Source organism: Streptomyces sp. NPDC052052 (genome assembly GCF_040680455.1).
Lineage (GTDB): Bacteria > Actinomycetota > Actinomycetes > Streptomycetales > Streptomycetaceae > Streptomyces.
In genome coordinates, this window is record NZ_JBFAWU010000038.1 from 1 (window position 1) to 49,538 (window position 49,538).

At 70.2% G+C, this 49,538-nt stretch carries 53 protein-coding genes; 33 read left to right on the plus strand and 20 right to left on the minus strand.

Annotated features, from left to right (window positions below):
* Positions 1-204: 204 nt before the first annotated feature.
* Positions 205-906, minus strand: coding sequence for a hypothetical protein (locus tag AB0L71_RS31210; RefSeq protein WP_365249572.1), 702 nt, complete (start codon positions 904-906; stop codon positions 205-207).
* A gap of 93 nt (positions 907-999) precedes the next feature.
* Between AB0L71_RS31210 and AB0L71_RS31215 the strand changes: the two genes are divergently transcribed.
* From AB0L71_RS31215 to amaP, 5 genes are read left to right on the plus strand one after another with little or no spacing between them, the layout of a single operon-like run.
* Positions 1,000-1,467 carry an Asp23/Gls24 family envelope stress response protein gene (locus AB0L71_RS31215; protein ID WP_365249575.1) on the plus strand — a complete coding sequence of 156 codons (468 nt, stop codon included), beginning with the start codon at positions 1,000-1,002 and terminating at the stop codon, positions 1,465-1,467.
* Positions 1,468-1,499: 32 nt separating this feature from the next.
* Positions 1,500-1,691: a hypothetical protein gene (locus tag AB0L71_RS31220; protein WP_365249578.1), complete on the plus strand. Its 192-nt coding sequence runs from the start codon at positions 1,500-1,502 to the stop codon at positions 1,689-1,691.
* 5 nt (positions 1,692-1,696) lie between these two features.
* Positions 1,697-2,050 carry a hypothetical protein gene (locus AB0L71_RS31225; protein ID WP_365249714.1) on the plus strand — a complete coding sequence of 118 codons (354 nt, stop codon included), beginning with the start codon at positions 1,697-1,699 and terminating at the stop codon, positions 2,048-2,050.
* Positions 2,047-2,733, plus strand: a complete 687-nt coding sequence (locus tag AB0L71_RS31230; RefSeq protein WP_365249580.1) for a DUF6286 domain-containing protein — start codon at positions 2,047-2,049, stop codon at positions 2,731-2,733. The genes AB0L71_RS31225 and AB0L71_RS31230 overlap by 4 nt, the downstream gene beginning before the upstream one ends.
* A gap of 5 nt (positions 2,734-2,738) precedes the next feature.
* Positions 2,739-3,317: an alkaline shock response membrane anchor protein AmaP gene (gene amaP / locus AB0L71_RS31235; RefSeq protein WP_365249582.1), complete on the plus strand. Its 579-nt coding sequence runs from the start codon at positions 2,739-2,741 to the stop codon at positions 3,315-3,317.
* 84 nt (positions 3,318-3,401) lie between these two features.
* On the opposite strand, the gene AB0L71_RS31240 is transcribed toward amaP, so the two are convergent.
* The 6 genes from AB0L71_RS31240 to AB0L71_RS31265 form a co-directional block, all read right to left on the minus strand.
* A complete protein-coding gene (locus tag AB0L71_RS31240; protein WP_365249585.1) occupies positions 3,402-4,157 on the minus strand; it encodes an SDR family oxidoreductase in 756 nt (251 codons plus the stop codon).
* Positions 4,158-4,162: 5 nt separating this feature from the next.
* Entirely contained in the window at positions 4,163-5,962 is a 1,800-nt protein-coding gene (locus AB0L71_RS31245) for a glycoside hydrolase family 15 protein (protein ID WP_365249588.1), read from the minus strand.
* Between the two features lie 75 nt (positions 5,963-6,037).
* Positions 6,038-6,859, minus strand: a complete 822-nt coding sequence (locus AB0L71_RS31250) for an SURF1 family protein (RefSeq protein ID WP_365249716.1) — start codon at positions 6,857-6,859, stop codon at positions 6,038-6,040.
* A 71-nt stretch (positions 6,860-6,930) separates the two neighbouring features.
* Positions 6,931-7,164: a hypothetical protein gene (locus tag AB0L71_RS31255; protein WP_072482991.1), complete on the minus strand. Its 234-nt coding sequence runs from the start codon at positions 7,162-7,164 to the stop codon at positions 6,931-6,933.
* Between the two features lie 63 nt (positions 7,165-7,227).
* Positions 7,228-8,226 (minus strand): DEDDh family exonuclease, encoded by a 999-nt coding sequence (locus tag AB0L71_RS31260; RefSeq protein ID WP_365249591.1) that lies wholly within the window; start codon positions 8,224-8,226, stop codon positions 7,228-7,230.
* 29 nt (positions 8,227-8,255) lie between these two features.
* On the minus strand, positions 8,256-8,930 hold the full coding sequence (locus AB0L71_RS31265) for a TetR family transcriptional regulator (RefSeq protein ID WP_365249594.1): 675 nt from the start codon (positions 8,928-8,930) through the stop codon (positions 8,256-8,258).
* 147 nt (positions 8,931-9,077) lie between these two features.
* On the opposite strand from AB0L71_RS31265, the gene AB0L71_RS31270 reads away from it, so the two are divergent.
* The 7 genes from AB0L71_RS31270 to AB0L71_RS31300 all read left to right on the plus strand — a co-directional run bounded on the left by AB0L71_RS31270 (position 9,078) and on the right by AB0L71_RS31300 (position 16,124).
* A complete protein-coding gene (locus tag AB0L71_RS31270; RefSeq protein WP_365249597.1) occupies positions 9,078-9,878 on the plus strand; it encodes an acetoacetate decarboxylase family protein in 801 nt (266 codons plus the stop codon).
* On the plus strand, positions 9,875-10,759 hold the full coding sequence (locus AB0L71_RS31275; RefSeq protein ID WP_365249600.1) for an SDR family NAD(P)-dependent oxidoreductase: 885 nt from the start codon (positions 9,875-9,877) through the stop codon (positions 10,757-10,759). The genes AB0L71_RS31270 and AB0L71_RS31275 overlap by 4 nt, the downstream gene beginning before the upstream one ends.
* 11 nt (positions 10,760-10,770) lie before the next feature.
* The gene (locus AB0L71_RS31280; RefSeq protein WP_365249603.1) at positions 10,771-12,057 is read left to right on the plus strand and encodes an amidohydrolase family protein; all 1,287 of its coding nucleotides are present in this window, start codon (positions 10,771-10,773) and stop codon (positions 12,055-12,057) included.
* Positions 12,057-13,280, plus strand: coding sequence for an amidohydrolase family protein (locus tag AB0L71_RS31285; protein ID WP_365249606.1), 1,224 nt, complete (start codon positions 12,057-12,059; stop codon positions 13,278-13,280). The genes AB0L71_RS31280 and AB0L71_RS31285 overlap by 1 nt, the downstream gene beginning before the upstream one ends.
* A gap of 25 nt (positions 13,281-13,305) precedes the next feature.
* Positions 13,306-14,019, plus strand: coding sequence for a VIT family protein (locus tag AB0L71_RS31290; RefSeq protein ID WP_365249609.1), 714 nt, complete (start codon positions 13,306-13,308; stop codon positions 14,017-14,019).
* A gap of 353 nt (positions 14,020-14,372) precedes the next feature.
* Entirely contained in the window at positions 14,373-15,059 is a 687-nt protein-coding gene (locus AB0L71_RS31295; protein WP_365249612.1) for a lysoplasmalogenase, read from the plus strand.
* A gap of 21 nt (positions 15,060-15,080) precedes the next feature.
* A complete protein-coding gene (locus AB0L71_RS31300; RefSeq protein WP_365249615.1) occupies positions 15,081-16,124 on the plus strand; it encodes a zinc-dependent alcohol dehydrogenase family protein in 1,044 nt (347 codons plus the stop codon).
* A gap of 69 nt (positions 16,125-16,193) precedes the next feature.
* On the opposite strand, the gene AB0L71_RS31305 is transcribed toward AB0L71_RS31300, so the two are convergent.
* Positions 16,194-17,723 (minus strand): S8 family serine peptidase, encoded by a 1,530-nt coding sequence (locus AB0L71_RS31305; protein WP_365249618.1) that lies wholly within the window; start codon positions 17,721-17,723, stop codon positions 16,194-16,196.
* Between the two features lie 437 nt (positions 17,724-18,160).
* Between AB0L71_RS31305 and AB0L71_RS31310 the strand changes: the two genes are divergently transcribed.
* The 4 genes from AB0L71_RS31310 (at position 18,161) to moaA (ending at position 22,180) form a co-directional block, all read left to right on the plus strand.
* Positions 18,161-18,547: a DUF6281 family protein gene (locus tag AB0L71_RS31310; RefSeq protein WP_365249621.1), complete on the plus strand. Its 387-nt coding sequence runs from the start codon at positions 18,161-18,163 to the stop codon at positions 18,545-18,547.
* Positions 18,548-18,981: 434 nt separating this feature from the next.
* Positions 18,982-19,347, plus strand: a complete 366-nt coding sequence (locus AB0L71_RS31315) for a DUF485 domain-containing protein (protein ID WP_365249624.1) — start codon at positions 18,982-18,984, stop codon at positions 19,345-19,347.
* Positions 19,344-20,984: a cation acetate symporter gene (locus AB0L71_RS31320; RefSeq protein ID WP_365249627.1), complete on the plus strand. Its 1,641-nt coding sequence runs from the start codon at positions 19,344-19,346 to the stop codon at positions 20,982-20,984. Before AB0L71_RS31315 ends, AB0L71_RS31320 begins: the two co-directional genes overlap by 4 nt.
* A 206-nt stretch (positions 20,985-21,190) precedes the next feature.
* Entirely contained in the window at positions 21,191-22,180 is a 990-nt protein-coding gene (gene moaA, locus AB0L71_RS31325) for a GTP 3',8-cyclase MoaA (protein WP_365249630.1), read from the plus strand.
* A 114-nt stretch (positions 22,181-22,294) separates the two neighbouring features.
* Here moaA and AB0L71_RS31330 read toward each other — a convergent pair whose 3' ends face one another.
* Positions 22,295-22,552, minus strand: coding sequence for a hypothetical protein (locus AB0L71_RS31330; protein ID WP_365249633.1), 258 nt, complete (start codon positions 22,550-22,552; stop codon positions 22,295-22,297).
* Positions 22,553-22,786: 234 nt separating this feature from the next.
* Positions 22,787-23,155: a DUF3099 domain-containing protein gene (locus tag AB0L71_RS31335; protein WP_365249636.1), complete on the minus strand. Its 369-nt coding sequence runs from the start codon at positions 23,153-23,155 to the stop codon at positions 22,787-22,789.
* Between the two features lie 242 nt (positions 23,156-23,397).
* On the opposite strand from AB0L71_RS31335, the gene AB0L71_RS31340 reads away from it, so the two are divergent.
* A complete protein-coding gene (locus AB0L71_RS31340; protein WP_365249639.1) occupies positions 23,398-23,673 on the plus strand; it encodes a GlsB/YeaQ/YmgE family stress response membrane protein in 276 nt (91 codons plus the stop codon).
* A gap of 69 nt (positions 23,674-23,742) precedes the next feature.
* On the opposite strand, the gene tyrS is transcribed toward AB0L71_RS31340, so the two are convergent.
* From tyrS to AB0L71_RS31355, 3 genes are all read right to left on the minus strand, one after another.
* Positions 23,743-25,008, minus strand: coding sequence for a tyrosine--tRNA ligase (tyrS, locus tag AB0L71_RS31345; protein ID WP_365249642.1), 1,266 nt, complete (start codon positions 25,006-25,008; stop codon positions 23,743-23,745).
* Positions 25,009-25,223: 215 nt separating this feature from the next.
* Positions 25,224-26,618: a metallopeptidase TldD-related protein gene (locus tag AB0L71_RS31350; RefSeq protein ID WP_365249645.1), complete on the minus strand. Its 1,395-nt coding sequence runs from the start codon at positions 26,616-26,618 to the stop codon at positions 25,224-25,226.
* Entirely contained in the window at positions 26,615-28,138 is a 1,524-nt protein-coding gene (locus tag AB0L71_RS31355) for a TldD/PmbA family protein (RefSeq protein ID WP_365249647.1), read from the minus strand. The genes AB0L71_RS31350 and AB0L71_RS31355 overlap by 4 nt, the downstream gene beginning before the upstream one ends.
* A gap of 292 nt (positions 28,139-28,430) precedes the next feature.
* Between AB0L71_RS31355 and fabG the strand changes: the two genes are divergently transcribed.
* The 3 genes from fabG (at position 28,431) to AB0L71_RS31370 (ending at position 30,493) form a co-directional block, all read left to right on the plus strand.
* Positions 28,431-29,150: a 3-oxoacyl-[acyl-carrier-protein] reductase gene (gene fabG, locus AB0L71_RS31360; RefSeq protein ID WP_365249650.1), complete on the plus strand. Its 720-nt coding sequence runs from the start codon at positions 28,431-28,433 to the stop codon at positions 29,148-29,150.
* A gap of 5 nt (positions 29,151-29,155) precedes the next feature.
* Positions 29,156-29,923, plus strand: coding sequence for an enoyl-ACP reductase FabI (fabI, locus tag AB0L71_RS31365; protein WP_365249653.1), 768 nt, complete (start codon positions 29,156-29,158; stop codon positions 29,921-29,923).
* A 177-nt stretch (positions 29,924-30,100) separates the two neighbouring features.
* Positions 30,101-30,493: a hypothetical protein gene (locus AB0L71_RS31370; RefSeq protein ID WP_365249656.1), complete on the plus strand. Its 393-nt coding sequence runs from the start codon at positions 30,101-30,103 to the stop codon at positions 30,491-30,493.
* A 57-nt stretch (positions 30,494-30,550) separates the two neighbouring features.
* Here the strand turns inward: AB0L71_RS31370 and AB0L71_RS31375 are convergent, their stop codons facing one another.
* Positions 30,551-31,225: an FCD domain-containing protein gene (locus AB0L71_RS31375; RefSeq protein ID WP_365249659.1), complete on the minus strand. Its 675-nt coding sequence runs from the start codon at positions 31,223-31,225 to the stop codon at positions 30,551-30,553.
* 181 nt (positions 31,226-31,406) lie between these two features.
* Between AB0L71_RS31375 and AB0L71_RS31380 the strand changes: the two genes are divergently transcribed.
* The 4 genes from AB0L71_RS31380 (at position 31,407) to AB0L71_RS31395 (ending at position 33,786) form a co-directional block, all read left to right on the plus strand.
* The gene (locus AB0L71_RS31380; protein ID WP_365249662.1) at positions 31,407-32,711 is read left to right on the plus strand and encodes an MFS transporter; all 1,305 of its coding nucleotides are present in this window, start codon (positions 31,407-31,409) and stop codon (positions 32,709-32,711) included.
* 26 nt (positions 32,712-32,737) lie between these two features.
* Complete coding sequence (locus AB0L71_RS31385) at positions 32,738-32,848, plus strand: SGM_5486 family transporter-associated protein (RefSeq protein WP_365249719.1); 111 nt, start codon at positions 32,738-32,740, stop codon at positions 32,846-32,848.
* A gap of 142 nt (positions 32,849-32,990) precedes the next feature.
* Positions 32,991-33,197: a hypothetical protein gene (locus tag AB0L71_RS31390; protein WP_365249665.1), complete on the plus strand. Its 207-nt coding sequence runs from the start codon at positions 32,991-32,993 to the stop codon at positions 33,195-33,197.
* Between the two features lie 70 nt (positions 33,198-33,267).
* Positions 33,268-33,786, plus strand: coding sequence for a histidine phosphatase family protein (locus AB0L71_RS31395; RefSeq protein ID WP_365249667.1), 519 nt, complete (start codon positions 33,268-33,270; stop codon positions 33,784-33,786).
* Between the two features lie 105 nt (positions 33,787-33,891).
* Here the strand turns inward: AB0L71_RS31395 and serB are convergent, their stop codons facing one another.
* Positions 33,892-35,148, minus strand: a complete 1,257-nt coding sequence (serB, locus tag AB0L71_RS31400) for a phosphoserine phosphatase SerB (protein ID WP_365249670.1) — start codon at positions 35,146-35,148, stop codon at positions 33,892-33,894.
* Positions 35,149-35,547: 399 nt separating this feature from the next.
* Between serB and AB0L71_RS31405 the strand changes: the two genes are divergently transcribed.
* Positions 35,548-38,127 (plus strand): FHA domain-containing protein, encoded by a 2,580-nt coding sequence (locus AB0L71_RS31405; RefSeq protein ID WP_365249673.1) that lies wholly within the window; start codon positions 35,548-35,550, stop codon positions 38,125-38,127.
* A gap of 94 nt (positions 38,128-38,221) precedes the next feature.
* On the opposite strand, the gene AB0L71_RS31410 is transcribed toward AB0L71_RS31405, so the two are convergent.
* Positions 38,222-39,001 (minus strand): transglycosylase SLT domain-containing protein, encoded by a 780-nt coding sequence (locus tag AB0L71_RS31410; RefSeq protein WP_365249676.1) that lies wholly within the window; start codon positions 38,999-39,001, stop codon positions 38,222-38,224.
* A 511-nt stretch (positions 39,002-39,512) separates the two neighbouring features.
* Between AB0L71_RS31410 and AB0L71_RS31415 the strand changes: the two genes are divergently transcribed.
* The 3 genes from AB0L71_RS31415 to AB0L71_RS31425 all read left to right on the plus strand — a co-directional run bounded on the left by AB0L71_RS31415 (position 39,513) and on the right by AB0L71_RS31425 (position 41,689).
* A complete protein-coding gene (locus tag AB0L71_RS31415) occupies positions 39,513-40,658 on the plus strand; it encodes a GAF domain-containing sensor histidine kinase (RefSeq protein ID WP_365249678.1) in 1,146 nt (381 codons plus the stop codon).
* Complete coding sequence (locus AB0L71_RS31420; protein ID WP_365249681.1) at positions 40,651-41,295, plus strand: response regulator transcription factor; 645 nt, start codon at positions 40,651-40,653, stop codon at positions 41,293-41,295. Before AB0L71_RS31415 ends, AB0L71_RS31420 begins: the two co-directional genes overlap by 8 nt.
* Before the next feature lie 145 nt (positions 41,296-41,440).
* On the plus strand, positions 41,441-41,689 hold the full coding sequence (locus tag AB0L71_RS31425) for a chaplin (RefSeq protein ID WP_365249684.1): 249 nt from the start codon (positions 41,441-41,443) through the stop codon (positions 41,687-41,689).
* Positions 41,690-41,873: 184 nt separating this feature from the next.
* Here AB0L71_RS31425 and AB0L71_RS31430 read toward each other — a convergent pair whose 3' ends face one another.
* Complete coding sequence (locus tag AB0L71_RS31430) at positions 41,874-42,659, minus strand: hypothetical protein (RefSeq protein WP_365249687.1); 786 nt, start codon at positions 42,657-42,659, stop codon at positions 41,874-41,876.
* A 143-nt stretch (positions 42,660-42,802) separates the two neighbouring features.
* Between AB0L71_RS31430 and AB0L71_RS31435 the strand changes: the two genes are divergently transcribed.
* The 4 genes from AB0L71_RS31435 (at position 42,803) to AB0L71_RS31450 (ending at position 46,321) form a co-directional block, all read left to right on the plus strand.
* On the plus strand, positions 42,803-43,609 hold the full coding sequence (locus AB0L71_RS31435; RefSeq protein WP_365249690.1) for an ABC transporter ATP-binding protein: 807 nt from the start codon (positions 42,803-42,805) through the stop codon (positions 43,607-43,609).
* Between the two features lie 379 nt (positions 43,610-43,988).
* Positions 43,989-44,417, plus strand: a complete 429-nt coding sequence (locus AB0L71_RS31440) for an NfeD family protein (protein WP_365249693.1) — start codon at positions 43,989-43,991, stop codon at positions 44,415-44,417.
* 144 nt (positions 44,418-44,561) lie between these two features.
* Positions 44,562-45,491 carry an SPFH domain-containing protein gene (locus AB0L71_RS31445; RefSeq protein ID WP_365249696.1) on the plus strand — a complete coding sequence of 310 codons (930 nt, stop codon included), beginning with the start codon at positions 44,562-44,564 and terminating at the stop codon, positions 45,489-45,491.
* 62 nt (positions 45,492-45,553) lie between these two features.
* Positions 45,554-46,321 (plus strand): sulfite exporter TauE/SafE family protein, encoded by a 768-nt coding sequence (locus AB0L71_RS31450; protein WP_365249699.1) that lies wholly within the window; start codon positions 45,554-45,556, stop codon positions 46,319-46,321.
* Positions 46,322-46,381: 60 nt separating this feature from the next.
* On the opposite strand, the gene AB0L71_RS31455 is transcribed toward AB0L71_RS31450, so the two are convergent.
* The 3 genes from AB0L71_RS31455 to AB0L71_RS31465 all read right to left on the minus strand — a co-directional run bounded on the left by AB0L71_RS31455 (position 46,382) and on the right by AB0L71_RS31465 (position 48,416).
* Positions 46,382-46,891, minus strand: coding sequence for an HNH endonuclease (locus AB0L71_RS31455; RefSeq protein ID WP_365249702.1), 510 nt, complete (start codon positions 46,889-46,891; stop codon positions 46,382-46,384).
* Between the two features lie 156 nt (positions 46,892-47,047).
* The gene (locus AB0L71_RS31460) at positions 47,048-47,578 is read right to left on the minus strand and encodes a YbhB/YbcL family Raf kinase inhibitor-like protein (protein ID WP_365249705.1); all 531 of its coding nucleotides are present in this window, start codon (positions 47,576-47,578) and stop codon (positions 47,048-47,050) included.
* A gap of 55 nt (positions 47,579-47,633) precedes the next feature.
* A complete protein-coding gene (locus tag AB0L71_RS31465) occupies positions 47,634-48,416 on the minus strand; it encodes a sporulation protein (RefSeq protein WP_365249708.1) in 783 nt (260 codons plus the stop codon).
* Positions 48,417-48,489: 73 nt separating this feature from the next.
* On the opposite strand from AB0L71_RS31465, the gene AB0L71_RS31470 reads away from it, so the two are divergent.
* On the plus strand, positions 48,490-49,131 hold the full coding sequence (locus AB0L71_RS31470) for a DNA-3-methyladenine glycosylase (protein WP_365249711.1): 642 nt from the start codon (positions 48,490-48,492) through the stop codon (positions 49,129-49,131).
* The last annotated feature ends 407 nt before the right edge of the window (positions 49,132-49,538 follow it).

Below are 49,538 nucleotides of genomic sequence, written 5' to 3' on the forward strand. Positions count from 1 at the left end.
GACGGCGGCGACAGCCTTGAGCTGCTCGACGACCTCTTCCTCGTAGGTGTTCGGGACGAGGATGAGGTCGGGATCGAGATTGGCGATCTTCTCGGCCACTCGGCCGGGAGGCCCGCGGCCTCGTCACCCGGTGGGCCCGGGCCCCGGGCCCGCCCGGCGCACTCGCCGGCCCGCGACCGGTGGCCGCCCGGCCGGGCCCCGCGATCAGTCCTGCTCCACCACCGCGGTGATCAGCACCGCGACCGAAGGGTGCCCCTCCACCGCCTCCGCCACCGCGCCGCGCACCGCACGTGCCACGTCCAGGGCCCGGTGGCCCGCGTCCGTCGCCAGTTCGATCCGCACACGGCCAGGACCCGTGTGCACCGCACTGCCCAGCACCCGGGTCAGCGCCACGACACCCGGAACACCCGCGGCGGCCGTCCCCGCCGCTCCCTGCGGCCTCGCCGGGTGCACGTCGGCCGGTGCGGTGACCTGCCGTTCGGGTGGTTCGTCCAGCAGCTCCGTCACCCGGAGATCCGCCTCCGCGACCACCAGGCCCAGACGGTGCGCGGCCGCCGTCAGCAGCGCCGAGCGCAGTGTCTCCGCCGCGGCGGGCAGCGGCTGGTCGGACATGGCCGACATGGTCGCCTCGATCCGCAGCGGCCCCGGCGGAAGAGCGCTCGGCGGCGGCTCCACCACCGCCTCCGGTGCCCTGTCCGGATCGGCCACGGAGATCCTGAGGTCCCCGAGCACCGGCCCGGGACCGGGCCCGCCCGTCGCGTCGCGCAGCACCCCGGCCGCGGCGCGCTCGGAGATCCAGGCCCCGTCCGCCGGACCACCCAGGGGGAGGAGCCGGCCGAGGCCGAGCCGCTGCCGAACCGCTGCCGTCCATCCCTCGGCCCTGTCCGGGCCGTCAGCCGTCGTCATCTCCCCAGCCTGCCGCATCCACGGCGCGAGACGGGGCAAGCGCACTTAATGTGGGCAAGGAGGTCCCAACCTGCCCCGAAGGGAAGTGCGGCGATGACCGAAACCCCACAGCGGAACCGTCCCGAGCACCCCGACAAGGAATCCGGTGCGCTCACCAGGCGCGGCGGGGGAGACCCCGGCTCCCGTGGCCGTACGACCATCGCCGACGGCGTGGTCGAGAAGATCGCGGGCATGGCGGCCCGTGACGTGGTCGGTGTCCATGCCATGGGCAGCGGCTTCGCCCGTACCTTCGGCGCGGTGCGGGAACGGGTCCCGGGCGGCGGGAAGTCCGTCACCCGGGGAGTCAAGGCAGAGGTCGGTGAATCGCAGACCGCCCTCGACCTGGAGATCGTCGTCGACTACGGAGTGTCGATCTCCGATGTCGCCCGGGACGTACGGGAGAACGTCATCGCGGCGGTCGAGCGGATGACAGGCCTCGAAGTCGTCGAGGTCAACATCGCGGTCAGCGACGTGAAGTTGCCCGACGAGGAGGACGAAGAGCCCGAGCCCCGTCTTCAGTAGTCCTTCGGCGCACGGCAGTTGAGGAGCGCACGATGAACATGGCTGTGGTCGGCATGATCGCCGGCATGGCACTCGGATTCGCCGGTTACTTCGGCGGATTCGGGGCCTTTCTGCTGGTGGCGGCATTGGGAGCGGTCGGCTTCGTCGCCGGTCGCTTCCTGGAGGGCGACCTGGAACCCGGCGACTTCTTCCGGAGCCGCGAACGCGGCGAACGACGGCGGTGACGGCGTTGTCGGGGGTGAGCGGGCGGGTGCCCGCCGGCGAGCGCGGGCAGACCCGGATCGCCGACCGGGTGGTGGCGAAGATCGCCGCGCAGGCGGCGAAGGAGGCGGTCGACGATCCACCGAAGGAAGGCGCATCGCCGCGCGCCACGGTCACGGTGCACCGTGAGACCGCCCGGGTGCGGGTGAGCCTGGAGCTCGGATACCCCTGCGACATCGGGCGCCAGTGCGGCGGGGTGCGTCGGCATGTCGTCGAACGGGTAAAGGCGTTGGCGGGGATGGAGGTCCCCGAGGTGGCCGTACAGGTCGAGCGCCTGCATCCGTCGGGAGCGAGCATCGCGGCACAGGGGAGGATCCGATGACCGAGCCCCACGAACCGGAACACCTCACACAGCGGCTGCCCACGGTCCGGCCGGTCGAGGAGGGCGATGTCCTCGAACTCGACCAGTCCGCCTCGTCCGCCGCCTACGACCCGGTGCACACCCAGCAGGACGGCGACGGCAGGGCGCCCAGGTTCTGGTCCCCGCGCCGCATCCCCGCGGCGCTGCTCGCCCTGGTCACCGCCGCCGGTTCCGGTCTGCTGCTCTACGACATCGCGGCGGTACGGGCCGGTCATCCGGCGATGCGGTGGCGCCGCACACTGGCCGACGAACTCGCCGGCCGGCCGCTGGACGACGTCCTGGTGCGGGTGGGCGCGGCGGTGGCCGTACTGATCGGCCTGTGGCTGCTCGTCCTCGCCGTCACCCCAGGACTCCGCGCCCTGCTGCCGATGCGCCGTGACCGCCCCGGTGTACGGGCCGGACTCGACCGGGCCGCGGCCGCGCTGGTCCTGCGGGACCGGGCCATCGAGGTGTCGGGCGTGCAGTCGGTCCGGGTCCGGATGGGCCGCCGCAGGGCCACGGTGCGCGCGGTCTCGCACTTCCGTGAACTCGACGACGTGCGCGCCGATCTGGACACCGCGCTCGGGGCCGGCATCAAGGAGCTGGGCCTGGCCAGAGCGCCGAGCCTGTCCGTGCAGGTCCGCCGTCCCGTGAAGAAGGGGTGAGCCCGATGCTCAGAACCGTCAACCGGGTCCTGCTCGGTCTGGCCGGACTGGTGCTGATCTGCGTCGGCGGTGCGGCGCTCGCCGCCGGACTCGGCCTCTCCGTGCCGTCCTGGTGGCCCTGGTACGGCAAGGGCGACGTGCTGCTCAGCGAGGCCGCCCGGGAGCGCTGGCGCGGTGAGGGCTGGTGGTGGCCGACGGTGATCGCGGCCCTCGCCGTCGTGGTGGTCCTCGCCCTGTGGTGGCTGCTGGCCCAGCTGCGACGCGCCCGCCTCGCCGAGGTGCTGGTGGACAGCGGCGACGGCGAGGGCGCGCTGCTGCGGGGCCGGGCCCTGGAGGGGGTGCTCGCCGACGAGGCCGGGACCCTGGACGGGGTGGCCCGTGCCCAGGTCCGCCTGACCGGCCGCCGCAGTACGCCGCACGCCCGGATCCGCCTGCGGATGGAGCCGCACGCGGCGCCGGCCGAGACGCTCGGCCGCCTCACCGACCAGGCGCTGGCCCATGCGCGGGATTCGGCGGGGCTGGCCGAGCTGCCGGCCGAGGTGCGGATGAAGGAGGTCAAGCACCGGGCGGAACGGGTGAGTTGACGGATCCTGCCGCAGTCTGTCCGCTTGCCGGACGGGCCCGAGGAGCCGGGCCCGTCCGGCGAGCAGGGGAGTGTCGGCGTGGTTTCAGAATCCGTGCCGGGCGCCGCCGTCGATCGGCAGCATGATGCCCGTCAGATAGGAGGCCGCCGGCGAGAGGAGGAACGCCGTGGTCCGGCCGAACTCCTCCGGCGTGCCGTAGCGCCGCAACGGAATGCTGGCCTCATGGGACGCACGGGCGGCCTCCGCATCGCCGGAGAGCGCATCCAGCTCACGCACCCGGTCCGTGTCGATCCGCGACGGCAGCACACCCACCACGCGAATGCCCCGGGGACCGAGCTCATCGGCCAGCGACTTGGCGAAACCGGCCAGGCCGGGGCGTAGACCGTTGGAGATCGTCAGTCCGGCGATCGGCTCGTGCACGGAGGCGGAGAGCACGAAGCCGATGACCCCGCCCTCGCCGAGCACGGCCGCCGCGGCCCTGGCGAGCCGAACCGCGCCCAGGAACACCGACTCGAAGGCCGACTGCCACTGCTCGTCGGTGTTGTCGGCCAGGAAACCGGGCGCCGGTCCGCCGACGCTGATGAGCACGCCGTCGAGCCGCCCGAACCGCTCGTGCGCGCTGTCCACCAGACGCTGCGCGGAGGCCGGGTCGGCGTTGTCCGCGGCGAGGCCGACGGCGTCCGGTCCCAGCTCGGCCGCGGCGGCCTCCACGCGCTCGGCGTCCCGGCCGGTGATGATCACCCGCGCGCCGTCCTCGGCCAGCGCCCGCGCCGTGGCGTTGCCCAGTCCCCGGCTCGCTCCGGTGACGATGTACACACGGTCCTTCAGTCCAAGATCCATGGGCCCTATCCTGCCGTGCCGCCCTCCAGGGTGTTCTCCCCGGCCAGGGCCATGGCGGTGCCCACCAGCCCGACATGGCTGAACGCCTGCGGGAAGTTGCCGAGCTGCCGGTGGTGGGTGGTGTCGTACTCCTCGGCGAGCAGCCCCACATCGTTGCGCAGGGCCAGAAGCTGTTCGAAGAGCTCTCCGGCCTCCTCGGCGCGCCCGGTCAGGAGCAGGGCGTCGGCCAGCCAGAACGAGCACGCCAGAAAGGCCCCCTCGCTGCCGGGCAGTCCGTCGATGGAGCCGCCGTCCGTGCTGTAGCGGCGGACCAGGCAGCCGCTGCCCAGCTCGGCCCGGATTGCGTCGACCGTTCCGATCATCCGGGGATCGTCCGGCGGCAGGAAGCCGGTCCGCGCGATCAGCAGCGCCGCGGCGTCCAGATTCCGGGAGCCGTAGGACTGCGTGAAGGTGTTCCGTTCCGGGTCGAAGCCCTTCTCGCAGACCTCCCGGTGCACGGCGTCCCGCATCATCCGCCACCGCTCGGCGTCACCGGTCAGCGAGGGGTTCTTCTCCAGGGTGCGGACCACGCGGTCGGCGGCGACCCAGGCCATCACCTTGGAGTGCACGAAGTGGCGGCGCTGGCCGCGGATCTCCCACAACCCCTCGTCCGGTTCGCGCCAGGTGGACTCCAGGAAACCGAGCAGGCTGAGCTGGAGATTCCAGGCGTGCGGCTTGTCGCCCAGACCCGCCTCGCGCGCGAGCCGCAAGGAGTCGAGGACCTCTCCGTACACATCCAGCTGACGCTGGCGTACCGCGGCGTTGCCGATCCGGACCGGCCCGGAGTTCGCGTAGCCGCTCAGCCACGGCAGCTCCGACTCGGGCAGCCTGCGTTCACCCGCCAGCCCGTACATGATCTGCAGGTCGGCCGGGTCCCCGGCGACGGCCCGCAGCAGCCAGTCCCGCCAGGCTGCGGCCTCCTCCACGTAGCCGGCCGAGAGGAGCGCACCGAGGGTCAGGGTGGAGTCCCGCAGCCAGCAGAAGCGGTAGTCCCAGTTCCGTACGCCGCCGATCTCCTCGGGCAGCGAGGTGGTGGGAGCCGCCACGATCCCGCCGGTCGGGCCGAAGGTGAGCGCCTTCAACGTGATCAGCGACCGGATCACCGCCTCCCGGTACGGGCCCCGGTACCTGCACCGCGCGGACCACGCCGCCCAGTCCGACAGGGTGTTCTCCAGGGCCTCGAACGGGTCGACGAGATCGGGCCGGGGCGAGTGCGAGGGGTGCCAGGTCAGGACGAACGCCACCTGTTCGCCCGCGGAGACGGTGAACGACGAACGGGTGGACAACTGCTGGCCCCATGTCTTGACCGGAGGCTCGCTGCGCAGCCAGGCCGAGTCCGGCCCCGCGACCGCCACCCGGTGCCCCTCCGAGCGGCGCACCCAGGGCACGATCGATCCGAAGTCGAAACGCAGCCGGATCACGGAACTCATCTCGACGGTGCCGCTGATGCCCTCGATGATCCGCATGACATCGGGTTCCTGATCCCGCTGCGGCATGAAGTCGATGACCTTCACCGTGCCGGTACGGGTCTCCCAGAACGTCTCCAGGACGAGGGAGTCACCCGCATAGCCGCGCCGGGTGCAGACGTCGGCTCCCCTCGGGGCGATCCGCCAGTGTCCGTTGTTCTCGTCGCCCAGCAGCGCGGCGAAACAGGCACCCGAGTCGAAGCGCGGCAGGCAGAGCCAGTCGACAGAACCGTTCCTGCCGACCAGGGCGGCCGTCTGCAGATCGCCGATGAGGGCGTAGTCCTCGATGCGTGGGGTCACGTTCTGGCGTGTTCCCGGACCCGGGCCTCGTTAAGCAGCCCTTGTCCCACGAGAGGCGGGAGGTGCCGGTCCCCGTCAGGCCCTCGCGGGTTCCGGCTGCCCGGGCTCCTTCGGACCGGAGGCGTCCTCCCCGCCGGAGCCTTCGGCCGCGGCGTTCAGCCGGTCGCGCTTCTCCCTGCGGGCGAGGACCACGTAGCCGACCGGGACACCGGCGGCGAACAGCCACCACTGCACGGCGTATGCCATGTGCGGGCCGATCGAGCCGGCGTCGGGTCCCGCGATCAGCTCCGGGGAGTCGCCGGCCGGCTCGGGCGCGGTCTGTTCGATGTAGCCGCCGAGCACCGGCCGGGAGAGCCTCTTGGCCTCCTGGGCGCTGTTGATCAGCATCACCTGGCGGTCCGGCAGGCCCGAGATGTCCTTGATGCCGCTGGCACTCGTCGTCTCGTCGCCCTTGAGCCGTCCGGTGACGGTCACTTCGCCGCGGGGCGCGGCCGGCACGTCGGGGAAGTCGCGCTGACTGGCCGCGGCGGGCACCCAGCCGCGGTTGACCAGGACCGTGCCGCCGCCCTTGAGGTCGAGCGGGGTCAGTACATGGACGCCGATGCGGTCGTCGGTGGAGGTCCTGCGGCGTACGACCACCTCGTGCGCGGTGTCGTAGGTACCCGTGGCAGTCACCGTGCGCCAGTAGTCCGACTGCGGGACCACGTGGCCCGGGGAGGTGAGCGAGGCCACCGGGACCGGTTTCGCCTCGAGGTTGCGGGAGATCAGGGCGTTCTGCGCGACCTTGTGCTCATGCCTGTGCAACTGCCAGAAACCCAGCTCGACCATCGTGGGGATCAGTACGAGGCAGATGAGGGCGAGGATCAGCCACTGCCGGGTCCATAGGAAGCGGTACACCCCACGACGGTACAACTGCGTCATGGGGCGCACCGCAGAGGGGTGGGAGGGGGAGGAGCGGCGGCCGGTGGTCAGACTTTGTCGATGATGCCCACCTTCCCCTCCGCGCGGGCGCAGTGACCGCCGCAGAACCAGTGCCCGTCGACCTCGACTCCCTGGCCGATGATCTGGACCCGGCAGTGCTCACAGATGGGCGCCATGCGGTGAATGGCGCAGGAGAAGCAGTCGAAGACGTGCACCGCGCCCTGCGCGTGCACCTCGAAGGACATGCCGTAGTCGTTTCCGCAAACCTCACAACGTGCCATGCGCCACAGGGTGGGACGCGGGAGCGGCGGTGGGCGAGCGGCGGGCGGGCGAGTCGCCCCGGTTCACTCCGATGACGGTGTGGCCCCCCGCGGCGCGGCCGGTGCCACATCGCGCAGCAGATGGGTGAACGCGCTCTCGTCCAGGATCGGTGTGCCGAACGACTTCGCCTTCACCGTCTTCGACGTCACCGAGTCCGGGTCGTTGGTCACGAGCAGGCTGGTCAGCCGGGACACGCTGGTCGCCACATGCAGCCCGGCCTCCACCGCCCGGTCCTCCAGCAGCTCACGGTCGACGGAGGTGTCACCGGAGAACGCCACCCGCATGCCCTGCATGAGGGGTTTGTCGTTCTCGTACCGGCCGGGGTTCGGATACGGGCACGCCGGACGCTTGCGTGAGGGACGCCAGCTGGGCCGGCCGTACGACGGCTGGTGGCCGATCCTCGGTGCGACCGGCGAGTCCGACCACTCCGTCAGCGGACGGCACTCCAGCAACGGCAGTCGCACCCCGCCCCGCGCCGCCGCGTGCAGGCTCGGCCGGAACGCCTCGGCCAGCACCCGGGCGTCGTCCAGGGCATGGTGGGCGCGCTGCTGCACGACTCCGAAGTGCGCGGCCAGCGACTCCAGCTTGTGGTTGGGCAGCGGCAGCCGCAGCTCCTTGGAGAGCGCGATCGTGCAGAGCCGCTGCTCGACGGGGGCGGTGATCGAGGCCCGGGCGTACTCCCGCGCCAGCATCGACCAGTCGAAGGCCGCGTTGTGGGCGACCAGGACGCGGTTCGCGAGCCGTTCGGAGAGCTGGGCGGCGACCTCCGGGAAGAGCGGGGCGTCTTCGAGGACCTCGCTGGTCAGCCCGTGGATCCAGACGGGGCCGGGATCGCGCTGCGGGTTGACGAGGGTGTACCAGTGGTCCTCGACGTTGCCCTGTGCGTCCAGGCGGTAGACGGCAGCCGACACTATCCGGTCGTCCCGTGCGAGTCCGGTGGTCTCCACGTCGACGACCGCGTACCCCTGGGGGTAGGCGGTCGGCCACGGTGCTGCGGTCTGGCGGTCGTCGAGCATGGTCACAGAGAATACGGGCCGCCGCCGACAGTCTCCTACTCGGTCGTCCCCCGCCCCCGCGGGCCGGCCGTGCGGTGCGATGCCCGGGGTGGGGGGACGGTCAGCAGTCCCTCCACCAGGGCTCGTACGGACTGCGTGAACAGCCGCTCCGGGTCGGCGGGCCCGGCCAGCGCGCGGGACAGTGCCGGGTCGTCGTCCGTGGTGGACGCGGACCACAGATCGCCCTCGCCGGGGGACTGCACGGGGGACCGTTCCCGGTTGCGTTCCACGAGCAGGAAGCCGACGGTCTGGAACTGCACCGCCCGCACCGCGGCGGCCGCCCGTGCCCCACGCAGTCCCGCGGCGTGCACCTCGTGGACGAGGGCCTGTTGCGCGGGCAGGAACATCCGCTCGGTGAGCCCCCGCTCATGGACCATCGCGATCAGATGCGGCCGGGCCCGCAGCTCGCGGCGCAGACCGCGGGCGACGGAGACGATCCGGGCCGCCGGGGTCGGGCCGGCCGGGCGGATGGCGCCCATCTCCCGCACGGTCCGCTCGACGAGCGCGTCCAGCAGCGACTCGCGATTGCCGACATGCCAGTAGATCGACGTGACCGCGGTGCCCAGTTCCGTGGCGAGGGCGCGCATGGTGAGGGCCTGCGGACCGTGCCGCTTCACCAGGACGGAGGCCGCGTCCAGGACCTCCTCGCGGGTCAGTGAAGGTCGCGCCACCGTGCTCCCCGGTTCCCGAACTCCGTTGCGTGCACGCCTATTTACCCTTCATCGGCATCGGTGTAACTGTGTTACAGGATCGCAGACCCGGCGACCCGGCAGTACGGAGAAGACGAGGAAACGGACGATCGAGAAGGGCGGTACGGCATGGCACGGGTACGGTACGGCGCGCGCACCGAGGCCGAGATCGCGGCGGCCCGCGCGGCCCGCTCCACACTTCCCGAGATCTGGTCCACCGGTGTGGTGGCCCTGTGGGAGAGCGACCCCGACGCGGTGGCGGCTGTCCTCCCACCGCCCCTCGAACCCGCTCGGCGCCCCCTGGTCCGGGCCAACATCAGCACGGTCCAACTCTCCGGCCACCCGCTCGGGGCGGGCTCCGTCTCCGTCGCCGCCGTCCACGACGGCCATGAGGGCTGGTATCCGCTCGTCATGCCGATGACCCAGGAACGGGCGCTGATCGGCGGCCGTGAGGTGTTCGGCGAACCGAAGAAGCTCGGCGAGGTGACCGTGGAACGCGACGGCCTCGTGGTCCGGGCCGCGCTCGCCCGGCACGGCATCGCGTTCGTCGAGGTGCGCGGCGCGGTCGACGGACCGCTCCCGCTGCCCGGACCGGTGACGAAGACCGACTTCTACTTCAAGTTCCTCCCCTCCGTGGACGGCGAGGGCTTCGACTCCGGCCCGGTCCTGGTCCACTGCACCCGCCACGAGAAGGTCCGCCGACTGGAGCGGATCTCCGGCGACGTGGTGCTGCGTGAGTCGGTGTACGACCCGGTCGCCGACCTCCCCGTGCGACGGCTGGTCGACCTCACCATCGGCGAGAAGACCAGCGACCAGCGGGGCAGGGTCGTGGCGCGGGTGAGCGCCGAGGCCCTGCTGCCCTACGTCCACCAGCGCTACGACGACCCGCAGCAGATCCACGACGGCCTGCCGGAAGGGAGCGTCCGATGAGGCTGGAGGAGGGGCAGGTCGCCGTCGTCACCGGCGCCGCGAGCGGCATCGGACGCGCGATGGCGCGCAGGTTCGCGACCGAGGGACTGAAGGTCGTCCTCGCCGACGTGGAGGAGGCCGCGCTCGGCAAGGCGGCCGAGGAGCTGCGGGAGGAGGGCGCGCAGGTGCTGGCCCGGGTCGTGGACGTCGGCGAGCGGGACTCCGTGCAGGACCTGGCCGAAGCGGCGTACCAGGCCTTCGGTGCCGTCCACGTCCTCTGCAACAACGCCGGTGTCGGCTCCGGGGCGGAGGGCCGGATGTGGGAGCACGAACCGAACGACTGGAAGTGGGCCTTCGCGGTCAATGTGTGGGGTGTCTTCCACGGCATCCAGGCGTTCGTACCCCGCATGATCGCGGGCGGCGGTCCCGGTCATGTCGTCAACACCTCGTCCGGCGACGGCGGGATCGCTCCGCTGCCGACCGCCTCCGTGTACGCGGTCACCAAGTCCGCCGTCGTCACGATGACCGAGTCGCTGTACGCGCATCTGCGGGCCGAGGGCGCACCGGTCGGCGCCTCGGTGCTCTTCCCCGGCCCCCACATGCTCCGCACCGGACTGTGGGAGTCGCACCGCAACCGGCCGGAGCGGTACGCCAAGGAGCGTCCGCGCAGGACCCCGTACCGCAGCCTGGACCAGTGGGAGTCCGCCATGCAGGCGGCGGGCCACGAGGTGGAGTTCACACCCGTGGAGGACGTCGCTCAGGCGGTCGTGGACGGGATCCGCGCCGACCGCTTCTGGATGCTGCCGGACAGCGAGCACAGTGACCGGCAGATCCGTGCCAGGTCGCAGTCGATGCTCGACCGGGCCAACCCGTCGTACCTGGAGAGCTTCATACTCGACTGAGGAGCGGGCAGATGAACGCGCAGACGAACGACCCGTACCTGATCATCTCCTCCGACTGCCACGCCGGGCTGCCCACCGAGGAGTACCGGCCCTATCTCGACCCCCGTTTCCACCGGGACTTCGACGACTTCCTCGCCGGACGCGACCACCGCCGCGAGGAGATGACCCGCCTCGGCATCCGCAACGAGTCCTTCGCCGACCGGTGGTTCCACGACAACGAGGAGGGGCTCAAGGGCGGTTGGGACGCCGCGCGGCGGATCGAGGAACTCGACGGCGACGGGGTGGCGGCCGAGGTCGTCTTCCCCGACGCGGACGCCGTCGACAGCCGGACCGCCGCCCCGTTCGGTGTGGGTCTGGGCCTCTCCGGCGACCAGGACCCGGAACTCGGCATGGCGGGCGCGCAGGCACACAACCGCTGGCTCGCCGACTTCGTCTCCCAGCATCCCGAACGCCACTGCGGCGTCGCCCTGCTGCCCGTCACCGGTGAGGTCGACCGGGTCGTCGCGGAGATCCACCGGGCGAAGGAATCCGGACTCGGCGCGCTCATGATTCCCTCCATGTGGGTCGACAAGGCCCCCTACCACGACCGCCGTTACGACCCCGTGTGGGCGGCGGCGGCCGAGACGGCCATGCCGGTGGTCACGCACTCCGGTGCGGCCCCGCGCCACGAATACGGCGACCATCTGGGGATCTACGTCTCCGAGGTCACCTGGTGGCCCGCCCGGCCGCTCTGGTTCCTGCTCTGGTCGGGGGCGTTCGAACGCCACCCCGGGCTGAGGTTCGGCGTCGCCGAGTCGGGCTGCTGGTGGCTGCCGAACCTGCTGTGGTTCATGGACCGGCTCTACCTGGGCGCGCACGGCGGGAAGAAGCTCTCCCCCTTCGCCGAGCTGAAGCGCCCGCCGCACGAGTACCTCGACCGCCAGATCTTCGTCTGCGCCACCAACACCAAACGCCGCGAGCTCGCCCAGCGGTACGAGATCGGCATCGACAACATCCTCTGGGGCAGCGACTTCCCGCACCCCGAGGGCACCTGGCCGAACACCGCGAAGTGGCTGCGCGACACCTTCCACGACATCCCCGTCACCGAGACCCGCCGCATGCTGGGCCTCGCCGCGGCCGAGGTCTTCGGCTTCGACACGGCGCGGCTCGCCCCGATCGCCGAGCGCATCGGCCCCACCCCCGCCGACCTCGGCCAGAGCGCCGACCAAGCGGCGGTCGAGGCGTCCTGGGCGCGGTCGCGCGAGGTGGGCCGGCACTGGCTGACCGGCCACGACTTCCCGGTCCTGGGGGCGGTGTGATGGACCGTTACACCGTCATCTCCGCCGACTGCCACGCCGGGGCCGACCTCCTCGACTACAGGCCCTACCTGGAGGCGAAGTACCACGACGACTTCGACGCCTGGGCGGCGACGTACGTCAATCCCTTCGAGGATCTCCTCGCCGACAGCGCCGACCGCAACTGGAACTCCGCACGCCGTGTCGCGGAGCTGGAGGCGGACGGCATCGTCGCGGAGGTCGTCTACCCCAACACCATCCCGCCGTTCTTCCCCTCCGCCGCCCTGACGGCGCCCGCCCCCACCCGGGCCGAGTACGAACAGCGCTGGGCCGGCCTGCGCGCCCACAACCGCTGGCTCGCCGACTTCTGCGCGCAGGCGCCCGGCCGGCGTGCGGGCGTCGCGCAGATCCTCCTCAACGACCCGCAGGAGGCCGTGCGCGAGGTCCGCCGCACCAAGGAAGCGGGCCTGACCGGCGGCATCCTGCTCCCCGGCACCCCGCCCGGCTCCGGTGTCCCGGAGCTGTACTCCCAGGTGTACGACCCGCTGTGGGCGGTCTGCGAGGAACTGGACGTACCGGTGAACCACCACGGCGGATCCGCCTCCCCGCCGCTCGGCGACGAACCGGCGGCCCGCGCCGTCTTCATGGTGGAGACGACCTGGTTCTCGCACCGGGCACTGTGGCACCTGATCTTCGGCGGGGTGTTCCGCCGCCACCCCGGACTGAAACTGGTCCTCACCGAGCAGGGCTCCGGCTGGATCCCGGGCGTCGTGGAGATGCTGGACTACTACCACGGACGGCTGGTCGCCGCGGCCGCCCGGGCGGTCACCGCCGAGTCCAGATTCGGTGCCGGGCTCGCCGCCTCGATGGGCGCGAGCCCCAGCGAGGTGTGGCGCGACAACTGCTACGTCGGGGCCAGCTTCATGCGGCCCCACGAGGTGCCGCTGCGCGACCGGATCGGCCTCGACAAGATCATGTGGGGCAGCGACTACCCGCACGACGAAGGCACCACCCCGTACTCGCGCGAGGGTCTGCGGATCGCGTACGCCGGGCTGCCTCCCGACGAGGTCGCGGCGATGGCCGGCGGCAACGCCGCCCGTGTCTACGGGTTCGACCTCGCAGCCCTCGACCGTATCGCCGCCACCGTCGGGCCGACGGTGGAGGAGATCGCCGCACCCCTGAAGGAGGTACCGGCCGGTGCGACCAGTCCGGCCTTCGTGCCGGGCGGGTCGGTACGCGTCTGGTGACGGGGTGGGGTGAGAACATCCCCGGATGACGGATTCCCAGGCACATGACGAGGTACACGGCACGGGGCTCGGCGCACGGCTGAACTGGCTGCGTGCCGCGGTCCTCGGCGCCAACGACGGTGTGGTCTCCACCGCGGGCCTGGTGGTCGGTGTGGCCGGTGCCACCGGCGACCGCGGCACCCTGCTCACGGCGGGGCTGGCCGGACTGCTGGCCGGGTCCATGTCGATGGCGGCGGGGGAGTACGTGTCGGTCTCCACCCAGCGCGATTCGGAGAAGGCTGCGCTGGCCGCGGAGAAGAAGGAGCTGGCGGAGGCTCCAGAGGAGGAACTCGTCGAACTGACCGGCCTGTTGGAGAGCAAGGGGCTGAGCCATGAGGTCGCCCGCGAGGCCGCCGTCCAGCTCACCGAACGCGACGCACTGCGCGCCCACGCGGTGGTCGAACTGGGCATCAACCCGGACGAACTCATGAACCCGTGGCATGCGGCGGGCGCGAGCTTCCTGGCGTTCACCGTCGGCGCCCTGCTGCCGCTGCTGGCGATCGTGCTGCCTCCGGCCTCGCTGAGGCTCCTGGTCACCGTGGTGGCGGTCCTGGCGGCGCTGGCCCTGACCGGCTGGTGGAGCGCCCGCCTCGGCGACGCGGCACCGGGGCGGGCGGTGCTGCGGAACGTGGTCGGGGGAGCGTTGTCGATGGCGGTCACCTACGCGGCGGGGGAGTTGCTGGGGGCGGTGGGGGTCTGACGCCCCGTCCGGGAAGGTCCGCCGCGACGGCGGTGGCCGGCCCGGACGGTCTCCCCGGAGCGGATCAGGTCTGCCGGTCACCGCCGTAGCCGGCCGGGGCATCGCAACGTCCATGACCCGCAGGGAAGTTGATCCCCCGCGCAAGCTCCGGCGCCGGGATCGTGCGACACCCGCCGGCGTCGCATCCGGCATACTTGTTGGTAACAACGTCTGGTCCCGCCCGCACCGCGGCTCTACGGTGCTCGCATGCCGCCGAACCTGCCCGATGCCGTCCCCTCGTCCACACCGGCCTTCGTCCTGCTCACCGTCCTCGAAGCGGCCCGTACGGCCGTTCCCGTTCAGGAGCGCACCGGATGACCACCGCCGTCCCGGACCGGCGGGAACGTCTCGTACGCCCGCTGCTCGTCGCCTTCCTCGTCGCCTCGGCCGTCGACCTCTTCGCCGTCCTCGCCGACGTCCCGCTCGCCCATCTCATCGCCAAACCGCTGCTGATGCCGCTGCTGGCCGCATACGCCGCCACCCGGCGCGGCCCCCGACTGCTGATTGCCGCGCTGCTCTTCGGCTGGGGCGGGGACACCCTGCTCCTCCCCGACACCGATGCTGCCTTCCTCATCGGGATGGCCCTCTTCGCCGCGGGCCACGTCTGCTACCTGCTGCTTTTCGGACGTGCCCGCGCCTCGCTGCCCGCGGGAGCCGCGTACGTCGCCGTCCTGGCCGCCTTCCTCGCCCTGCTCTGGAGCGGGCTCCCCGCGGGCCTGCGGATTCCGATGACCGGCTACAGCCTGCTGCTCACGGCCATGGCATACCGGGCCGGCACGCTCGGGCGGTGTGCGGGTGTCGGCGGGGCGCTCTTCCTGCTCTCCGACGGCCTCATCGCCACCGGCATCGCCGACCGGCCGCAGCCGCCCGCCCCCGGCTTCTGGATCATGCTCACCTACCTCGCCGCGCAGTTCCTGCTGACCCTCGGTGCGCTCGCCCCCGGTGCGGGATGGAACGGCGTCACCCGTGGGGCGTACCGTGAACCGGGTATCAGTATCTGAGATCGGCAAGGACCCCCACGCATGCGCGCCACCGTCATACACGCCCCCCACGACATCCGCGTGCAGGAGGTTCCGGACCCGTCGATCCAGCAGCCCACCGATGTGGTGCTGCGGGTCCTGCGTGCCTGTATCTGCGGCAGCGACCTGTGGGCCTACCGCGGTGAGTCCGTCCGACAGCCCGGCCAGCGCATCGGGCACGAGTTTCTCGGGATCGTCGAGGAAGCGGGTGCGGAGGTGACCGGCTTCACCGTCGGTGACCTCGTCGTCGCCCCCTTCGTCTGGTCCGACGGCACCTGCGCGTACTGCGCGGAGGGCCTGACCACCTCCTGCCCGCAAGGCGGCTTCTGGGGCTCGGTCGGCTCCGACGGCGGTCAGGGCGAGGCCGTGCGCGTCCCGTTCGCCGACGGCACGCTGGTCCGGCTTCCCGCCGCAGCAGCCTCCGACGACCATCTGCTCACCGCCCTGCTCGCCCTGTCCGACGTGCTGGGCACCGGACACCACGCCGCAGTCGGCGCGGGTGTGAAGGCCGGTTCCACGGTCGCGGTCGTCGGTGACGGGGCGGTCGGTCTGTGCGGCGTGATGGCAGCCAGGAGGCTCGGCGCCGAACGGATCGTCACACTCGGCCGCCACCAGGCGCGTACGGACATCGCCCGCGCCTTCGGCGCCACGGACGTCGTCGCCGAGCGTGGCGAGGCGGCCGTCGAAGCCGTACGGGAACTGCTCGGCGGCGAGGGCGCACACGCCGTGATCGAGGCCGTCGGTACCGAGCAGTCGATGCGCACAGCCGTCGGGATCACCCGCGACGGCGGCTCCATCGGCTACGTCGGCGTGCCCCACGGCAGCGGCAACGGCCTGGACCTCGGCGTCATGTTCGACCGGAACATAGCCCTGCGCGGTGGCGTCGCCCCCGTGCGCACGTACATTCCCGAGCTGCTTCCCGACGTGCTCTCCGGCACGATCGACCCGTCGCCCGTCTTCGACCTGACCATCGGTCTCGACGAGGTCCCCGCGGGCTACCGGGCGATGGACGAGCGTACGGCGCTGAAGGTCCTCATCAAGCCGTGACACCAGGACAACGGGCCGGGCGGGAAGTGCTTCCCGCCCGGCCCCGGTTGCGCAGAGGTGCGGAGCCGGCTACTTGACGGCGTTGAGGGCGTTGACGATGCCGTGGCCGTAGTAGCCGTTCACCCGGCCGTCGCCCTTGCAGGTCGTCGCGTCGATCAGCTGGCCCGCCGAGTTGTAGACCTGGGACGGGCAACCCGGGTTGACGGCCTGGGCCTTCAGCAGCTTCTGCAGCTGCGCAGGCGTGGCCTTCGGGTGCGTGCTCTTCAGCAGGGCCGCGACGCCCACGACATGCGGGGTGGCCATCGAGGTGCCCTGCTTGTAGCCGTACTGGCCGTCCAGGACCGTCGAGAGCACACGGCCGTTGGCGTCCGGGGTGGCCGGGATCTGCCACCTGTCGCCGCCGGGGGCGGACACGTCGGCGACGCCCAGACCGAAGCTCGAGTAGTACGACTTGACGTTCTGAGAGCCGGTCGCGGTCACCGTGACGACGCCCGGGAGCTGGGTCGGGATGTCGAAGCACGTGTGCGGGTCCACGGTGCGCGAACCCGGGGTGGTGTCGTTCGGGCTGGACGAGTCGAGGATCTCGTTCGACGCCAGGTCGTAGTTCTCGTTGCCCGCCGCGGCCACATTGAGGACGCCCTTGCGCTCGGCGTACTTCGTGGCCCGGGTGAGGGCGTCGAGCAGGGCCTTCTGGTCCGGGTCGTCCTGGCAGTTGAAGTACCAGGGGTCGACGTAGTAGCTGTTGTTGGTGACATCGATGCCGTGCTCGGCGGCCCAGACGAAGCCGCAGACGACCGCCTCGGTGTAGAAGAGGCTGGTGCCGGGTTCACTGACCTTGATCCCGGCCACCTTGACACCGGGGGCGACACCGGTGATGCCGATGCCGTTGCGGGCGGCGGCGATCGTGCCGGCGACATGCGTGCCGTGGTCACTGCCGTCGGTGTACGGACGCCAGGCGCCCTCGGACGAGTCCGCCACGCCGCCGACGCAGTTGGCCGACTTCTCCCGGGAGAAGTTCGCCTTGAGGTCCTCATGGGTGTCGTCGACGCCTGTGTCGATCACGCCGACGGTGACCGAGGGACTGCCATCGTTGATCTTGCTGGCCTCGTCGGCCTGGATGGCACGGATGTCCCACTGGTTGGGCTCCAGCGGCTCCTGGCCCGGGCCCGCGTCCGCGGTGGCCTGTGCGGCCTCCTCGGCGGTCAGCAGCTGGGTGCCGCCCTCCTCGGTCGTGGCGACGGACTGGAGCGGGGCGGTGCGTGTGGCACCGGCCGACTCGACGCCCGGGGCCTTGCGAATGGTCTTCGCGAAGTCGGGGTTCGAGGAGTGGACGACGATCACGCCTATCCGGTCGTACGACGTCACGATCGTCCCGCCGGCCTGGGCTATCGCTCGGCGCACCGCACCCGTGCTGTGTACGGGGGTGGTGTTGACGACGTACGACAGCTTCGGGCCGTCCGTCGAGACGACTGCCGTGGGCAGTTGGTCCGACGGGGCGGCGAATGCGGCACTTGTCGGCAGGAAGCCGAGTGAAGCCGTGAGTGCCAATCCGACGGGCAGCGTCAACACGCGAGTCCGTCTGGATCCCAGCTGAGCCATGAGGTCTCCACATCATCTGTGCCGGTCGACCGGGCACATTGTGTGCTCGATCGCGTACATGACGTGTGAAGTTATCGCTGATCAGCCCATTTCTTCAATGAATTGACGTCATTCCGTTCGAAGGGAGTGCGTACGCCGAGCAGTTTCCCTGGGGTGAGCGGCCGACACCGAGTCCGACGAACAGCCGACCTCGAGCCCGGGGAGAGGCGTAGCCGGGCGGCTTCACGAACAGCCCAACCGGCAGCAGCTCCACACGCGTACGACATCCGCCGCGTCGGCATGCATGAGGCCGGGCACGTCCGGGGAACGGACCATGCCGGGGATGGGCGCGAGATTTTCACCATGGACACCAACTCGTTCAGGTGCTCGACGAGATCAAGGGTGCTCGGCAAGGGAGACGCCCTCGGCCGGCGGAGCATCAACAGGGAGGGATATTCGTGAGCTGGATCAGGCGGACTTCAGGCGTGCTGCTGGCGGCAACCATCACGGTGTCGGCAGCCGCGTGTTCGGCCACCGGCAGTACCGACGGGGAGGCGTCCTGCGTCCTCCGGTTCACCTGCCAAAACCGTACCTATCGGGACGTTGCGAACGTGGACTTCACGGTCGGGCAGAAGCTCGGAACGGTGACCAGCCCACCGTGCAACGACACCGGTGTCCAGGACCAGGGAGAGGAATCTCCGGAGAGTGCGAACGCCTACCGGGTGGAGGGTGTGGCCCCCGAAGCGGCCATCGCGGTCGGGACCACACCTGACGATGCGGTGTTCGTGGTCTCGTACGCCGGCGACGAACTGCCGCCCGAGGTGCGGAAGCTGATCGACGGATGACGACCCGGTGCGCAGGGCGCCGCTCAGCGAACGGTGATGGCGACCTGCGCACCGCCGGTCCGACGGATTGAGGATGGTTCATCCTGGTTTTGAGGGTGCGCGGTTGATGTGAGTCGGCGACTACTCACGCGAGTAGGGAGCCTGATCGGTTCGGTGAGCGCGAACAACAGCAGGTCGGTGGCCTTGTGCGTGCCGGAGCGCACCTTCTCGGTGCGGCAGCGGGTGAGGATCAGGGGGCCGTCCAACAGGACGAGGCCCCGTCGCCCCGGGCGATTTTCTTCGGCCGGTTCGAGAAGTGCGATTCCGAGGTGAACCGCTTCGCGGCGCTCTCCGTGCCGTTGTCAGGGGGAGGAGCGTCAATACCCCCGGCACAGTGGTTTCCCGGGGAAACCTCTGTGCCCACCACCACCGCACCCGCGTCGCGAGGAGAATCCGTGGCTACCGATGCACCGCCGCCCGAGGCCCTGACGGAGGCCAGCCCTGCCCAGCCCACGACCGAGGCGTTCATCGCGACGCAGCAGAGCGAGGAGTTCGGCGAACTGCGCCGCGCCCACCGCTCGTTCGCCTTTCCGCTGACCGTCGCCTTCGTCGTCTGGTACCTGCTGTACGTGTTGCTGTCCAACTACGCGGGCGGCTTCATGGGCGCCAAGGTGTACAGCAACATCAACGTGGCCTTCGTGTTCGGCCTCGCCCAGTTCGTCACCACCTTCCTCATCGCCTGGCTCTACTCGCGCCACGCCGCCGCGAAGCTCGACCCGAGGGCCGAGGCCATCAAGTCCCGTATGGAGGCCGACGCATGAGCGCCGTGTACCACTCGCACCCCGCCCTCCAGTTGGCCGCGTCCTCGACCACGGAGCACCGACCGCTGATCATCACGCTCTTCGCCGTGTTCGTCGCCGCGACCCTGGGCATCACCGTCTGGGCAGGGCGGCAGACCCGGAGCGCCTCCGACTTCTACGCCGGCGGACGGCAGTTCACCGCCTTCCAGAACGGACTGGCGGTCTCCGGCGACTACATGTCCGCGGCCTCGTTCCTCGGAATCGCGGGGGCCATCGCCCTCTTCGGCTACGACGGTTTCCTCTACTCCATCGGCTTCCTCGTCGCCTGGCTGGTGGCCCTCCTCCTGGTCGCCGAACCGCTGCGCAACTCGGGCCGCTACACGATGGGTGACGTCCTCGCCTACCGGATGCGGCAGCGCCCGGTCCGTACCGCCTCCGGCGTCTCCACCATCGTCGTCTCGATCTTCTACCTGCTCGCGCAGATGGCGGGCGCGGGCGTCCTGGTCTCCCTGCTCCTGGGCATCACCAGCGACGCGGGCAAGATCCTCATCGTGGCGCTGGTCGGCGTGCTGATGATCGTGTACGTCACCATCGGCGGCATGAAGGGCACCACCTGGGTCCAGATGGTCAAGGCCGTCCTGCTGATCGCCGGCGCCCTCCTGATGACCTTCCTGGTGCTGCTGAAGTTCGACTTCAACGTCTCCGACCTGCTGGGCACGGCCGCGGCGAAGAGCGGCCACGGCGCGGCGTTCCTGGAGCCCGGCCTCAAGTACGGCGCCACCGGCACCTCGAAGCTGGACTTCCTCTCGCTCGGCATCGCCCTGGTCCTCGGCACCGCCGGCCTGCCGCACATTTTGATCCGCTTCTACACGGTGCCGACCGCCAAGGCCGCGCGTAAGTCGGTCAACTGGGCCATCGGCATCATCGGTGCCTTCTACCTGATGACGATCGCGCTCGGCTTCGGCGCCGCGGCCCTGATCGGCCCGGACGAGATCAAGGCCAAGAACCCGGCCGGCAACGCGGCCGCGCCGCAGCTCGCCGAGTACCTCGGCGGAGTCGGCTCCACCGGTGGGGCCGTGCTGCTCGCGGTGATCTCGGCCGTCGCCTTCGCCACCATCCTCGCCGTCGTCGCAGGACTCACTCTCGCCTCCTCGTCCTCCTTCGCGCACGACATCTACGCCAACGTCATCCGCAAGGGGAAGGCCACCGAGAAGGAGGAGATGCGCGCCGCCCGCTGGGCCACCGTCCTCATCGGCGCGGTCGCGATCGTCCTGGGCGCCTTCGCCCGCGACATGAACGTCGCCGGACTCGTGGCGCTCGCCTTCGCCGTCGCCGCCTCCGCCAACCTGCCGACGATCCTCTACAGCCTCTTCTGGAAGCGGTTCACCACCCAGGGAGCGCTCTGGTCGATCTACGGCGGCCTGGCCAGCTCGGTGATCCTGGTGCTGTTCTCGCCAGTCGTCTCCGGCAACGCGAAGACTTCCATGTTCAAGGGCGTCGACTTCGCCTGGTTCCCGCTGGAGAACCCGGGTCTGATCTCCATCCCGCTGGGCTTCCTGCTCGGCTGGATCGGTTCCCTCCTCTCGAAGGAGGAGCCGGACCAGGGCAAGTACGCCGAGCTGGAGGTCAAGTCGCTCACGGGTGTCGGGGCGCACTGAGCCATGCCCGGGTTCTCCGGGCCGTCCGCTCCACGCCCCACCTCGGATCCGTGGCCGCGTCGCAGGCCCTGCGACGCGGCCACGCCGTTCCCCGACGCACACGAGCTCCTCCGTGATGTCACAGGTCTCGCGTACGCTCCAAGGAGCCAGCCGGTGGCGCGGAACTTTTGCAGCCAGCCGGAAAGCCATGGGGGAAGGGGGCCCACGTGCTCATCGACACCTACGACCGGGTCGCCACCGACCTCCGGGTCTCACTGACCGACCGGTGCAATCTGCGGTGCACGTACTGCATGCCGGAAGAAGGCCTGCAATGGCTGGCCAAGCCCGATCTGCTCACCGACGACGAGATCGTCCGGCTGGTCCGCATAGCCGTCACCCGGCTCGGCATCACCGAGGTCCGCTTCACCGGCGGCGAGCCGCTGCTGCGCCCCGGGCTCGTCTCCATCGTCGAGCGATGCGCGTCCCTCGACCCGCGCCCCCGGATGTCGCTCACGACCAACGGCATCGGGCTGAAGCGGACGGCGTCCGCGCTCAGAGCCGCCGGCCTGGACCGGGTCAATGTCTCGCTGGACACCTTGCGCCCCGATGTCTTCAAGGCGCTCACCCGCCGCGACCGTCACCATGACGTCCTGGCCGGCCTCGAAGCCGCCCGCGACGCCGGCCTCGCCCCGGTCAAGGTCAACAGCGTCCTGATGCCGGGACTCAACGACGACGAGGCCCCCGATCTGCTCGCCTGGGCCGTCGGACACGGCTACGAGCTCCGCTTCATCGAACAGATGCCGCTCGACGCCCAGCACGGCTGGAAGCGCGATGGCATGATCACGGCAGGCGACATACTCCAGTCGCTGCGCACCCGCTTCACCCTCACCGAGGAGGGCGACGACGAGCGCGGCTCCGCCCCCGCCGAGCGCTGGCTCGTCGACGGCGGTCCCCACCGCGTCGGCGTCATCGCCTCCGTCACCCGGCCCTTCTGCCGGGCCTGCGACCGGACCAGGCTCACCGCCGACGGCCAGGTGCGCACCTGCCTGTTCGCCCGCGAGGAGACCGATCTGCGCGCCGCCCTGCGTTCGGACGCGCCGGACGAGGAGATCGCCAGGATCTGGACGCTCGCGATGTGGGGGAAGAAGGCCGGATCCGGTCTGGACAATCCGTCCTTCCTCCAGCCCGACCGGCCGATGTCGGCGATCGGAGGTTAGGGCCTTTCGATCGGATCACGCCAGGGCACGCGAGTCCGGCATGATCCGGACGGGAGCCCCAAGGACTGCCCCGTCCCCGGGACATCGGCATCCGTGTGCGGCCCGCTCCGTACCTCAGTGGTCGTCCGCCGCCGGTCCGCGCGACTCCCACTGCGCCAGTGTCACGACCTCCTTGAGGAAGCCCCGGACATCCAGGAACGACGAGAGATGCTCCCGGTGTTCCTCGCAGGCCAGCCAGGTCTTGCGGCGGTCCGGTGTGTGCAGCTTCGGGTTGTTCCAGGCGAGCACCCACATGGCGTCGGCCCGGCAGCCCTTGGCGGAACAGATGGGGGTGGCAGCAGCGTTCTGGGCCGCGGAATCAGGGGAGTTCACGGACTCAACTCTAGAGGCGGCCGCCCGCCGCACCCCCGCCGGAGAAAAAACGACGCCGGGCAGCCACGGGGGGGAGCTGCCCGGCGTCGGTCTGTCGCTCCGACGGGGGATGCGGAGCGCAGGGGAAGTATGTCACGCAGACCGGGGTGCGGTGCACCGTAACTTCATGATTGGTGGGAGGTTTCTTGCGCCCGGGGGTGCATTCCGGCCTCACCTGTGGTCATGCCGACCCGGTCACACAGGATCCTCGGCCCTTCGGGCCTCGTCGGCCTCCGGAGCGGACTCTGCCGGACCGGCCACGGGTGCCCCTTCGACAGCCGTGCGCATCGGTGCCGCGACGAAGGTCGAAGGGAGCGAAGGAGTGTTCTCCCGGCCTGCGTTGGCGATGACCACCGCCACATACGGCAGCAGCGCACCGAGCACCAGCGCCACGACCGAGACATACCGTTCGACGTTCCACAGCGCGGCGGCCAGGATCACCGAAACCGTGCGCACGGACATCGAGATCACATAGCGCCGCTGCCTGCCGCGCACATCGTCCGCGAGTCCCTGCCGGGCTCCCGTGATCCGGAAGACCTCGGTACTGCTTCGCTTCCGCAACACGTCTCCACCACCCTTCCCCCAGCACCTCCGGGCCGAGGGGACCGCATTCCGCGCCGGACACCCACCGGACCGGACTCTGCCCACGGTACGCCGGGCGCGTGGCGGCCTCGAGACCGGGGCGCGCCGTATGCATGCGTATCGGCAGTCGTACCGCACGGACGGACGCACTCGACATGCGGTGTACGCCCAGTGGGCTGAGACTGGGCAGACGTGCTTGACATGGTGTCATGCGAGGAGGCGACATGGGTTGGTTGTGGGCAATCATCGTGGGTCTGGTGCTCGGGGTGATCGCGAGGGCGATTTTGCCCGGGAAGCAGAGCATCCCGCTCTGGCTGACGGTGATCTTCGGCATCCTCGGCAGCATCCTCGGCAATACCGCCGCCACCTGGATCGGTGTCCATGACACCAAGGGCATCGACTGGATCCGCCACCTGTTCCAGCTGATCGGCGCGGTGATCATCGTCGGTCTCGGCGACATGCTGTGGGTGTCGCTCCGCGGGAACAAGCAGAGAGCCTGACCCGGGCCTCACGACGCACTGCGGCCGGGTACGCGTCTCGCGTACCCGGCCGCAGTGTGCTGTGTGCGATCAGCCGGTGACCTCGACGGCGGCGAGGTTCTTCTTGCCCCGGCGCAGCACCAGCCAGCGCCCGTGCAGCAGCTCCTCGCGGGCCGGCGCGCTCTCGCCGTCCGTGACCTTGACGTTGTTCACGTAGGCGCCGCCCTCCTTCACCGTGCGGCGGGCGCCCGACTTGCTCGGTGCCAGACCGACCTCCACCAGGAGATCCACCAGCGGGCCGAGCTCAGTGACCCGCGCATGCGGGACCTCGGACAGTGCGGCGCTCAGCGTCGCCTCGTCCAGCTCACCCAGTTCACCCTGGCCGAAGAGCGCCTTCGACGCGGCGACGACCGCGGCGCACTGGTCGGCGCCGTGCACCAGCGTCGTCAGCTCCTCGGCCAGCGCGCGCTGTGCCGTGCGGGCCTGCGGACGCTCCTCGGTGACCTTCTCCAGTTCCGCCAGCTCCGCGGGGCTCTGGAAGCTGAGGATACGCATGTAGCGAGAAATGTCCCGGTCGTCCACGTTCAGCCAGAACTGGTAGAACGCGTACGGCGTCGTCATCGTCGGGTCGAGCCAGACGGCCCCGCCCTCGGACTTGCCGAACTTGGTCCCGTCCGCCTTCGTCATCAGCGGGGTCGCCAGCGCGTGCACCTCGGCGCCCGGCTCCAGACGGTGGATCAGGTCGAGGCCCGCGGTGAGGTTGCCCCACTGGTCGCTGCCGCCCTGCTGGAGCGTGCAGCCGTAGCGCCGGTACAGCTCCAGGAAGTCCATGCTCTGGAGCAACTGGTAACTGAACTCGGTGTAGCTGATGCCCTCGTCGGACTCCAGCCGTCGGGCGATGGAGTCCTTGGTCAGCATCTTGTTGACGCGGAAGTGCTTGCCGATGTCCCGGAGGAACTCGATCGCGGACATGCCCGCGGTCCAGTCCAGGTTGTTGACCATGACCGCCGCGTTCTCGCCCTCGAAGGACAGGAACGGCTCGATCTGGGCGCGCAGCCGCGACACCCAGTGGGCGACCGTCTCCGGGTCGTTCAGCGTGCGCTCGGCGGTCGGCCTCGGGTCGCCGATCTGACCGGTGGCACCGCCCACCAGGGCGAGCGGCCGCAGACCGGCCTGCTGGAGCCGACGCATGGTGAGCACCTGCACCAGATGGCCGACGTGCAGACTCGCCGCGGTGGGGTCGTAGCCGCAATAGAACGTGACGGGTCCGTCCGCGAGAGCCTTGCGCAGTGCGTCCTCATCGGTGGACTGGGCGAACAGCCCGCGCCACTTCAGCTCGTCGACGATGTCCGTCACGGTTCCGTGTCTCCTCAGCTACGTGTAATGGAAGGGCACCAGCCAGTTTAGGGCCTTTCGTTTGGGTCAGGCCGGGCTCGCGTGCCCTGGTGCTGCACCTCGCCGCGTTGTCGTCGGTCGCCGACGCTCCGCGTCAGCTCCCTCCTCCGCCTTGCGATGTACAGCACCAGACCCCGCTCCCTCACCCGGCCTGACCCAAACGAAAGGCCCGCGGGTCACACCCCAGGGCTCACCGAGCTCATGTTGAAGTCCGGGATCCGCAGCGCGGGCATGGCCGCCCGGGTGAACCAGTCGCACCACTCGCGCGGCAGCGTCCGCTCCGTACGGCCCGCTTCCGTGGCCCGCGACAGCAGATCCACCGGCGACTCGTTGAACCGGAAGTTGTTCACCTCGCCGACCACCTCGCCGTCCTCGACCAGGTACACCCCGTCGCGGGTCAGCCCGGTCAGCAGCAGCGTCGCCGGATCGACCTCCCGGATGTACCACATGCAGGTCAGCAGCAGTCCACGGCCGGTCGTCGCGGCCACCATCTCCGCCAGGGACCGCTCACCGCCGCCCTCCAGCAGCAGGTTGTCGATCGACGGTGCCACCGGGAGTCCGGTCAGCTGGGCCGTGTGCCGGGTGGTCGTCAGATGCTCCAGCCTGCCGTCCCGGATCCAGTCGGTCGATGTCACCGGCAGACCGTTGTCGAAGACGGAGGCGTCGTCCCCGGAGGCATGCGCGATCACGAACGGCGCCGACTCCAGTCCCGGGGCGTGCGGATCGCTGCGCAGGGTCAGCGGCAGCTCGGACAGGGCTTCGCCGAGCCGCGTACCGCCGCCCGGCCTGGAGAACACCGTCCGGCCCTCCACGGCGTCCCGCGCCGTCGACGACCACAGCTGGTAGATCAGCAGATCGGCCACGGCCGACGGCGGCAGCAGCGTCTCGTACCGCCCCGCGGGCAGCTCGATACGGCGTTCCGCCCAGCGCAGCCGCTGCGCCAGCTCCGCGTCGAGCTCCGCCGGGTCGACGTCCTTGAAGTCGCGCGTCGCGCGGCCCGCCCAGCTCGAACGGGTCCGGTCGGGCGACTTCGCGTTGAGCTCCAGCGTCCCGTTCGGCTGGTCGTGGCGCAGCCGCAGCCCCGTCGACGTGCCCAGGTACGTCGACGTCAGCTGATGGTGGGCGAAGCCGTAGAGCTCCCGGCCGCCGGAGCGGGCGCGGGCGAAGGCGTCGCCGAGTGCCGGGGCGAACTCCGCGAAGACGTCCGAACCCGTCTCGGCCGGTGCGTCCGTGAAGTCGGGCGACGAGGGCACCCCCTCGACCAGCGGCTGCGCGTCCTCCGCGGGGCCGGCCGCGCGCGCGGCCGCCTCGGCGGCCCGCACGAGCGGTTCCAGGTCGTCGGCGGTGACCGCGGACCGCGACACCACTCCGGACGCGGTGCCCTGTGCACCGTCGACGGTCGCGATGACGGTCAGGGTCCGGCCCCGCGTCACCCCGTTCGTGGTGAGCGCGTTGCCCGCCCAGCGCAGATTGGCGGACGACTCCTCGTCGGCGATGACGACACAGCCGTCGGCGGTGGACAGTTCGAGCGCCCGCTCGACGATCTCGTGCGGGGTGCTGACGCGGCTCATCGTCCGGCCTCCTGCGTCGTGTTGAGGATGTTCACGCCCCGGAACAGGGCGGTGGGGCAGCCGTGCGAGACGGCCGCGACCTGGCCCGGCTGCGCCTTGCCGCAGTTGAAGGCACCGCCCAGGACGTAGGTCTGGGGGCCGCCGACCTTCTCCATGGAGCCCCAGAAGTCCGTCGTCGTGGCCTGGTACGCGACATCGCGCAGCTGACCGGCCAGCCGGCCGTTCTCGATGCGATGGAACTGCTGCCCGGTGAACTGGAAGTTGTGACGTTGCATGTCGATCGACCAGGACCGGTCGCCGACCACATAGATCCCGCGCTCCACGCCGCCGATCAGGTCCTCGGTGGAGAGGCCGCCCGGATCCGGCCGCAGCGACACGTTCGCCATCCGCTGCACGGGGACATGGCTCGGCGAGTCCGCGTACGCGCAGCCGTTGGACCGGCCCAGGCCGGTCAGCTTCGCGGTCCGCCGGTCCAGCTGGTACCCGACCAGCGTGCCGTCCTTGATGAGGTCCCAGGACTGCGCCTCGACACCCTCGTCGTCGTATCCGATGGTCGCGAGCCCGTGCTCGGCGGTGCGGTCGCCCGTCACGTTCATCACCGGGGAGCCGTACGCCAGCTTCCCCAGCTGGTCGAACGTGGCGAACGAGGTCCCGGCGTACGCCGCCTCGTACCCCAGCGCCCGGTCCAGTTCGGTGGCGTGACCGATCGACTCGTGGATGGTCAGCCAGAGGTTGGACGGGTCCACGACCAGGTCGTACCTCCCGGCCTCCACGCTCGGCGCCCGCATCTTCTCGGCCAGCAGCCCGGGGAGGCGCTCCAGCTCGCCGTCCCAGTCCCAGCCGGTGCCGGTCAGGTACTCCCAGCCGCGGCCCACCGGCGGGGCGATCGTCCGCATCGAGTCGAACTCACCGGTGGTCGCGTCCACGGCGACCGCGGTCAGCTGCGGATGCACACGCACCCGCTGCTGGGTGGTGACGGTGCCCGCGGTGTCCGCATAGAACTTGTTCTCGTGGACGGCCATCAGCGTGGTGTCCACATGTGCGACGCCCTCGGCACCCAGGAGCCGCCTGCTCCACTCGGCGAGCAGCCCGGCCTTCTCCTCGGCCGGGACGGCGAAGGGATCGATGTCGTACGCCGAGACCCAGGTCCGCTCGCCGTGCACCGGCTCGTCGGCCAGCTCGACCCTCTCGTCGGATCCGGCGGCGGCGATCACCTTCGCCGACAGCTTCGCCATGGCGACGGCCTGCGAGGCCACCTTCGCCGCGGCGTCCATCGTCAGATCGACACCGGACGCGAACCCCCACGCCCCGCCGTGCACCACGCGCACCGCGTACCCGAGATCGGTGGTGTCCGAGGTCCCGGCGGGCCGGGCGTCCCGCAGCCGCCAGGAGGCGCTGCGGACGCGCTCGAAACGGAAGTCGGCATGTGTGGTCCCCAGCGCGCGGGCCCGGGCCAGCGCCGCGTCGGCGAGGGCCCGCAGGGGCAGGGCCAGGAATGACTGATCTACCTCGTGGGGCACGGAGAGTTCCCTTCTCGATACACCACGGCAGTGAACCACGCCGCACGGTGGCCGCACCCGGGGTTGGCGCAGGGCGCCCCGCCCACCGCGCGGGCGCGGTGCACCCGCGGATGCCCGGAGGCGGACGTTCCGGAGGCGCCCGAGCACGTGGGTGCGGTACGGCTCGACGAGTGAGCCTCTGTAGGAACCCCACAGTGCCCGGGGGGAGGCGCTGTCAGGGGCCGATTCTCCGCAAGGCGGGCGGTACCGATAGGTTTCCGAGGTACCAGACCGCTATCGAAAGGGTGATCCGTTGAGCCGCTCGGTTCTCGTCACCGGAGGAAACCGGGGCATCGGCCTCGCCATCGCCCGCGCTTTCGCCGAAAACGGCGACAAGGTCGCGATCACCTACCGCTCCGGCGAGCCGCCCCGGTCCCTCACCGAGGCGGGCTGCCTCGCGGTCCGCTGCGACATCACGGACGCCGAACAGGTGGAGCAGGCCTACAAGGAGATCGAGGAGAAGCACGGTCCCGTCGAGGTACTGGTCGCCAACGCCGGTATCACCAAGGACCAGTTGCTGATGCGGATGACCGAGGACGACTTCACGTCGGTGCTCGACACCAACCTCACCGGCACCTTCCGGGTGGTCAAGCGCGCCAATCGCGGCATGCTGCGCGCCAGGAAGGGCCGCGTCGTCCTCATCTCCTCCGTCGTCGGGCTCCTCGGCTCGGCCGGGCAGGCGAACTACGCCGCCTCCAAGGCGGGGCTGGTCGGCTTCGCCCGGTCGCTGGCCCGTGAACTCGGCTCGCGGAACATCACTTTCAACGTCGTCGCACCCGGCTTCGTCGACACCGAGATGACTCAGGTGCTCACCGAGGAGCAGCGCAAGGGCATCGTGTCCCAGGTGCCGCTCGGCCGCTACGCGCAGCCCGAGGAGATCGCCGCCGCAGTGCGCTTCCTCGCCTCCGACGACGCGTCGTACATCACTGGAGCCGTCATTCCCGTTGACGGCGGATTGGGCATGGGTCACTGATCAGCATGAGCGGAATTCTCGACGGCAAGCGCATCCTCATCACCGGTGTGCTGATGGAGTCGTCCATCGCCTTCCACGCCGCCAAGGTGGCCCAGGAGCAGGGTGCCGAGATCATCCTGACCGCCTTCCCCCGGCCGACGCTGACGGAGCGCATCGCCAGGAAGCTTCCGAAGCCGGCCAAGGTCATCGAGCTGGACGTGACCAACACCGAGCACCTGGACCGTCTGGCCGGTCTGGTCCGTGACGAGCTCGGATCGCTCGACGGTGTCGTGCACTCCATCGGCTTCGCGCCGCAGGACGCGCTCGGCGGCAACTTCCTGAACACCCCCTTCGAGTCCGTCTCGACCGCGATGCACGTCTCGGCGTTCTCGCTGAAGTCGCTCGCCATGGCCTGCAAGCCGCTGATGAACGACGGCGGCTCGATCGTCGGCCTCACCTTCGACGCGCAGTTCGCCTGGCCGCAGTACGACTGGATGGGCCCGGCCAAGGCCGCGCTGGAGGCCACCTCCCGCTACCTCGCCCGTGACCTGGGCAAGGACGACATCCGCTGCAACCTGATCTCGGCCGGACCGCTCGGCTCGATGGCCGCGAAGTCCATCCCGGGCTTCTCCGGGCTCGCGGAGGTGTGGGACACCCGTTCCCCGCTGGCCTGGGACATGGCGGACCCGGAGCCGGCCGGCCGCGGCATCGTCGCCCTGCTCTCGGACTTCTTCCCGAAGACGACGGGGGAGATCATCCACGTCGACGGTGGCGTGCACATGATGGGTGCCTGACCCCGTACGACCGGCTGTGACACGGCCGCGCACCGCCTGGGAGCAGGCAGTGCGCGGCCGTCGCGCGTCCGGGCCCGCCTGGCCCGCCCACCTCCCCGCTCAAGTCGAAAAGACGGTCGTTCCACCACAGAATGTGGGGGAACCAGGCTTTTGTCAGGCTTCGGGGAGGAGGACGCCGTGCACTCCGTACGCCGCCGGGCCCGGGTGCTGCTGGCGGCCTCCCTGGCTGTCGCCGGAATCCTCGTACCGCTGGGCATATTCCTGGCGGGACGGACCGGAACCGGCGCGTCCGCGCCGGCCGCCCCGAGCCCCGATCCCTCGGGATCCGAATGCCGCACATCGATCCGGGGATCCCGGGTCGTCGCCTACTGCCACAACCCGTTCCCCTCCACCGATCGCGTACAGCTGCACACCGAATGCCGTCGCTGGTGGGACATAGACGCGGACGCCGCCCCGGTCGACGTGGGCCCGGGAAAGACCGTGCGGCTCGACGACCGCTGCTGGAAGGAAGTCGGCTCCGTGTGGATCACGCACCGGGTGCAGGACACGCCTCGGCGCCGCCCCGTCTGACCACGGGCCGACCCGTGATCCCCGGCGGACCTACGGCGCCTCGCCGCCGTACGAGTGTCAGGCCCGGTCCGCCAGACAGTTCAGCGCATGACCGGCCGCCTCGGCCGCCGCCGTCTCCGCGTCCCCGGCCCGGACCGCCTCGACCAGCCGACCGTGGTCCATCAGATTCCGGGGCTGCAGCTGAGGGCCGACATCGCCCCTGAGGCAGTCGCGCAGCAGATCGCCCAGATCCGCGTACAGGCCGGTCAGCACCTCGTTGTGGGCGGCCGCGACGACGGCCAGGTGCAGCGTCGTGTCCGCCGCGACGAACGCCTCGGCATCGCCCGCGGCCCAGGTCTCCTCCCGGCGCACCATGAGCGCGTCCAGCTGCTTCAGGTCCCGGTCGGTGCGCCGGGCGGCGGCCAGCCGCGCAGCCGCCGACTCCAGAGTGGAACGCACCTCGGCGACATGGCGCGGATCGGCGGTGGCGAAACGGCGGTGCATCACCCCCGCCAGTTCGCTGGTGGCGACGACATAGGTCCCCGAGCCCTGCCGGATGTCGAGCAGGCCGTTGTGCGCGAGGGCGCGTACGGCCTCGCGCACGGTGTTACGGGCCACTCCCAGCTGCTCCACCAACTCGGGCTCGGTGGGAATCCGCGACCCCACGGGCCACTCGCCCGAGGTGATCTGATTCCTCAGCTGGGCAATCACCTGGTCGGCGAGTGCCGAACGCCGCGGAGACGTCAGTGCCATGGTGCTCCTTGCTCGGGTCGGATGGCTGGGCGACGAGCGGAGGGCCGGAGCGCCGTGCGGGCGAGGGGCGGAGTGCCTGCGCGCGAGGGCCGGGGAGCCGCTCCGTGTGACAGCGCATGATCTCAGAGGCGATGCGGGAGAAGTGGACAATCAATCATCCCATGATTCTATGATGGCGCTCATGCCTGACGACGAGCCCCGGTCCAGGACCCTGCGTCCCGCCGAGACCGCGCACGCCCTCACCCGGACCGCGCCCCCGGAGGGCCCCGAAGCGCCGCAGTCGGGACGGGACACCGGGGCCAACCCGTGGCTGCTCCGGCTGGTCACCCTCGGACTCCTCCTCGCCGCCCTCAACCTCCGCCCCGCCATCACCAGCCTCGGCGCCCTCCTCGAAGAGGTGCAGGACGGGCTGCACATGAGCGGGACCGTCGCCGGAGTCCTCACCTCCGTGCCGCCGCTCTGCTTCGCGGTCTTCGGGGTCATGGCTCCCCGTCTCGCCCGCCGCTTCGGGCCGGGTGCCGTCGTCTGCGCCGGGATGACCGCCATCACGGCCGGCCTGGTCCTCCGGCCGCTCGTCGGCGGCACCGCCGGTTTCCTGGCCACGACCGCCCTCGCTCTCATGGGCATCGCCGTCAGCAATGTCCTCATGCCGGTGATCGTCAAGCACTGGTTCCCGGACCGCGTCGGCCCGATGACCGGCCTCTACTCGATGGCGCTGGCCCTCGGCACCTCGCTCGCGGCCGCGGCGACCGTGCCCATGACCCGGGTACTGGGCGGCAGCTGGGAGGCGGGCCTCGGCGTCTGGGCCGTGCTCGCCGCCGCCGCGGTCCTGCCGTGGATCCCGCTGGCCCGGTACCGGCCCGGCGCCCCGGGGCAGTCCGCGGTCCGCCCCCGTCAGGCCCCGGCGCCCAGGATCACCCGCAGTCCCACCGCCTGGGGACTCGCCTGCTTCTTCGGCCTGCAGGCCACCGCCGCGTACATCACCATGGGCTGGCTGCCGCAGATCTTCCGGGACGCGGGGGTCCCCGCCGGTACCGCGGGCGTTCTGCTCGCCGTGACCATGGCGATGGGCGTGCCGCTCGCCTTCGTCATTCCCAGGGTCGCCGCACGGATGAGGAACCAGGGGCCGATCGTCGTCGTCCTCGGCGTCTGCGGACTGACCGGATACGCGGGCCTCCACCTTGCACCGCTGGGCGGAGCCTGGGCCTGGGCGCTGCTCCTGGGCATCTCGAACTGCGCGTTCCCACTCGCCCTGACCATGATCGGCATGCGGTCCCGCAGCGGCGCCGGAGTGGTCCGGCTCTCCGCGTTCGCCCAGTCCACCGGCTACCTGATCTCGATCCCGGGACCGCTGCTCGTCGGAGTGCTCCATCAGCACAGTGGTGGCTGGGGGCTGCCGATCGCGCTCATGGCCGGTCTCATGGTCCCGCAGATGCTGGCCGGGATCCTCGCCGGGCGGGACCGGACGATCGAGGACGAATACTGAGATGCGAGACTGAGCGCATGTCTCCTGTGCTCGACCCGAATCCGCAGAACGGTCAGAAGAAGCTCCTCCTGGTGCTCGGCGCGATGCTGCTGGTCACCGTGATCATCGGGGTGATCGCCACGATCGCGTCGCCCTGAGTCGCGCGGCCGATGGTGGGGTTCGCACCACCATCCCCTAGGGGGGCAGGGTCAGGGTCGATTGGGTGGGTTGCCGGATGGGGCCGGTGCCCCCGCGTCCGTAGGTTCGTGGGCAGCGAACCGTTGACCCATGGAGGCGAACATGCCGGCCCGAACGCACACCCGGTCCACCCGCCCGGACACGGGCAGTGTCGAGGTCCGGCTGCCGTGGTGGGCGATCGCGCTGCCCGCGGTCGCGTTCGCCGCGCTCCTGCTGCTGATCATGGGATCCGGCGACGCGCACGCCGTGACCACCGACCCCGCCGGCGGCCGGATGCTTGCGCGGTTCCTGGCGCTGATCACCCGCTGACACCAACCGCAGCGCGGGAGCTCTTCAACACCCTGCGCCCGGCGGCACGATCCGTGCGAAGCTGAGGGGTATGAGCGCCGATACACCTCGCAGGATCGTCCTTCTCAGGCACGCAAAGGCGGAATGGTCGCAGGACTCCGACCACGAGCGGCCGCTCGCGGAGCGTGGCCGCAAGGACGCCCCCGTGGCGGGCCGTAGACTCGTCGACTCCGGGAACCTCCCCGATCTGGCCCTCTGCTCGACTGCCGTCAGGACGCGCGAGACGTGGAAGCTGGCGGTGCACGAGATGCCGCACCGCCCCCGGACCGTGTACGAGGAGCGCCTGTACGAGGCGTCCACCGGCGAGGTGATCGCCCTGCTCAACGAGACCCCCGACGACGTACGGAACCTCTTGGTCGTCGGCCACAACCCGGGCATGCACGCCGTCGCCGACGCCCTCTCGGATTCGGCCGAGGGGGATGCCCTGACCCGGATGAACCGCGGCGGCTTCCCGACCGCGGCCTTCGCCGTCGTCGAGTTCTCCGGCTCCTGGAAGGGCGTGGAAATCGGCGTGGGCAAGCTGGTCGACTACTGGACGCCCCACGACTGATCCCGCTGTCGCGGCGTGCCGTCCCCAGCGCTGTGCCGCTTGCGCCGTCGTACGAGCAGGGCCCTGGTGAGGTGCTCACCAGGGCCCTGCTCACGCATGTGCGCGTCAGTCGACGAGACCGTCGGCGGCCTCGACCTCCTCGCGGGTGATGCCGAGCAGATACAGCACGGTGTCCAGGAACGGTACGTTCACCGCGGTGTGCGCGGCCTCGCGGACCACCGGCTTGGCGTTGAAGGCCACCCCGAGACCGGCGGTGTTGAGCATGTCGAGGTCGTTGGCACCATCACCGATCGCGACGGTCTGCGCCAGTGGCACTCCGGCCTGGGTGGCGAAACTGCGCAGCAGCCGGGCCTTGCCCGCCCGGTCGACGATGTCGCCGACGACCCGGCCGGTGAGCTTCCCGTCGACCACTTCCAGGGTGTTGGCAGCGGCGAAGTCGAGCCCGAGCCGTTCCTTCAGATCGTCGGTGACCTGGGTGAACCCGCCCGACACCACGCCCACTTGGTAACCGAGCCGCTTCAGCGTACGGATCAGGGTGCGGGCTCCCGGCGTCAGTCGCACCTCGGCGCGGACCTTGTCCACCACGGACGCGTCGAGCCCCGCCAGGAGGGCCACCCGCGCGTGCAGCGACTGCTCGAAGTCGAGCTCGCCACGCATCGCCCGCTCGGTCACCTCGGCGACCTTGTCCTCGCAGCCCGCATGGGCGGCGAAGAGCTCGATGACCTCGTCCTGGATGAGTGTCGAGTCGACGTCCATGACGACCAGCCGCTGAGCCCGGCGGTTCAGCCCGGCCGACACCACGGCCACGTCGACCCCGATCCCGGCGGACTCCGTCGCCAGTGCGGTCCGCAGCTCCTCCGTACCGGTGCCGGACACCGCGAACTCGACTGCTGTGACCGGGTACTTCGCGAGCCGGAAGATCCGGTCGATGTTCCCGCCGGTCGAGGTGATCGTGGCCGCTATGGCGGCGGTCGACTCCGCGGTCAGCGGGTGCCCGAGCACCGTCACATGGGAACGTCCGTAGCCACGCGGCCGGTTGTCCCCGGTACCGGAGATGATCTCGGCCTGCATCTTCAGCGACTCGGCCCAGCTGTGCACCGTCGCCCGCAGGTCGCCCTCGGTGGTGCCGCCCGCGTTCGGGGTGGTGATCAGGGCGCACAGGACGATGCGGCCCCGGGTGACGACCTGCTCGATGTCGACGACGTCGACCGAGTAGGCGGCGAGGGTGTCGAAGAGACCGGCGGTGATCCCGGGGCGGTCCTTCCCGAAGATCTTCACGAGGAGGGTGGGTGCGTCCGCGCCCCTACGGGACTCAGGGGGCTCAGAGGGCGGGGAGGACTGAGATGGCTGAGATGCGCTCATGGTCCTTCCACCGTATCGGTCCGCCTCGCCGCACCGGAGGCCCGTCCCGAGGACCGGACAGCAGTTCGGCTCCGGCTACCCGTCCGGGCGGCGGAACGGCGACGGAAAGGATTTTCGCGGACACGCAGGGCGACCGGAGTGGATACGTCGGGCCGAAATGCCCCGGACCAGCCAGTTGGCCTGCCACCCGCATAGGCTTTTCTCCGGATTTCAGGGGCACTCATGGGTCCTGTCGGCCCGCGGACCCGTTCGTCCCGATCCGTGGGCGTGACCGCCCGGGGCCCAGTAGGGAACGTCGCCCCGCTCGACTTCCGTACCGGGGACTGCTCCTGGAATAGTTCCCCACGATGGTCAGCATCCCTGGACTCCCTGCGACGGGGGTACATCGGGGGACAACAAGTGGGGCGCGGAGTGCCGGAACTCGTACTGGAACTGAATGGCAGGACCTGGACGCTCGATCCGTCCAGGTCGTACACCCTGGGACGCGATCCGCAGGGTGATCTGACGATCGACGACGCCAGGGTCTCGTGGCGGCACGCCACGATCAGCTGGGGGGGCCACAGCTGGTTCATCGAGGACCACGGCAGCACCAACGGCACGTATGCCCAGGGCCGTCGGATCCAGCGGCTGGAAATCGGGCCCGGCTCGGCCGTGCACCTGGGCAACGCCACCGACGGACCGCGGCTGAGTATCGCTGTCGCGCCGGGGGCCGACCCGCACAGCGTGCAGGGTGCGGGTGCGCAACAGGCCCCCGCCCAGCAGCCGCAGCAGAACGCAGCGGGCCGACAGGCCCCCGCTCCGCAACAGCCGCAGCAGGGCCGGCAGCAGGCGCCTACGGGCCCGCCGCACCAGCAGCCCGTGCATCCCCAGCATCCCCAGCAGCCCCAGATCCCGCACCAGCAGGGCATGGGGGCGTTCCCCGCCGGGGGCGGACCCGGCGGCTTTGCGGGGGCCCCGCCCGTGTACGGCGACCGCAGCCCCACCACGTTCCACCAGCTGGCGCTCGGCCGCGTCATGCGCATCGGTCGTGCGCTGGAGAACGAACTGGTCGTCTCCGACCTCCAGGTCTCGCGCCACCACGCAGAGTTCCACGCGATGCCCGACGGCCGCTTCGAGATCCGTGACCTCGGATCCCACAACGGCACCTATGTCAACGGCCAGCCGCTCCCCAAGTCCGGCTCCGCCCTCATCGGCCCGAACGACATCGTCGGTGTCGGTCACTCGACCTTCCGGCTCGTCGGCGACCGGCTCGAGGAGTTCGTCGACACCGGTGAGGTCTCCTTCTCCGCCCGCCACCTCACGGTGACGGTCGACGGCGGGAAGCAGATCCTCAAGGACGTCTCCTTCGGAGTCCCGGAGAAGTCGCTCATCGCGGTCATCGGTCCGTCCGGTTCCGGCAAGTCCACCCTGCTCAAGGCGCTCACCGGCTACCGGCCCGCCAACCAGGGCGACGTCCTCTACGACAACCGGAATCTGTACAAGCAGTTCGCCGAGCTGCGCCGGCGCATCGGTCTGGTCCCGCAGGACGACATCCTCCACAAGGAACTCACCGTCGCCAAGGCCCTCAAGTACGCGGCCAAACTCCGCTTCCCCGCGGACACCACCGAGGCCGAGCGTCAGGCCCGGATCCTCGAAGTCCTTGCCGAGCTCAAGCTCGACATCCACAAGGACAAGAAGGTCACCTCACTCTCCGGCGGCCAGCGCAAGCGCGTCTCCGTCGCCCTGGAGCTGCTCACCAAGCCGTCGCTGATCTTCCTGGACGAGCCGACCTCCGGTCTCGACCCGGGCATGGACCGCGACGTCATGCAACTGCTGCGCGGCCTGGCCGACGACGGCCGCACCGTCCTCGTCGTGACCCACTCCGTGGCCGAGCTGGCGATCTGCGACAAGCTGCTGGTCATGGCGCCGGGTGGTTCGGTCGCCTACTTCGGCCCGCCGGAGGAGGCGCTCAACTTCTTCGGCTACAGCACCTGGGCCGATGTCTTCTCCGCGTTCGAGAACTACCGCGACTACGACTGGGCGGGCCGCTGGCGCGGTTCGCAGCACTACCAGATGTACGCGGCGGACATAGACGCCGTCGCCGCGCAGCCCGTGGACATGCCACCCCCGCAGCAGATGCGTCGGCCGAAGCCGCAGAGCTGGACGGCGCAGCTGTGGACGTTGATACGCCGTTACGTCTCGGTGATCGCGTCCGACAAGGGCTTCATGGGGCTGATGGTGATCCTGCCGGCCGTGCTCGGCGTGGTCAGCGTGGTCATCCCCGCCAACTTCGGTCTGGCCCCGCCGAAGCCGCCGTCCCGGTTCAACGGCGCCGCCGGAACGATCATGCTGATCATCGCGGTCGGGATGTGCTTCTCCGGGGCGGCCAACTCCGTACGAGAACTGATCAAGGAACGTGTCATCTATGAGCGGGAACGGGCCACCGGCCTGTCCCGGTCCGCCTATCTGATGTCCAAGGTGATCGTCCTCGGCGTGATCACCGCTCTCCAGGGCGTCATCATCTGCGGCATAGGCTTCGCCACGCGGGAACTGCCCGAGAAGGGCCTGATCATGCCGCCGGCCGTCGAGCTCTGCGTGACGATCATCGTGCTCGGCTTCACCTCGATGATGTTCGGCCTGGTGATCTCCTCGCTGGTGAAGACCGCCGAGAAGACCATGCCGCTGCTGGTCATGTTCGCGATCGTCCAGGTCGTCTTCACCGGTGTCCTCTTCCAGGTGTACGGGTCTCCCGGCCTGGAGCAGTTCGCCTGGCTGATGCCGTCCCGCTGGGCCATGGCCGGTGCCGGCGCGACGCTGGACCTCTCCCACCTCATGGCGCCGTGGGACCCGAAGAATCCGACCGACCTGGACCCGCTGTGGGAGCACTCGGCCGGCCAGTGGGGCATCGACGTCTCGGTCCTGCTGCTTCTCGGGATCATCTGCGGCATAGCGGTCGCACGGTTGCTGCGCCGCCATGAGCCGGAGGTCATGCGCAAGTAGCCGCGGCCCCGCACCGCATACCGAAGGGCGGCACCCATCAGCGGGTGCCGCCCTTCGGCGTGTGCGCGTGCGGTCCGGGAGCGTCCGGGGCCGGTCAGTAGGCGCTGTTGACGTTGTCGATCGAACCGTAACGGTCGGCGGCGTAGTTGGCCGCGGCGGTGATGTTGGCGACCGGGTCGTGGATGTTCGTCGAGGTGCCGGGAACGTGGTAGGCGTTGAACGTCGGCTGGATGACCTGCAGCAGGCCGCGGGACGGGGTGCCGTTCTTGGCGTTGATGTCCCAGTTGTTGACCGCGTACGGGTTACCGGTCGACTCGCGCATGATGTTGCGGTGCAGACCGTTGTACGAGCCGGGGATGCCATGAGCCTTCATGACGTCCAGCGCCTCTCGGATCCAGCCGTCCAGGTTGTTGGCGTAGACGGGGGTACGGGCCTGGGAGCGGCTGGCGGCCTGCGTTGCGGTGCGCTCGCCGGCGGCCTTGGCCTTCGCCCGGGCGGCGGCCTTGGCCTTGGCCTCGGCTCGGGCCTTGGTCTCGGCGGCGGCCTTCGCCTTGGTGGCGGCGGCGGCCTTCGCCCCTGTGGCGCCGGCCGTCTTGCCCCTGGCGATGTCGGCGGCCTTCACCAGCTTCTCGGCGGTGGAATTCGGTTCGATCACGCTGGCCTGCATGGCCTTGGCCTGCGGAGAATCCGCGACCGAGGTGAGAACCACGGGGGCGGCGGCCGTCGGAGCCTGCGCCTTGGGCTTGGACGCGGCATTGGCCGGGACGAGAGACAGCGAGAGCGAGGCGACGGCGACGGCGGAGATACCTGCGACGGAGAGCTTCTGGGCCCTGTTCAGTCGACGACGGGAGCCGGGGATGCTGGACACGGTCATGAAGGGAAACCTCTTCGAATCGCGGAAGTCCTCACGGAGGACGAAGACGGGAGGCGGTGCGACCGCAGCCCCGTCGGGGACAGGTGCAATTCTTAGCGGCAGCAAAATCGCGTGGCAAAGATGTGACGTACGACCCCGGGTAGTTGATCGCCGCCCTGCCTGAACCCGCCACTCCGCGCCCAGATGCAACAAGGCGGTGCACTGGTGTCCACTACCCGGCTTCGTAAGTGACATGGGTCCTATGCCCGGCCTCACATGGGTCGCACAGCAAGCTCACCAACCGTTGCGCTCGCAATTCGGAGCGTGAAATTCCGGTCTTGAGGTGGCGGATGAGTGCCCTGGACCCGGTGTCGGACCTCCTCCCTGGGCACCCCGCTCCCGGCCCGGGGGACCGGGAACCGCCGAGGGGCGGGATGCGGGGAGGACCGGCCTCCGACCTGGTCCCCCCGTCCCGGCCGGCTCCGTCCACAGGCCGATACGGCGGCCAGGACCTCGCCGGTACGGTGAGGTCATGAGTCCTCGCCCACCGTCGGGTCTCGCAGCGGTGAGTGCCGCGCTGCTCGCCATGAGCCGGCCGCTCGAAGTGCGTGATGTCCTGAAGACGATCGTCGCCTCGGCCCGCCGGCTGCTGGACGCCGAGTACGCAGCCCTGGGCGTCCCCGACGACCACGGCGGCTTCGCCCAGTTCGTCGTCGACGGTGTCAGCGACGAGCGCTGGAAGGCGATCGGCCCCCTGCCCCGGCAGCACGGCATCCTCGCCGCGATGCTCCACGAGGCGCGGCCCGAGCGCCTCGCCGACGTCCGCAAGGACCCCCGCTTCGAGGGCTGGCCCGAGGCCCACCCCGACATGTCCGACTTCCTCGGCCTGCCCATCCAGGACGGCGACGAGACCCTCGGGGCGCTCTACCTCGCCAACAAGCGCTGCCCCGACCCCGACGGCAGCTGCGGCTTCACTGCCGAGGACGAGGAACTGCTGTCGATCCTCGCGCAGCACGCGGCGATCGCCCTCACCAACGCGCGGCTGTACGAACGCAGCCGCGAGCTCACCATCGCGGAGGAGCGCTCCCGGCTCGCCCATGAACTGCACGACGCGGTCAGCCAGAAGCTGTTCTCGCTGCGGCTGACGGCCCAGGCCACCACCACCCTGGTGGACCGCGACCCGGCCCGGGCGAAGTGCGAGCTCCACCGGATCACCGAGCTCGCCGCGGAAGCCGTGGACGAACTGCGCGCCGCCGTGATCGAACTGCGCCCGGCCGCGCTCGAGGAGGACGGCCTCGTCGCCACACTCCGCACCCAGATCCAGGTCCTGGACCGAGCCCACACGGCCCGGGTCACCTTCGAGAGCGTGGGCGTACGCGCCCTTCCCGCAGCCCAGGAGGAAGCGCTGCTCCGGGTCTCCCAGGAGGCTCTGCACAACGCACTGCGCCATGCGGAAGCCGGACAGGTCGAGGTCACCCTGGCCCGCCGGGCCGGCGGCACGCTGCTCCGGATCACCGACGACGGCCGTGGCTTCGACCCCGCGGCGACCCGGCAGGCGGGCCGTCACCTGGGCCTGGTGTCCATGCGGGACCGCGCGAGCGGTGTCGGCGGAAGGCTCACCGTTGAATCGGCGCCCGGCAAGGGCACCACGATCGAGATGGAGGTGCCCGGTGGCTGACAGGACCATCGGGGTGCTGCTGGTCGACGACCACCAGGTGGTCCGCCGCGGTCTGCGCACGTTCCTGGAGATCCAGGACGACATAGAAGTGGTCGGCGAGGCGGCCGACGGCGCCGAGGGGGTGGCCAGGGCCGAGCAACTGCGCCCCGACGTCGTCCTGATGGACATCAAGATGCCCGGCACCGACGGGATCGAGGCGCTGCGCAGGCTCCGGGAGCTGGAGAACCCGGCCAAGGTCCTCATCGTCACCAGCTTCACCGAGCAGCGCACCGTGGTCCCCGCGCTGCGCGCGGGAGCCTCCGGTTACGTATACAAGGACATCGACCCCGATGCCCTGGCCGGAGCCATCCGCTCGGTGCACGCGGGCCACGTCCTGCTCCAGCCGGAGGTCGCCGGAGCGCTGCTGGCCCAGGACGACACGGGCAGCGGTACGGGCCGGGGGAGCACCCTCACCGAACGGGAGCGGGAAGTCCTGGGTCTGATCGCCGACGGCCGCTCCAACCGCGAGATCGCGCGCGCCCTCGTCCTCTCCGAGAAGACCGTCAAGACGCACGTCTCGAACATCCTGATGAAGCTGGATCTCTCCGACCGGACCCAGGCGGCACTCTGGGCCGTCAGGCACGGAGCGGCGGACTGAGCAGGTCCGGGGCGGACCGCCTCCTCCCGGTCCGAGATTCATACTGTCGGGTGTATGTCACCCGGGTGGCGCAACCTGGTCGTGCCCAAGGCGTTCTCCAAGGTGCTGCGGCGACAGGCCGCAGCCACGTGAGGAGGATCCTGAAGTGAAGAACCTGAAGAAGGCCGCAGCCGTCACCGCGATCGCCGGTGGCATCATCGCCGCCGGTGCCGGCGCGGCCTCCGCCACCGGCCACGGCGCCGGTGCCCACGGCGCCGCGGCCCACTCCCCGGGCGTGGTCAGCGGCAACGTCATCCAGGTCCCGGTGCACATCCCGGTGAACGTGGTCGGCAACACCATCAACGTGATCGGTCTGCTCAACCCCGCCTTCGGCAACATCGGCCTGAACGGCTGACCGACCTCACGGCCCCGTGTCGCCGGACGGCCATCGAGCCTTCCGGCGACCTCCGTACGTGAGCCGGGCGGACGAAGGAAGAGGGCGATTTGTCGCGCGGGGACCGTGTGCCCGGGGACCACCAGGTCCCCGGGCACACGCGCTGAGGACCGCCCCGGCGGCCAACGTCCTGTCCGGTCGACGCCTACCGCCTGCGCTCCCGCTCCTCGACATACGCGTTGTACGCGGCGACCTGCGCCCGCCGGGCGACCCGCTCCACCGGCCTCAGCGCGTCCCCCCGAGCCGCGATCTCCGAGGCGCTCACCGCGCCGCCGTGCCCGGTCCCGCATGCCACCGAGATCAGCAGCCCGACCCGCTGCGCCAGCTCCAGTACCCGCACCGCCCGCGGCGGATACCCCGGAGCCAGCACGTCGCGTCCCCGCTCCGCCCGTGCCCGATACGCATCGACGGTTGCCTCCGCCACCGGTCCGGAACCGGCCACATCCAGCCGGGACAGCACCGCCGTGGCCTCCCGCAGAGCTTCGGCCAGCTCCCGTTCGGCTTCACCCAGCGACGGCACATCGGCCGGTGGCGCCTCCCGCACCGGCAGACAGCGCCACACCACCTCGACGTGCAGGTCCCCGTCCGGCCCCGCTTCGTGCACCTCGGGAACCAGTCCGTACGGCGCACCGAACGCGATCACGGCCTCCTCGGCCTCCAGCGCCCGTGCATTGAACTCCGGCGGGCCGCTCAGCCCCAGCGGGTGCCCCGGCACCGGCAGCGCGACCCGGAAGCCGGTCACCCCCAGTGCCCGCAGCCGCCCGAGCGCCAGCGTGAGCCCGACCGGCCCCGTCTCGCCCGGCAGTCCCTCGACGCGGTGCAGCGCGTCCTCCCCGACAACGGCGAGCGCCGCCTCGTCGGGCGACACACGTCCGGCCAGAAGCGCGTTTCCCCAGGCGGCCAGCAGCCCTGAGCGTGGTTCCGAAAGCATGGCACCAGCCTAGGGAACCGGACCGGGGCCTGTCGTCACGCAGGCCCAGCGCCCGGAGCCCGGCCACGGTGGCGTAGATTTTCCTGGGAGCTGTGCCCGCAGGCACGCGACGATCACAACACTGCATGGGGAGACAACGGGCCATGAGCGATGTACTGGAGCTGGTGGACGTATCCGTGGTCCGCGACGGACGCGCTCTGGTGGACGACGTCTCCTGGCAGGTCAAGGAGGGGGAGCGCTGGGTCATCCTCGGCCCGAACGGCGCGGGCAAGACCACCCTCCTCAACGTCGCGTCAAGCTACCTCTTCCCGACCACCGGCACCGTGAAGATCCTCGGCGAACGTCTCGGCGGCGTCGATGTCTTCGAGCTCCGTCCTCGTATCGGGGTCGCGGGCGTCGCCATGGCCGAGAAGCTGCCCAGGCGCCAGACCGTTCTGCAGACCGTCCTCACCGCCGCCTACGGCATGACCGCCACCTGGCACGAGGACTACGAGGCCGTCGACGAGGAGCGCGCCCGCGCCTTCCTCGACCGGCTCGGCATGACCGAATACCTCGACCGCAGGTTCGGCACCCTGTCCGAGGGCGAGCGCAAGCGGACCCTGATCGCCCGCGCGATGATGACCGACCCCGAACTTCTGCTCCTCGACGAGCCCGCCGCGGGACTCGACCTCGGAGGCCGCGAGGACCTGGTCCGCCGCCTGGGCCGGCTGGCCCGGGACCCGTACGCCCCCTCCATGATCATGGTCACCCACCATGTCGAGGAGATCGCCCCGGGCTTCACGCACGTCCTGATGATCCGCCAGGGCAAGGTCCTCGCCGCGGGCCCCATGGAGACCGAGCTCACCTCCCGCAACCTCTCCCACTGCTTCGGCCTGCCGCTCGTCGTCCAGCACACCGGAGACCGCTACACGGCCCACGGGCTTCCGCTCTCGGCGGCGCCCCGGGGGTGAGAGCCCGGATGCCTCGGGGCACGCCCTGCGGCACGCGTACGCCGCTGTGACGACCGCACCGGTCCAGAGGCCGTAGCCGCGCGGCCGCCGACACCTACGGCACGGAGGTGACGGCGGTCCGCCACGGCCTCGGGGCTGCCCCGTACATCCCTGGTGGATCGGCGCGCGGCGTCGGACGCGGTGCATCGCAAGGCGGAGGGGCGCCCGCATACCGGGGTGTATTCGGGTGTTCCGACAACGGAGGGGGTCCCCCCGTGCCGTTGAGGCTACGGGGGAGAGGTGCCGTCGCCGTCGGCGTGCGCCCACCAGGGACTCCGGGACAGCCCTTTGCCCGCCCGCGCCCTGTCCCCGGAGCCACCCGCGGTCCTACCATGACGACGTGGACATCGACGCGTGGGTGTGGTGGCTGATCGGTGCGGTGGGACTGGGCATCCCTCTCGTCCTGACCGCGATGCCCGAGTTCGGCATGTTCGCCGTCGGAGCGATTGCCGCAGCGGTCGTCGCGGCACTCGGCGCCGGCATCGTGGCCCAAGTGCTCGTATGCGTCGTCGTTTCCGTGGCGCTCATCGCCGTGGTCCGCCCGATCGCTGCCAGACACCGCGCCGACCGTCCTCAACTCCCCACCGGCATCGATGCGCTGAAGGGCCGTCAGGCCGTCGTCCTGGAAAGGGTGGACGGCAGCGGCGGCCGGATCAAACTGGCCGGAGAGATCTGGTCCGCCCGCGCACTCGACGAGGGACAGAGCTTCGAACCGGGCCAACACGTCGATGTCGTCGACATCGACGGGGCCACAGCAGTCGTCATGTGACCGAACCACCCACACAACAGAGCGCGTTCTGTCAGACTCGATGTCGATCATCATGAGATCGGGGCCGTCGAGGCATACGGCCCACCCGCGAATCGACCTCGATCATCGCGATCCGTCGGCAACCGAAGGGCAACGAGGAACACGATGCAACCGATCATCATCGTCCTGATCATTCTGGTGGTGCTCGTCTTCATCGCCCTGATCAAGACGATCCAGGTCATCCCGCAGGCCAGCGCCGCCATCGTGGAACGCTTCGGCCGCTACACCCGTACGCTCAGCGCAGGCCTGAACATCGTCGTTCCCTTCATCGACACGATCAGGAACCGCATCGACCTGCGTGAACAGGTCGTGCCGTTCCCGCCCCAGCCGGTGATCACCCAGGACAACCTGGTCGTCAACATCGACACCGTCATCTACTACCAGGTGACCGACGCGAGGGCCGCGACCTACGAAGTCGCCAGCTACATCCAGGCGATCGAGCAGCTCACCGTCACCACCCTCCGCAACATCATCGGTGGCATGGACCTGGAGCGGACCCTGACCTCCCGCGAGGAGATCAACGCCGCCCTCCGCGGCGTCCTCGACGAGGCGACGGGCAAGTGGGGCATCCGCGTCAACCGCGTCGAGCTCAAGGCGATCGAACCGCCCACCTCCATCCAGGACTCGATGGAGAAGCAGATGCGCGCCGACCGGGACAAGCGCGCCGCGATCCTCCAGGCCGAAGGAACCCGGCAGTCCGCGATCCTCACCGCGGAGGGCGAGAAGCAGTCCGCGATCCTGCGCGCCGAGGGCGAGGCCAGGGCCGCCGCCCTGCGCGCGGAGGGCGAGGCCCAGGCCATCCGCACCGTCTTCGAGTCCATCCACGCCGGTGACCCGGACCAGAAGCTCCTCTCGTACCAGTACCTCCAGATGCTCCCGAAGATCGCCGAGGGCGACGCCAACAAGCTCTGGATCGTGCCCAGCGAGATCGGTGACGCACTCAAGGGGCTCAGCGGAGCCTTCGGTAACCTGGGCTCCGGAGTCCCCGGCTTCGACACCGGCAAGGAACGCCGGGAACAGCCCCCGCTCGACTGACGCGTACACGCCCTCGTGCATGATCGACCCATCGGGCACCGATCACGCACGGGGGTTTCGTCATGAATGTCTGGGAGTTGCTCGCCGTCTTCGCCGCGGGGGTCAGCGCCGGCACGATCAACACGATCGTCGGCTCGGGAACGCTGATCACCTTCCCCGTGCTGCTCGCCACCGGCCTGCCCCCGGTCACCGCCACCGTCTCCAACGCCCTCGGTCTGATCCCCGGTTCGATCAGCGGCGCGATCGGCTACCGCAGAGAACTCGCGGGGCAGGGACGCCGTGTCCTCAAGCTCGCCGTCGGCGCCCTGATCGGCGGCCTCACCGGCGCCACCCTGCTGCTGGCCCTGCCCTCGACGGCCTTCGAGACGATCGTGCCGATCCTGGTGGCCCTGGCCCTCGTCCTGGTCATCCTGCAACCCCGCATCAGCAAAGCGGTACAGCGCCGGCGCGCACAGACCGGCGCCCCCGCCCGCCACGACGGTGGCCCGCTCCTGTTCCTCTCACTGATGCTCGCCAGCGTCTACGGCGGCTACTTCACCGCCGCCCAGGGGATCATCTACCTCTCCCTGATGGGCATGCTGCTCGACGACACGATGCAGCGTCTCAACGCCGTCAAGAACGTCCTGGCGGCCGTCGTCAACAGCATCGCCGCGCTCTTCTTCCTCTTCGTCGCGGACTTCGACTGGACGGCCGTCGGGCTGATCGCGGTCGGCTCCGCCCTCGGCGGTCAGATCGGCGCCACCGTGGGCCGCCGGCTCAGCCCCGCCGTCCTCCGTGCGCTCATCGTCGCGGTCGGCACGGTCGCCATTGTCCAACTGCTGCTCCGCTGACATCCGGATGCCCGCCCCGCGAGGGGACGGGCATCCGGTACGACAACACACGTATGCCGCCTACGCCGCGCTGGTACCGTCCAGCCACTCCGGCAGCGCCGACCGCTCACCCGCCCCCATCGCCAGCAGCATCGCCTGCGCCGGAGACGGCACGAACGGCTGCCGCAGCAACGGCATCCCCGCCTGCTCCGGAGTCATGGCGGCCTTGCGGTGGTTGTCCTCGGCGCAGGACGCCACCGTGTTCAGCCAGGTGTCCTGACCACCCTGAGCACGCGGCACCACATGGTCGACGGTGCTCGCCCGCCGCCCGCAGTACGCGCACCGGTGTTGGTCCCGTATCAGCACACCCCTTCTGGACCACGGAGCGTGTCTTCGGAACGGCACGCGTACGTACCGGCAGAGTCTGATCACCCGGGGCACCGGGATGTCCACGGCGGCGCCCCGCATACGGAGCTCGGGGTGCGCCTGCTCGACAACGGCCTTGTCCTGCAGAATCAGCACCACCGCACGGTTCAGCGTCACCGTCGACAGCGGCTCGAAGCTCGCGTTCAGTACCAGCGTCTCCCGCATCCCGCCCACCTCCCGTGTGCCGCCCGCCCGCCGGCGGGCCCGGATCAACTCTGGCCGGGCCCGCCGTGATGGACAACGCAATAAAAAATGCCCTGCCCTGGTCTCTCCAGGACCAGGGCAGGGCAAACAGCGGTGGAACGTCCGGCGGACCGGAAACTACGCAGGACCGGTGTACTCACCGATCAGCTGAGCGCGGCCCAGCGTGTGGAACCGCAGATTGAACCCGACGACAGCGGGTGACGCGTCACTGTCGACACCGAGCTTCTCGCTGTCCACCGCGTACACGGTGAAGACATAGCGGTGGGTCTCACCGGCCGGCGGCGCGGCACCACCGAAGTCCTTCGATCCGTAGTCGTTGCGGGCCTGAACGGCACCCGCGGGCAGCCCGTCGAACGTCCCGCTCCCTGCCCCGGACGGCAGTTCCGTGACCGACGCCGGGATGTCGAAGAGCACCCAGTGCCAGAATCCACTGCCCGTCGGAGCGTCGGGGTCGAAGCAGGTCACGGCGAAGCTCTTCGTCCCCGCCGGGAAACCCTCCCACCGCAGCTGCGGCGAGGTGTTCCCGGCTGCGAACACCTGGGCATCCGCCAGCACGGCCCCGGGGGCGAGATCCTCGCTCTCCACCGTGAACGACGGCACCTCGGGGTGGAAGTCGTGCGGCAGCGGAGCCCTCTTCGGCTCGGTCACGTCAACACCTCTCCTCATCGCTCTCCTGCTGCGCTCAGCAGGTCTCTCCCCGACCCTAGAGCCAGTTGCGCTGACCGCCGACCTGGGAGAGCCACTGATGGAGGTACGCGGCCCAGTCGGTCCCCTGGAAGTCGTGCAGCCCGACCTGGAACGAGCGGTACGAGTCACTGCCCTCGCTGAAGAGCCCGGACTTCTTGTCCATCTCCAGCACCACGTCCATCTCGCGATCGTCCGCGACGAACGTCAGCTCCACCTGGTTCAGCCCCCGGTACTGCTGAGGCGGGAAGAACTCGATCTCCTGGTAGAACGGCAGCCGCTGCCGTGTGCCACGGATGTGGCCGCGCTCCATGTCCGCACTGCGGAAGCCGAAGCCCAGCTGCCCGAAGGCGTCCAGGATCGCCTGCTGCGCCGGCAGCGGGTGCACATTGATCGGATCGAGGTCGCCGGAGTCCAGTGCCCGCGCGATCTCCAACTCGGTCGTGACACCGATGTTCATGCCGTGCAGATGCTGGCCGGCGAACATCGTGATCGGCGTCTCCCAGGGGATCTCCAGCCCGAACGGAACCACATACACGGCGCCGGCCTGCACCTCGAAGGCGCCGCCGAGCCGCAGCTTGGTGAACTCGATGTCCTGCTTGAACTCCTGATCGTCGCCCTCGACCTCGACGCGCGCCTGGAGGCCGACGGACAGCCCCTCGATCTGCTGCGCGACGGACCCGCCCTGGACCCTTACTTCGCCCTGGACGACCCCACCCGGTACGACATTGAGTTCGGTCAACTCGGTCTCCACCGAGGCGCCGCCGGCCCCCATGCTCGCGAGCAGCCGCTTGAAACCCATGTTCACTCCTCCTAGGTCCTGACCCGTACATACGCGTCACGACCGTGGTCGGTTCCCGGTAACCTCGAACGCCATGATCGAGGGCTTGGACCGTACGCCGTTGACACGCGACTTCTTCGACCGCCCCGTACTGGACGTGGCCCCCGACCTCCTGGGCCGGACCCTGGTACGCAGCACCCCCGAGGGCCCCATCGAACTCCGCCTCACCGAGGTGGAGGCCTATGCCGGGGAGGTGGATCCCGGATCGCACGCGTTCAGAGGCCGGACCCCGCGCAACAGCGTCATGTACGGACCGCCCGGTCACGCGTACGTGTACTTCACCTACGGCATGTGGCACTGCCTCAACCTGGTGTGCGGTCCGGAGGGCAAGGCCAGTGGTGTCCTGCTCCGCGCAGGCGAGATCCGCATCGGCGCCGACCTCACCCGCAAACGCCGGGTCTCGGCCCGTAACGACAGGGAACTGGCCAAAGGGCCGGCCAGGCTGGCGACCGCCCTCGACATCGACCGCGCAATGAACGGCGCCGACGCCATTGCCCACCCCGGCGCCCTGCTGTCCGTACTGCACGGCACCCCGCCACCGCGCGATCAGGTACGCAACGGCCCGCGCACCGGAGTGGGAGGTGACGGTGCGATCCACCCCTGGCGCTTCTGGATCGAGGGGGACCCCTCGGTGAGCCCCTACAGAGCCCATGTGCCACGCCGCCGCGCGACTTGACTCGCGCTTGACGGACCCCTAATGTAGCCCGAGCCGCTTGAACGGGCACTGCTGTTGGCGCGATCCACCGGGTCGTCCAGGCATCCGGAAGCGGCCAACCACTACCTTCGAATCACCCTGGCGGGTGCGAATTCGGCATGCCGTAATTCGTCCCCATCGACTCGATTATGAGCCGCCAAGGAAATCGGTTAACGTAGTGGACACGCCGAAAGGGAAAACGCGAAAGCGAGGAACCGGAAGGCGGAAAATGATTGACCCGCTTCGACCGGGAATCGGACACGAAAGAGTCTGATAGAGTCGGAAACGCAAGATCGAAGGGAAAAGCCCGGAGGAAAGCCCGAGAGGGTGAGTACAAAGGAAGCGTCCGTTCCTTGAGAACTCAACAGCGTGCCAAAAGTCAACGCCAG

Excerpts from the sequence above, each read along its gene's own strand:
- AB0L71_RS31210 (WP_365249572.1), bottom strand. The coding sequence starts at position 906 with ATGACGACGGCTGACGGCCCGGACAGGGCCGAGGGATGGACGGCAGCG.
- AB0L71_RS31215 (WP_365249575.1), top strand. The coding sequence starts at position 1,000 with ATGACCGAAACCCCACAGCGGAACCGTCCCGAGCACCCCGACAAGGAA.
- AB0L71_RS31220 (WP_365249578.1), top strand. The coding sequence starts at position 1,500 with ATGAACATGGCTGTGGTCGGCATGATCGCCGGCATGGCACTCGGATTC.
- AB0L71_RS31230 (WP_365249580.1), top strand. The coding sequence starts at position 2,047 with ATGACCGAGCCCCACGAACCGGAACACCTCACACAGCGGCTGCCCACG.
- amaP (WP_365249582.1), top strand. The coding sequence starts at position 2,739 with ATGCTCAGAACCGTCAACCGGGTCCTGCTCGGTCTGGCCGGACTGGTG.
- AB0L71_RS31240 (WP_365249585.1), bottom strand. The coding sequence starts at position 4,157 with ATGGATCTTGGACTGAAGGACCGTGTGTACATCGTCACCGGAGCGAGC.
- AB0L71_RS31255 (WP_072482991.1), bottom strand. The coding sequence starts at position 7,164 with ATGGCACGTTGTGAGGTTTGCGGAAACGACTACGGCATGTCCTTCGAG.
- AB0L71_RS31270 (WP_365249597.1), top strand. The coding sequence starts at position 9,078 with ATGGCACGGGTACGGTACGGCGCGCGCACCGAGGCCGAGATCGCGGCG.
- AB0L71_RS31275 (WP_365249600.1), top strand. The coding sequence starts at position 9,875 with ATGAGGCTGGAGGAGGGGCAGGTCGCCGTCGTCACCGGCGCCGCGAGC.
- AB0L71_RS31280 (WP_365249603.1), top strand. The coding sequence starts at position 10,771 with ATGAACGCGCAGACGAACGACCCGTACCTGATCATCTCCTCCGACTGC.
- AB0L71_RS31285 (WP_365249606.1), top strand. The coding sequence starts at position 12,057 with ATGGACCGTTACACCGTCATCTCCGCCGACTGCCACGCCGGGGCCGAC.
- AB0L71_RS31290 (WP_365249609.1), top strand. The coding sequence starts at position 13,306 with ATGACGGATTCCCAGGCACATGACGAGGTACACGGCACGGGGCTCGGC.
- AB0L71_RS31295 (WP_365249612.1), top strand. The coding sequence starts at position 14,373 with ATGACCACCGCCGTCCCGGACCGGCGGGAACGTCTCGTACGCCCGCTG.
- AB0L71_RS31300 (WP_365249615.1), top strand. The coding sequence starts at position 15,081 with ATGCGCGCCACCGTCATACACGCCCCCCACGACATCCGCGTGCAGGAG.
- AB0L71_RS31305 (WP_365249618.1), bottom strand. The coding sequence starts at position 17,723 with ATGGCTCAGCTGGGATCCAGACGGACTCGCGTGTTGACGCTGCCCGTC.
- AB0L71_RS31320 (WP_365249627.1), top strand. The coding sequence starts at position 19,344 with ATGAGCGCCGTGTACCACTCGCACCCCGCCCTCCAGTTGGCCGCGTCC.
- AB0L71_RS31340 (WP_365249639.1), top strand. The coding sequence starts at position 23,398 with ATGGGTTGGTTGTGGGCAATCATCGTGGGTCTGGTGCTCGGGGTGATC.
- AB0L71_RS31350 (WP_365249645.1), bottom strand. The coding sequence starts at position 26,618 with ATGAGCCGCGTCAGCACCCCGCACGAGATCGTCGAGCGGGCGCTCGAA.
- fabI (WP_365249653.1), top strand. The coding sequence starts at position 29,156 with ATGAGCGGAATTCTCGACGGCAAGCGCATCCTCATCACCGGTGTGCTG.
- AB0L71_RS31375 (WP_365249659.1), bottom strand. The coding sequence starts at position 31,225 with ATGGCACTGACGTCTCCGCGGCGTTCGGCACTCGCCGACCAGGTGATT.
- AB0L71_RS31380 (WP_365249662.1), top strand. The coding sequence starts at position 31,407 with ATGCCTGACGACGAGCCCCGGTCCAGGACCCTGCGTCCCGCCGAGACC.
- AB0L71_RS31390 (WP_365249665.1), top strand. The coding sequence starts at position 32,991 with ATGCCGGCCCGAACGCACACCCGGTCCACCCGCCCGGACACGGGCAGT.
- AB0L71_RS31395 (WP_365249667.1), top strand. The coding sequence starts at position 33,268 with ATGAGCGCCGATACACCTCGCAGGATCGTCCTTCTCAGGCACGCAAAG.
- serB (WP_365249670.1), bottom strand. The coding sequence starts at position 35,148 with ATGAGCGCATCTCAGCCATCTCAGTCCTCCCCGCCCTCTGAGCCCCCT.
- AB0L71_RS31410 (WP_365249676.1), bottom strand. The coding sequence starts at position 39,001 with ATGACCGTGTCCAGCATCCCCGGCTCCCGTCGTCGACTGAACAGGGCC.
- AB0L71_RS31415 (WP_365249678.1), top strand. The coding sequence starts at position 39,513 with ATGAGTCCTCGCCCACCGTCGGGTCTCGCAGCGGTGAGTGCCGCGCTG.
- AB0L71_RS31430 (WP_365249687.1), bottom strand. The coding sequence starts at position 42,659 with ATGCTTTCGGAACCACGCTCAGGGCTGCTGGCCGCCTGGGGAAACGCG.
- AB0L71_RS31435 (WP_365249690.1), top strand. The coding sequence starts at position 42,803 with ATGAGCGATGTACTGGAGCTGGTGGACGTATCCGTGGTCCGCGACGGA.
- AB0L71_RS31445 (WP_365249696.1), top strand. The coding sequence starts at position 44,562 with ATGCAACCGATCATCATCGTCCTGATCATTCTGGTGGTGCTCGTCTTC.
- AB0L71_RS31450 (WP_365249699.1), top strand. The coding sequence starts at position 45,554 with ATGAATGTCTGGGAGTTGCTCGCCGTCTTCGCCGCGGGGGTCAGCGCC.
- AB0L71_RS31455 (WP_365249702.1), bottom strand. The coding sequence starts at position 46,891 with ATGCGGGAGACGCTGGTACTGAACGCGAGCTTCGAGCCGCTGTCGACG.
- AB0L71_RS31465 (WP_365249708.1), bottom strand. The coding sequence starts at position 48,416 with ATGGGTTTCAAGCGGCTGCTCGCGAGCATGGGGGCCGGCGGCGCCTCG.
- AB0L71_RS31470 (WP_365249711.1), top strand. The coding sequence starts at position 48,490 with ATGATCGAGGGCTTGGACCGTACGCCGTTGACACGCGACTTCTTCGAC.